Source organism: Mesorhizobium sp. M0923 (genome assembly GCF_040319365.1).
Lineage (GTDB): Bacteria > Pseudomonadota > Alphaproteobacteria > Rhizobiales > Rhizobiaceae > Mesorhizobium.
In genome coordinates, this window is sequence record NZ_JAMYNW010000005.1 from 332,495 (window position 1) to 387,413 (window position 54,919).

General features: G+C 63.0%; 59 protein-coding genes and 1 tRNA gene (1 of these 60 only partly in view). 35 read left to right on the top strand and 25 right to left on the bottom strand.

The genetic code is table 11. The features are described from left to right. Nucleotides 1-14, bottom strand: the beginning of a protein-coding gene (cobF, locus tag NKH89_RS11645) for a precorrin-6A synthase (deacetylating) (RefSeq protein ID WP_023720812.1). The gene continues 760 nt to the left of window position 1, outside the view; the window shows 14 of its 774 coding nt (coding positions 1-14); the start codon lies at nucleotides 12-14; its stop codon lies off the left edge, out of view. 141 nt (nucleotides 15-155) lie between these two features. Here cobF and NKH89_RS11650 point away from each other — a divergent pair, with 141 nt between their 5' ends. From NKH89_RS11650 to NKH89_RS11670, 5 genes are all read left to right on the top strand, one after another. Beyond that, entirely contained in the window at nucleotides 156-1,166 is a 1,011-nt protein-coding gene (locus tag NKH89_RS11650; RefSeq protein ID WP_352495175.1) for a DUF4424 domain-containing protein, read from the top strand. Next, complete coding sequence (locus NKH89_RS11655; RefSeq protein WP_023720810.1) at nucleotides 1,166-1,684, top strand: dihydrofolate reductase; 519 nt, start codon at nucleotides 1,166-1,168, stop codon at nucleotides 1,682-1,684. The genes NKH89_RS11650 and NKH89_RS11655 overlap by 1 nt, the downstream gene beginning before the upstream one ends. 160 nt (nucleotides 1,685-1,844) lie before the next feature. Next, entirely contained in the window at nucleotides 1,845-2,936 is a 1,092-nt protein-coding gene (gene hflK, locus NKH89_RS11660) for an FtsH protease activity modulator HflK (RefSeq protein WP_352495176.1), read from the top strand. After that, entirely contained in the window at nucleotides 2,936-3,898 is a 963-nt protein-coding gene (hflC, locus tag NKH89_RS11665) for a protease modulator HflC (protein WP_023720808.1), read from the top strand. The genes hflK and hflC overlap by 1 nt, the downstream gene beginning before the upstream one ends. A 143-nt stretch (nucleotides 3,899-4,041) precedes the next feature. Next, complete coding sequence (locus tag NKH89_RS11670) at nucleotides 4,042-5,559, top strand: DegQ family serine endoprotease (protein WP_023720807.1); 1,518 nt, start codon at nucleotides 4,042-4,044, stop codon at nucleotides 5,557-5,559. Between the two features lie 47 nt (nucleotides 5,560-5,606). On the opposite strand, the gene NKH89_RS11675 is transcribed toward NKH89_RS11670, so the two are convergent. Next, on the bottom strand, nucleotides 5,607-6,179 hold the full coding sequence (locus tag NKH89_RS11675; RefSeq protein WP_023720806.1) for a GNAT family N-acetyltransferase: 573 nt from the start codon (nucleotides 6,177-6,179) through the stop codon (nucleotides 5,607-5,609). Beyond that, the gene (serB, locus tag NKH89_RS11680) at nucleotides 6,176-7,063 is read right to left on the bottom strand and encodes a phosphoserine phosphatase SerB (RefSeq protein ID WP_023720883.1); all 888 of its coding nucleotides are present in this window, start codon (nucleotides 7,061-7,063) and stop codon (nucleotides 6,176-6,178) included. Before serB ends, NKH89_RS11675 begins: the two co-directional genes overlap by 4 nt. On the opposite strand from serB, the gene miaA reads away from it, so the two are divergent. The 3 genes from miaA to NKH89_RS11695 all read left to right on the top strand — a co-directional run bounded on the left by miaA (nucleotide 7,053) and on the right by NKH89_RS11695 (nucleotide 9,452). Continuing rightward, nucleotides 7,053-8,021: a tRNA (adenosine(37)-N6)-dimethylallyltransferase MiaA gene (miaA, locus tag NKH89_RS11685; protein WP_352590219.1), complete on the top strand. Its 969-nt coding sequence runs from the start codon at nucleotides 7,053-7,055 to the stop codon at nucleotides 8,019-8,021. The two genes, serB and miaA, sit on opposite strands and share 11 nt — an antisense overlap. Before the next feature lie 104 nt (nucleotides 8,022-8,125). After that, complete coding sequence (locus NKH89_RS11690; RefSeq protein ID WP_023720804.1) at nucleotides 8,126-8,920, top strand: GGDEF domain-containing protein; 795 nt, start codon at nucleotides 8,126-8,128, stop codon at nucleotides 8,918-8,920. Between the two features lie 145 nt (nucleotides 8,921-9,065). Then, nucleotides 9,066-9,452: an ester cyclase gene (locus NKH89_RS11695; RefSeq protein WP_352495179.1), complete on the top strand. Its 387-nt coding sequence runs from the start codon at nucleotides 9,066-9,068 to the stop codon at nucleotides 9,450-9,452. Between the two features lie 43 nt (nucleotides 9,453-9,495). Here NKH89_RS11695 and NKH89_RS11700 read toward each other — a convergent pair whose 3' ends face one another. After that, nucleotides 9,496-11,325, bottom strand: a complete 1,830-nt coding sequence (locus NKH89_RS11700; protein ID WP_352515709.1) for an ATP-binding protein — start codon at nucleotides 11,323-11,325, stop codon at nucleotides 9,496-9,498. Between the two features lie 148 nt (nucleotides 11,326-11,473). Between NKH89_RS11700 and NKH89_RS11705 the strand changes: the two genes are divergently transcribed. From NKH89_RS11705 to NKH89_RS11760, 12 genes are all read left to right on the top strand, one after another. Beyond that, on the top strand, nucleotides 11,474-12,040 hold the full coding sequence (locus NKH89_RS11705) for a helix-turn-helix domain-containing protein (RefSeq protein ID WP_352482999.1): 567 nt from the start codon (nucleotides 11,474-11,476) through the stop codon (nucleotides 12,038-12,040). Between the two features lie 4 nt (nucleotides 12,041-12,044). Then, entirely contained in the window at nucleotides 12,045-12,353 is a 309-nt protein-coding gene (locus NKH89_RS11710) for a hypothetical protein (protein ID WP_352483000.1), read from the top strand. A gap of 61 nt (nucleotides 12,354-12,414) precedes the next feature. After that, entirely contained in the window at nucleotides 12,415-12,999 is a 585-nt protein-coding gene (locus tag NKH89_RS11715) for a GNAT family N-acetyltransferase (RefSeq protein ID WP_352908901.1), read from the top strand. Between the two features lie 167 nt (nucleotides 13,000-13,166). Further along, nucleotides 13,167-14,963 (top strand): acetolactate synthase 3 large subunit, encoded by a 1,797-nt coding sequence (locus NKH89_RS11720; protein ID WP_352495182.1) that lies wholly within the window; start codon nucleotides 13,167-13,169, stop codon nucleotides 14,961-14,963. 66 nt (nucleotides 14,964-15,029) lie between these two features. Beyond that, the gene (gene ilvN, locus NKH89_RS11725) at nucleotides 15,030-15,602 is read left to right on the top strand and encodes an acetolactate synthase small subunit (protein ID WP_023720797.1); all 573 of its coding nucleotides are present in this window, start codon (nucleotides 15,030-15,032) and stop codon (nucleotides 15,600-15,602) included. Between the two features lie 31 nt (nucleotides 15,603-15,633). Beyond that, nucleotides 15,634-16,230 (top strand): LysE family translocator, encoded by a 597-nt coding sequence (locus tag NKH89_RS11730; RefSeq protein WP_352908903.1) that lies wholly within the window; start codon nucleotides 15,634-15,636, stop codon nucleotides 16,228-16,230. 168 nt (nucleotides 16,231-16,398) lie between these two features. After that, on the top strand, nucleotides 16,399-17,652 hold the full coding sequence (locus tag NKH89_RS11735) for an efflux RND transporter periplasmic adaptor subunit (RefSeq protein ID WP_352483005.1): 1,254 nt from the start codon (nucleotides 16,399-16,401) through the stop codon (nucleotides 17,650-17,652). Further along, nucleotides 17,649-20,807, top strand: coding sequence for an efflux RND transporter permease subunit (locus tag NKH89_RS11740; RefSeq protein WP_352483007.1), 3,159 nt, complete (start codon nucleotides 17,649-17,651; stop codon nucleotides 20,805-20,807). Before NKH89_RS11735 ends, NKH89_RS11740 begins: the two co-directional genes overlap by 4 nt. 56 nt (nucleotides 20,808-20,863) lie before the next feature. Next, nucleotides 20,864-21,469 carry a nitrile hydratase subunit alpha gene (gene nthA / locus NKH89_RS11745; RefSeq protein WP_023720794.1) on the top strand — a complete coding sequence of 202 codons (606 nt, stop codon included), beginning with the start codon at nucleotides 20,864-20,866 and terminating at the stop codon, nucleotides 21,467-21,469. Next, nucleotides 21,466-22,125: a nitrile hydratase subunit beta gene (gene nthB, locus NKH89_RS11750; RefSeq protein WP_352483009.1), complete on the top strand. Its 660-nt coding sequence runs from the start codon at nucleotides 21,466-21,468 to the stop codon at nucleotides 22,123-22,125. The genes nthA and nthB overlap by 4 nt, the downstream gene beginning before the upstream one ends. Next, nucleotides 22,112-22,477: a nitrile hydratase accessory protein gene (locus tag NKH89_RS11755; RefSeq protein WP_352483010.1), complete on the top strand. Its 366-nt coding sequence runs from the start codon at nucleotides 22,112-22,114 to the stop codon at nucleotides 22,475-22,477. Before nthB ends, NKH89_RS11755 begins: the two co-directional genes overlap by 14 nt. Before the next feature lie 146 nt (nucleotides 22,478-22,623). Next, nucleotides 22,624-23,751: an ATP-dependent DNA helicase gene (locus NKH89_RS11760; protein ID WP_023720791.1), complete on the top strand. Its 1,128-nt coding sequence runs from the start codon at nucleotides 22,624-22,626 to the stop codon at nucleotides 23,749-23,751. 10 nt (nucleotides 23,752-23,761) lie between these two features. Here NKH89_RS11760 and NKH89_RS11765 read toward each other — a convergent pair whose 3' ends face one another. Beyond that, entirely contained in the window at nucleotides 23,762-24,166 is a 405-nt protein-coding gene (locus tag NKH89_RS11765) for a SpoIIAA family protein (RefSeq protein WP_023720790.1), read from the bottom strand. Nucleotides 24,167-24,280: 114 nt separating this feature from the next. On the opposite strand from NKH89_RS11765, the gene NKH89_RS11770 reads away from it, so the two are divergent. The 3 genes from NKH89_RS11770 (at nucleotide 24,281) to NKH89_RS11780 (ending at nucleotide 29,109) form a co-directional block, all read left to right on the top strand. Continuing rightward, on the top strand, nucleotides 24,281-25,021 hold the full coding sequence (locus NKH89_RS11770; protein WP_023720789.1) for a pyridoxine 5'-phosphate synthase: 741 nt from the start codon (nucleotides 24,281-24,283) through the stop codon (nucleotides 25,019-25,021). Between the two features lie 96 nt (nucleotides 25,022-25,117). Beyond that, nucleotides 25,118-27,031 (top strand): potassium transporter Kup, encoded by a 1,914-nt coding sequence (locus NKH89_RS11775; RefSeq protein WP_352483011.1) that lies wholly within the window; start codon nucleotides 25,118-25,120, stop codon nucleotides 27,029-27,031. A 158-nt stretch (nucleotides 27,032-27,189) separates the two neighbouring features. Next, nucleotides 27,190-29,109 (top strand): potassium transporter Kup, encoded by a 1,920-nt coding sequence (locus NKH89_RS11780; protein ID WP_352483013.1) that lies wholly within the window; start codon nucleotides 27,190-27,192, stop codon nucleotides 29,107-29,109. 41 nt (nucleotides 29,110-29,150) lie between these two features. Here the strand turns inward: NKH89_RS11780 and NKH89_RS11785 are convergent, their stop codons facing one another. Continuing rightward, on the bottom strand, nucleotides 29,151-30,041 hold the full coding sequence (locus NKH89_RS11785; RefSeq protein WP_352908905.1) for an SDR family oxidoreductase: 891 nt from the start codon (nucleotides 30,039-30,041) through the stop codon (nucleotides 29,151-29,153). 136 nt (nucleotides 30,042-30,177) lie between these two features. On the opposite strand from NKH89_RS11785, the gene NKH89_RS11790 reads away from it, so the two are divergent. Then, nucleotides 30,178-30,588: a winged helix-turn-helix transcriptional regulator gene (locus NKH89_RS11790; protein ID WP_023720786.1), complete on the top strand. Its 411-nt coding sequence runs from the start codon at nucleotides 30,178-30,180 to the stop codon at nucleotides 30,586-30,588. A gap of 255 nt (nucleotides 30,589-30,843) precedes the next feature. On the opposite strand, the gene NKH89_RS11795 is transcribed toward NKH89_RS11790, so the two are convergent. Further along, a complete protein-coding gene (locus NKH89_RS11795; protein ID WP_352814673.1) occupies nucleotides 30,844-31,569 on the bottom strand; it encodes a glutathione S-transferase family protein in 726 nt (241 codons plus the stop codon). A gap of 1 nt (nucleotide 31,570) precedes the next feature. Further along, nucleotides 31,571-31,876 (bottom strand): Rieske (2Fe-2S) protein, encoded by a 306-nt coding sequence (locus tag NKH89_RS11800; protein WP_023720784.1) that lies wholly within the window; start codon nucleotides 31,874-31,876, stop codon nucleotides 31,571-31,573. A 100-nt stretch (nucleotides 31,877-31,976) separates the two neighbouring features. Here NKH89_RS11800 and NKH89_RS11805 point away from each other — a divergent pair, with 100 nt between their 5' ends. Next, nucleotides 31,977-32,429, top strand: a complete 453-nt coding sequence (locus NKH89_RS11805) for a MarR family winged helix-turn-helix transcriptional regulator (protein ID WP_023720783.1) — start codon at nucleotides 31,977-31,979, stop codon at nucleotides 32,427-32,429. Between the two features lie 37 nt (nucleotides 32,430-32,466). Here the strand turns inward: NKH89_RS11805 and NKH89_RS11810 are convergent, their stop codons facing one another. Further along, entirely contained in the window at nucleotides 32,467-32,895 is a 429-nt protein-coding gene (locus tag NKH89_RS11810; RefSeq protein ID WP_023720782.1) for an anthrone oxygenase family protein, read from the bottom strand. Nucleotides 32,896-33,050: 155 nt separating this feature from the next. Here NKH89_RS11810 and NKH89_RS11815 point away from each other — a divergent pair, with 155 nt between their 5' ends. The 5 genes from NKH89_RS11815 (at nucleotide 33,051) to NKH89_RS11835 (ending at nucleotide 37,596) form a co-directional block, all read left to right on the top strand. Continuing rightward, nucleotides 33,051-33,704 (top strand): TetR/AcrR family transcriptional regulator, encoded by a 654-nt coding sequence (locus NKH89_RS11815; protein ID WP_023720781.1) that lies wholly within the window; start codon nucleotides 33,051-33,053, stop codon nucleotides 33,702-33,704. Between the two features lie 23 nt (nucleotides 33,705-33,727). Further along, nucleotides 33,728-34,747, top strand: coding sequence for a ketol-acid reductoisomerase (gene ilvC, locus NKH89_RS11820; protein WP_352483016.1), 1,020 nt, complete (start codon nucleotides 33,728-33,730; stop codon nucleotides 34,745-34,747). A 238-nt stretch (nucleotides 34,748-34,985) separates the two neighbouring features. Further along, on the top strand, nucleotides 34,986-35,963 hold the full coding sequence (locus tag NKH89_RS11825; RefSeq protein WP_352483017.1) for a DUF3592 domain-containing protein: 978 nt from the start codon (nucleotides 34,986-34,988) through the stop codon (nucleotides 35,961-35,963). Between the two features lie 495 nt (nucleotides 35,964-36,458). Then, entirely contained in the window at nucleotides 36,459-36,980 is a 522-nt protein-coding gene (locus NKH89_RS11830) for a hypothetical protein (protein WP_352483018.1), read from the top strand. Continuing rightward, complete coding sequence (locus tag NKH89_RS11835; RefSeq protein WP_352908908.1) at nucleotides 36,973-37,596, top strand: hypothetical protein; 624 nt, start codon at nucleotides 36,973-36,975, stop codon at nucleotides 37,594-37,596. The genes NKH89_RS11830 and NKH89_RS11835 overlap by 8 nt, the downstream gene beginning before the upstream one ends. Nucleotides 37,597-37,607: 11 nt before the next feature. Here NKH89_RS11835 and NKH89_RS11840 read toward each other — a convergent pair whose 3' ends face one another. Next, on the bottom strand, nucleotides 37,608-37,892 hold the full coding sequence (locus NKH89_RS11840; protein WP_352483022.1) for a PilZ domain-containing protein: 285 nt from the start codon (nucleotides 37,890-37,892) through the stop codon (nucleotides 37,608-37,610). A 175-nt stretch (nucleotides 37,893-38,067) separates the two neighbouring features. Then, a complete protein-coding gene (locus NKH89_RS11845) occupies nucleotides 38,068-38,655 on the bottom strand; it encodes a BA14K family protein (RefSeq protein ID WP_352483023.1) in 588 nt (195 codons plus the stop codon). A gap of 187 nt (nucleotides 38,656-38,842) precedes the next feature. Between NKH89_RS11845 and NKH89_RS11850 the strand changes: the two genes are divergently transcribed. Beyond that, nucleotides 38,843-39,955 carry an endonuclease/exonuclease/phosphatase family protein gene (locus NKH89_RS11850; protein WP_023720773.1) on the top strand — a complete coding sequence of 371 codons (1,113 nt, stop codon included), beginning with the start codon at nucleotides 38,843-38,845 and terminating at the stop codon, nucleotides 39,953-39,955. A gap of 7 nt (nucleotides 39,956-39,962) precedes the next feature. Then, nucleotides 39,963-40,691, top strand: a complete 729-nt coding sequence (locus NKH89_RS11855) for a hypothetical protein (RefSeq protein WP_023720772.1) — start codon at nucleotides 39,963-39,965, stop codon at nucleotides 40,689-40,691. Here NKH89_RS11855 and NKH89_RS11860 read toward each other — a convergent pair. The 4 genes from NKH89_RS11860 to NKH89_RS11875 form a co-directional block, all read right to left on the bottom strand. Beyond that, nucleotides 40,688-40,930, bottom strand: a complete 243-nt coding sequence (locus NKH89_RS11860) for a hypothetical protein (RefSeq protein WP_023720771.1) — start codon at nucleotides 40,928-40,930, stop codon at nucleotides 40,688-40,690. The two genes, NKH89_RS11855 and NKH89_RS11860, sit on opposite strands and share 4 nt — an antisense overlap. A gap of 113 nt (nucleotides 40,931-41,043) precedes the next feature. Next, nucleotides 41,044-42,261 carry an ABC transporter permease gene (locus tag NKH89_RS11865; RefSeq protein ID WP_352495191.1) on the bottom strand — a complete coding sequence of 406 codons (1,218 nt, stop codon included), beginning with the start codon at nucleotides 42,259-42,261 and terminating at the stop codon, nucleotides 41,044-41,046. A gap of 2 nt (nucleotides 42,262-42,263) precedes the next feature. Then, complete coding sequence (locus tag NKH89_RS11870; protein ID WP_352495192.1) at nucleotides 42,264-42,971, bottom strand: ABC transporter ATP-binding protein; 708 nt, start codon at nucleotides 42,969-42,971, stop codon at nucleotides 42,264-42,266. A gap of 2 nt (nucleotides 42,972-42,973) precedes the next feature. Continuing rightward, a complete protein-coding gene (locus NKH89_RS11875; RefSeq protein ID WP_352639666.1) occupies nucleotides 42,974-44,266 on the bottom strand; it encodes an efflux RND transporter periplasmic adaptor subunit in 1,293 nt (430 codons plus the stop codon). A gap of 111 nt (nucleotides 44,267-44,377) precedes the next feature. Here NKH89_RS11875 and NKH89_RS11880 point away from each other — a divergent pair, with 111 nt between their 5' ends. Beyond that, nucleotides 44,378-45,283: a PhzF family phenazine biosynthesis protein gene (locus NKH89_RS11880; RefSeq protein ID WP_352908910.1), complete on the top strand. Its 906-nt coding sequence runs from the start codon at nucleotides 44,378-44,380 to the stop codon at nucleotides 45,281-45,283. Nucleotides 45,284-45,627: 344 nt separating this feature from the next. Continuing rightward, a tRNA-Lys gene (locus tag NKH89_RS11885) sits at nucleotides 45,628-45,703 on the top strand. A gap of 78 nt (nucleotides 45,704-45,781) precedes the next feature. Here the strand turns inward: NKH89_RS11885 and NKH89_RS11890 are convergent. Genes NKH89_RS11890 through cbiE form a run of 8 tightly spaced genes read right to left on the bottom strand, consistent with a single transcriptional unit; the run spans nucleotide 45,782 to nucleotide 52,834 of the window. After that, nucleotides 45,782-46,522 carry a hypothetical protein gene (locus NKH89_RS11890; protein WP_023720767.1) on the bottom strand — a complete coding sequence of 247 codons (741 nt, stop codon included), beginning with the start codon at nucleotides 46,520-46,522 and terminating at the stop codon, nucleotides 45,782-45,784. Nucleotides 46,523-46,548: 26 nt separating this feature from the next. Then, a complete protein-coding gene (gene cobT / locus NKH89_RS11895) occupies nucleotides 46,549-47,559 on the bottom strand; it encodes a nicotinate-nucleotide--dimethylbenzimidazole phosphoribosyltransferase (RefSeq protein WP_023720766.1) in 1,011 nt (336 codons plus the stop codon). Between the two features lie 24 nt (nucleotides 47,560-47,583). After that, the gene (gene cobS, locus NKH89_RS11900; RefSeq protein ID WP_352855236.1) at nucleotides 47,584-48,345 is read right to left on the bottom strand and encodes an adenosylcobinamide-GDP ribazoletransferase; all 762 of its coding nucleotides are present in this window, start codon (nucleotides 48,343-48,345) and stop codon (nucleotides 47,584-47,586) included. Next, complete coding sequence (locus NKH89_RS11905) at nucleotides 48,342-49,655, bottom strand: cobyrinic acid a,c-diamide synthase CobB (RefSeq protein ID WP_352908912.1); 1,314 nt, start codon at nucleotides 49,653-49,655, stop codon at nucleotides 48,342-48,344. The genes cobS and NKH89_RS11905 overlap by 4 nt, the downstream gene beginning before the upstream one ends. Further along, a complete protein-coding gene (gene cobA / locus NKH89_RS11910; RefSeq protein ID WP_352496380.1) occupies nucleotides 49,652-50,458 on the bottom strand; it encodes a uroporphyrinogen-III C-methyltransferase in 807 nt (268 codons plus the stop codon). Before cobA ends, NKH89_RS11905 begins: the two co-directional genes overlap by 4 nt. After that, on the bottom strand, nucleotides 50,455-51,219 hold the full coding sequence (gene cobM / locus NKH89_RS11915) for a precorrin-4 C(11)-methyltransferase (protein WP_352496381.1): 765 nt from the start codon (nucleotides 51,217-51,219) through the stop codon (nucleotides 50,455-50,457). Before cobM ends, cobA begins: the two co-directional genes overlap by 4 nt. Then, nucleotides 51,216-51,596 (bottom strand): cobalamin biosynthesis protein, encoded by a 381-nt coding sequence (locus NKH89_RS11920; protein WP_023720761.1) that lies wholly within the window; start codon nucleotides 51,594-51,596, stop codon nucleotides 51,216-51,218. The genes cobM and NKH89_RS11920 overlap by 4 nt, the downstream gene beginning before the upstream one ends. Further along, nucleotides 51,593-52,834, bottom strand: a complete 1,242-nt coding sequence (gene cbiE / locus NKH89_RS11925) for a precorrin-6y C5,15-methyltransferase (decarboxylating) subunit CbiE (RefSeq protein WP_352496382.1) — start codon at nucleotides 52,832-52,834, stop codon at nucleotides 51,593-51,595. The genes NKH89_RS11920 and cbiE overlap by 4 nt, the downstream gene beginning before the upstream one ends. Before the next feature lies 1 nt (nucleotide 52,835). On the opposite strand from cbiE, the gene NKH89_RS11930 reads away from it, so the two are divergent. Then, nucleotides 52,836-53,618 carry a cobalt-precorrin-6A reductase gene (locus tag NKH89_RS11930; protein WP_023720759.1) on the top strand — a complete coding sequence of 261 codons (783 nt, stop codon included), beginning with the start codon at nucleotides 52,836-52,838 and terminating at the stop codon, nucleotides 53,616-53,618. Here NKH89_RS11930 and NKH89_RS11935 read toward each other — a convergent pair. Continuing rightward, nucleotides 53,582-54,346, bottom strand: a complete 765-nt coding sequence (locus tag NKH89_RS11935) for a precorrin-3B C(17)-methyltransferase (RefSeq protein ID WP_023720758.1) — start codon at nucleotides 54,344-54,346, stop codon at nucleotides 53,582-53,584. The two genes, NKH89_RS11930 and NKH89_RS11935, sit on opposite strands and share 37 nt — an antisense overlap. Further along, nucleotides 54,343-54,919: precorrin-2 C(20)-methyltransferase (locus tag NKH89_RS11940; RefSeq protein ID WP_352908915.1), on the bottom strand; the 577-nt coding region annotated here is incomplete at its 5' end. The genes NKH89_RS11940 and NKH89_RS11935, both read right to left, overlap by 4 nt.

Sequence of the window (54,919 nt, forward strand, 5' to 3'; positions counted from 1 at the left end):
AGAAGCTTGCGCATGAGCGAACTCCTGCCCGATCGAGACCGGCGTGTCTAGACCGACACGACAAGCCGGCACGCGCCGGCGCGTTTGCCGAAAGGCTTTGAAACGCCACATTGAACGGCTAGAGTCATGTTGGCATTTTCGCCGGGGGAGTTTCCATGTTCCGTTACGTCCTGACCGCAGCCTTGGCGCTCTCGGCTACGCCCGCACTCGCCAATGATTCGGTCGCCGAACTCGGCACCGGTGGGCTGATCCTGTCGCGCAGCGATGCGGTGGCGATGGAAAGCGAGGATCTCTACATCTCGCCGGAAAAGGTGACGGTCGATTACGTCTTCCGCAACAACACCGACAAGGATGTCGATGCGATCGTCGCCTTTCCGATGCCCGACATCGAAGGCGACCCCGAAGAAATACCGGCGATTCCCGAGGCGCAGAGCGACAATTTCCTCGGCTTCGAAGTGACGATCGACGGGGTGCCGGCAAAGCCGCAGCTCGAGCAGAAGGTGTTCGCGCTCGCCATCGACATCGGCGCCGACCTGGAGGCGCAGGGCGTGCCTTTCTATCCATTCGGCGATGCGGCCAAGGCAGCGCTGGCAAAGCTGCCGCAAGCGGTCACCGACGACTGGGTCAACCGCGGCATCATCATCGAAGACACTGCCGATGACGGTTCGGGCATGAAGACCGTCTATACGCCGTTCTGGCAATTGCGCTCGACCTATTGGTGGCGCTCGACCTTTCCGGCCAACAAGGCGGTGCATGTCTCGCATCGCTACAAGCCGAGCGTCGGCGGCACCTCCTCGGTCAGTTTCTTCTATGACGGCCAGTTCCAGGGCCAGTATGCCCCCTACAAGACCCGCTACTGCATGGATGACACGTTCGAGAACGCCGTGCGCAAGGCAGCCAAGGACGATCCCGACGGCTACCCCAAATATTTCGAGAACCGCATCGCCTATATCCTGACCACGGGCGGCAACTGGGCGTCGGGAAACATCGGCACGTTCAAGCTGACCGTCGACAAGGGCGATCCGAAGAACCTGGTCTCGTTTTGCGGCGAAAACGTCAGGAAGATCGGACCGACGACGTTCGAGATGAAGGCGCAGAACTTCTACCCCGAGCGCGACGTTGACATATTGCTGCTGGAGCCATCCGATGGCGGGAACGGCGGCTGATGGACCTCGCGATCTACGTCGCCATCGCCGAGAACGGCGTGATCGGGCGCGAGGGTGGGTTGCCGTGGCGGCTTTCCACCGATCTCAAGCGGTTCAAGGCCGATACGATGGGCAAGCCTATCATCATGGGCCGCAAGACCTATGAAGGCATCGGCCGGCCGTTGCCGGGCAGGCTCAACATCGTGGTGACGCGGGACAGGGCATGGCGCGCCGAGGGCGTAGAAGTCGCGCACTCGATCGAGGACGCAATCGCGCTGGCGACGGTGCGCGGGCGCTGCATGGCAGGCGCCGACGAGATCTGCGTCATCGGCGGCGGCGAGATCTATGCTCAGGCGCTGCCGCTGGCCGATCGGCTGCACGTCACCCATGTGCTGGCCGCGGTCGACGGCGACGCTCATTTCCCGCCGATCGACCCGGCACTGTGGCGGATAGTCTACTCACAGGAGGTTGAGGCCGGTGAGAAGGACAGCCATGCGACACGCTATTCGGTTTACGAGCGGCGCCGCGATGTGAATTGAAGACGACAAAGCGTCGCGACAGGTCTAAATGGACCCAAAGGCGGACTGTGACGGCAGCCGATCGCGTTGAAAGCGTGCCGTTGCATCCCTATAGAAGAATAATATTGGATTTTGCGCCGGTGAGCCGGCGCTTGAGGGAATTCCAAGCGAAAGGACATTCATGCCCTGGAACGACAAGAGCGGCGGCGGCCCGTGGGGCGGCGGCAACAATCAGGGACCTTGGGGACAGGGACCCAAGGGACCCAGCGGCCCGCAGGGCTCGCCTCCTGATCTCGAGGATATCATCCGGCGTGGGCAGGATAGGTTGCGGCGCGCACTGCCGGGCGGCGGTGGCGCGAGCCCGGCGGTGTTCGGGCTGATTGCTGCGGCGCTGGTGGTGCTGTGGGCGTTCAAGGCGGTCTACACCGTGCAGCCCGACGAAGTTGCGGTGGAGCTCAGGTTCGGCAAGCCGAAGGCGGAACTCTCGCAGCCTGGCCTGCATTTCCATTGGTGGCCCATTGAAACGGTCGAGACCGCCAACATCGCCGAGCAGCTTGTCAGCATCGGTGGCGGCAGCACCAGCGGCAATGGTCTGATGCTTTCCGGCGATCAGAACATCGTCAACGTGCAATTCTCTGTGGCCTATCAGGTTTCCGACCCGAAGGCCTATCTGTTCGACGTGTCCGACCCCGGCGGCATGCTGCAGCAGGTCGCCGAAAGCGCGATGCGTGAAGCGGTCGGCCGGCGCCCGGCGCAGGACATTTTCCGCGACGACCGGCAAGGAATTGCGGCGTCGGTGCGTGAGATCATCCAGACGACGCTGGACGGCTACAAGGCCGGCCTCAACGTCAACGCCATTTCGATCGAGGATGCCGCGCCGCCGCGCGAGGTGGCGGACGCGTTCGACGAGGTGCAGCGGGCCGAACAGGACGAGGACAAGTTCGTCGAGCAGGCCAATCAGTATTCCAACCAGAAGCTCGGCCAGGCGCGCGGCGCTGCCGCGCAGATCCGCGAAGACGCGGCCGCCTACAAGAACCGGGTCGTGCAGGAGGCCGAAGGCGAGGCGCAGCGCTTCATCTCGGTCTATGACGAATATGCAAAGGCGCCGGAGGTGACGCGCAAGCGGCTTTACCTGGAAACAATGGAGAGGGTGCTGAAGGATTCGAGCAAGGTCATCGTCGAGCAAGGCAATGGGCAAGGGGTCGTTCCCTACCTGCCGCTGCCCGCATTGCAGCAGAAGGCGCCGGCACCGGCCGCCGGAGGAAACCAGTGATGGCCAACCGTCTTCCCGTCATTGCGGTCATCGCCGCGGTCATCCTGTTCCTGCTCTATTCGTCTGTCTTCGTCGTCAATGCGCGCCAGCAGGCGCTGGTGCTCAGGTTCGGCGAAATCGTCGACGTCAAGAACCAGCCAGGCATCTATTTCAAGGCGCCGTTCTCCTTCTTCGATGCCGACACCGTGCAGCTGATCGAAAACAGGGTCCTGCGCTTCGACCTCGACAACATCCGCGTCCAGGTTTCGGGCGGCAAGTTCTATGAGGTCGATGCCTTTATCGCCTATCGTATCTCGGATCCGCGCGTGTTTCGCGCCGCGGTCTCCGGCCAGATCGAACTGGCCGAGGCCCGGCTGAGGACGCGTCTCGACGCCGCCTTGCGCCGCGTCTACGGCCTGCGCGACTTCGAGGCGGCACTCTCGGAAGAGCGCGCCGTGATGATGCGCGAGGTACGCGATCAACTGAGGCCCGACGCCACCTCGCTTGGCCTGCAGATCGAGGATGTCCGCATCCGCCGCACCGATCTCACGGCTGAGGTCTCGCAGCAGACCTTCGACCGCATGAAGGCCGAACGTCTCGCCGAAGCCGAGCGGCTGAGGGCGCGAGGCAATGAGGCAGCGCAGCGGATCAGGGCCCGCGCCGACCGCGAAGTGGTGGAAATCGTCGCCGAAGCGCAAAAAGAGTCTGAAATCCTGCGTGGTGAAGGTGAAGCCCAGCGCAGCGCGACGTTTGCCGGGGCCTATCAGCGCGATCCGGCCTTCTTCGATTTCTATCGATCGATGAATGCCTATGGCACGGCGCTGAACAGCACCGGAACGACGATGGTGCTGTCGCCGAATTCCGAGTTCTTCCGCTTTTTCCGCGACCCGAACAGCAAGGAAACGCTCGCGGCACCGGCGGCACCACCGCCAGCGCCGCCCGCTCCCGCCGCGCCAGCGGCACAGCCAGGCACCGGCCAGTAGGGCCGGTGCAGGGGAAGCCGGCGTAACGGAGGATTTATCCTCTGGCGGTAGCCGTAGCCGCAAACGTGCCTTATTTCTTGCCAACATGACGCGACGCGGCGTTTTTGCCGAAGCGCTTTTTTAGAACACCCGGAGGCCTTTCGATGACATCCACCACCCTTCTGCGTGCAGCGAGGCGGACGTTCATCGCCGGGGCCGCTGCGCTTCTGGTCGGCGCAGTTGCCGTTCCGTCGTTCGTGACGCCGACAGTGGCAGCCGACGGGCCACCCTCGGTTGCCGATCTCGCCGCCGGCCTGCTCGGCGCCGTGGTCAACATCTCGACTTCGCAGACGGTGAAGGGCACGGAGGGTCCGGGCGCCGTGCCGATGCCGCAGCTCCCGGAAGGCTCACCCTTCCAGGACTTCTTCGACGATTTCTTCAAGAACCGTGGCGGCGACAAGGGCGGCGGCGGGCAAAAGGTGCAGTCGCTGGGCTCCGGCTTTGTGGTCGACGCCGAGCAGGGCATCGTGGTGACCAACAACCACGTCATTGCCGATGCCGACGACATCGAGGTGAATTTCTCCGACGGGGTGACGCTCAAGGCGACGCTGGTCGGCACCGACACCAAGACCGACGTCGCGGTGCTGAAGGTCGATCCGAAAGGGCACAAGTTGACAGCGGTGAAGTTCGGCGATTCCAACACGATGCGTGTCGGCGACTGGGTGATGGCGATCGGCAATCCGTTCGGTCTCGGCGGCACGGTGACGGTCGGCATCGTCTCGGCGCGCAATCGCGACATCAATTCCGGCCCGTATGACGACTTCATCCAGACCGATGCCGCGATCAACCGCGGCAATTCCGGTGGACCGCTGTTCAACAGCAGCGGCGAGGTTATCGGCATCAACACGGCAATCATCTCGCCGTCGGGAGGCTCGATCGGCATCGGCTTCTCCATTCCGTCGCAGCTCGCCTCGGGCGTAGTCGACCAGCTTCGCCAGTTCGGCGAGACGCGGCGCGGCTGGCTCGGTGTGCGCATCCAGCCGGTGACCGACGACATTGCCGAAAGCCTGGGCATGGCGACCGCCAAGGGCGCGCTGGTTGCCGGCGTCATCAAGGGCGGACCGGTCGACAACGGCACCATCCAGGCCGGCGACGTCATCATCAAGTTCGACGGCAAGGACATCCATGAAATGCGCGACCTGCCGCGCGTCGTGGCGGAAAGCCCGGTCGGCAAGGCGGTCGACGTGATCATCGTGCGCAAGGGGGTCGAGCAGACCGTGAAGGTGACGCTCGGCCGACTCGAGGACGGCGAAAAGCTTGCCAGCGGCGGTGAAAACGGCAACACCGACCAGGACGATGCCGACAAGGCGCCTGCCGTTTCGACGGCTGCCGTGCTTGGCATGACGATCGGCGAGCTCAACGACGAGACGCGCACGAAATTCGGCATCGCCGCCGACGTCTCCGGCGTCGTCGTGACCGACGTCACCAAGGATTCAGCCGCTGCCGAACGCGGCATCCAGCCGGGCGAGGTGATCACCGAGATCGCGCAGGAATCGGTCGCCACGCCCAAGGACGTCATGGACCGGATCGGCGCGCTGAAGGAGCAAGGGCGCAAGAACGCGCTTTTGATGCTGGCGTCGAAGACCGGCGAGCTGAGGTTTGTGACAATCCGGATGGATTGAGTCCGGAAGAGCCTGTAACACTCTGATCTTGAAAAGAAAAAGGGCGGCTAGCGGGCCGCCCTTTTTCTTGCTTGCCAGTCTGTGCGTGACAGCCTGTAGAAGACATGTCGCCTGAGTGCGGTGTGGCTGTCCGGAACACCGGGATGGTCGAAGTCGGAGGCCGGGTCGGCGATCATGTTCAGGCGCTCCATGACGGCAGTGGACCGGCTGTTATCCTTGACGGCGAAGGACACGATTTCGTGGAGGCCAAGTCTTTCAAAGCCATAGGTGAGCCAGGCTTCGGCTGCTTCGGTGACATAGCCGCGGCCCCAGAATTCGGGTGCCAGCCGCCAGCCGATCTCGATCGTGCCGGGCGGCAGGAAGGGCAAATGATCGGTTCGGGTTATGCCGACGAAGCCGATGCATTCACCTGTGGCTGTGATCTCAGCGGCCGCGAAGCCGAAGCCGTTGCGATCGATAGCGGCGCGCAACTCCTCCATCTTGGCGTCAGCCTGGGCGCGGTCGCGGCGAAACGGAAAGAATTCCATGACGCGCTCGTCGGAATTGATGCGATGGAAGAGCTCGCGGTCACGATCTTCCCAGTTGCGCAGGATCAGGCGCTCGGTGCGGATCGGCGTCATTCGATAAATTCTTTCCGGCGATAACCCTGCAGATAAAGCAAGGCGGTGAGGTCGCCGTGGTCGATGCGGATCTTTGCCTCGGCTGCCACGGCCGGCTTGGCGTGCAAGGCGACGCCGATGCCGGCAAGACGGATCATGTCGAGATCGTTGGCGCCATCACCCACGGCAATGGCATCGGCAGGCGTCAGGCCGAGGCGGGCGGAAATCTCGATAAGGGCTTCGGCCTTGGCGGCGCGGCCGAGGATCGGCTCGGCGACCAAGCCGGTGAAGCGGCGATCCTGCTCGATCAGCCGGTTGGCGCGATTTTCGTGAAAACCGAGCAATGCTGCGATGCGGGTGGTGAAGATGTCGAAACCACCGGAGATCAGCGCCGTCCAGGCGCCGTTGGCCGCCATTGTCTGGACGAGCGTGCGACCGCCGGAGGCAAGCGTCAGGCGATTGTCGATGATGCGGTCGATGATTGCGGCATCGAGACCCTTAAGCAGCGCCACGCGCTCGCGCAAGGCCGGCTCGAATGCGATCTCACCGTTCATCGATCGCGCCGTGATGGCGGCGACGCGATCCTTGACGCCGATCTCGTCGGCAAGCTCGTCGATGCATTCCTGCTCGATCATCGTCGAATCCATGTCGGCGATCAGGACCTTCTTGCGCCTGTTCTCAGCCGGCTGGACGGCCACGTCGATGGGTTCGGAAGCAAGCGCGGCATGCAGGCGGGCCGTTATTTCGGAAGCTTCGGCGGTCTCCGGCAAATCGAGCTCGCAGGCGATGCCTTCGGCCAGCCAGCGAACAGCGCTTGCGCCGACCAACCGCGAGGCCATATTCGCTAGCGTCGGCGTCAATGCGCGGCCGGCGGGATGGGATAGAAGCGTGGCGATCAGCGGCATCGAAAATTCCAGCAGACAGGCGGGCGAAGGTCGCGTGAAGAACGCGATCCTGATAGCCGGGCCGACCGCCAGCGGCAAGTCGGCACTCGCACTCGACCTCGCCGAGCGCAATGGCGGTGTCATCGTCAACACCGATTCCATGCAAGGCTATTCGGTGCTCGACGTGCTGACGGCGCGGCCTGGTCCTGCCGAACTCGCCCGCGTCCCCCACTTTCTTTATGGACACGTCGATCCGTCCACCGCCTATTCCACCGGCGCCTGGTTGCGTGATGTCATGAAGCTGATCGACGACGGCACGCTTTCGGCGCGGCAAGTGATTTTCGTCGGCGGCACCGGGCTTTATTTCCGGGCACTCACGGAAGGTATTTCGGAGATGCCCGACATTCCGCAGTCGATCCGCGAGCGCTGGCGCTACGAGCTCCAGGAACAGGGCGCGGTGAGATTGCACCGCATCCTGTTGCGCGAGGATTCTGCGGCCGGCATGGTGCTGAAGCCGACGGATGGCCAGCGCATCGTGCGGGCGCTGGAGGTGCTCGACGCGTCGGGCCGTTCCATCCTGGACTGGCAGGCCGCGCGTGGCCAGCCGTTGATCGACAGAAGCAGCGCGCGCTTTTTCGTCATCGAGCCGGAGCGGGCGGCGCTGGTGGAGCGGATCGATGGCCGCTTCGACCGCATGCTGGACAAGGGGGCATTGGACGAGGTGAAGCAGCTTTCAGTGCTCGGCCTCGATCCCGACCTGCCGGCGATGAAGGCAATCGGTGTTCGCGAGCTTCAGGCCGCGCTGGCCGGCGCCATCAGTTTTCCCGAGGCTATCGAGCGTGCGAAGATCGCGACGCGGCAATATGCAAAGCGGCAGGCGACCTGGTTCAGGCACCAATTGGGTCCGGAATGGCACAGGTTGCGTCCCGGTGAGGGGATCAACTGGGTGATCTCACCCCCTCCTTCGAGCGCAACCTGAAAAGTCGACATCGAGGGGACATTTCGCGTTGAAGTTGTCCAGGTTAACTGTCCGTAAGCTCCCGCATGCCATAAGATCGATAGGAACTTTTCAACGGGGAGCAGATGCATTTCCACAAGGCGGAATCAGCGTTTTTCGTCTTTATTTTTGTGATCCTGGCCGCCGGCCTGGTGACGCTTTACGCCTATGGACTCCTGCAAACCCTGGCGGCCGACATTAGCAATACGCCTTCGGAACTCGATGAAATCGTCTATCTCAACAAGCTGCTGTTTGCGATCGGCGTGCTGCTGGCGACTGCGCTGTTCTTCGGCATTTTCTTCATCTATCCGCTGATCCGAAAGCAGGCGACGGAAGAAGGCAAGCTGCGCGCGATGACAGTTTCACTCAGTGCGCGCTCGGAGACGCTGGAGCATGCGGCGCTGACCGACAGCCTCACCGGCATGCAGAATCGGCGCTATTTCGACGATGCGCTGAAAGAATATCTCGAGGAGTTTCGCCGCATCGAAAAACCAGTCGGGCTGATGATCCTCGATCTCGACCACTTCAAGCAGGTCAACGACAGCCACGGCCACGATGTCGGCGACGAGGTGTTGCGGGCCGTCGCCAACTGTCTCAAGGACATGACACGCTATCACGACGTGGTGGCGCGCCTGGGCGGCGAGGAGTTCGCGGTGGTCACGCCCAATATGGACGCCGAGCTGCTATCCAAATTCGCCGAGCGCATCCGCAAGGCGATCGCCAGCATGTCGGTGCTGACAGGCAATGTCCGACTGAAAATCACCACCAGCGTCGGGCTTGCCGTCTGGGACCGCAAGGAAACCGCCGAGGAGTTCTATCGCCGCGCCGACCGCCAGCTCTATGAGGCAAAGAGGCAAGGCCGCAACCGCGTCTGCGCCTGAATCCCGTCATTAAATTCGTGATGCTGGAAATTCGGGATGCTGGCCGTCTGGTGCCGTTTTCTGCGCTTCCGGCGCTCGCAGACCGACGTCGCCAAGTAGGCTGAGACGGCGCCTTGCAAGGCTTGTGGGAGATAGAGGTGTTGCCGTGATCAAATCCGACCTCTCCGATCTTTACCGAGGCTATATTGCATGTCTGAACAAGCAGGATTGGCCAATTCTGGGGCAGTTTGTTCATGATGAAGTGATCCACAACGGTCGGCCGCTCGGATTATCCGGGTACCTCGAAATGTTGGAGAGAGACTTCGATGAAATTCCGGACCTTTATTTCGACATTCGGCTATTGGTTGCCGATCCGCCTTATATAGCGAGCCGGCTAAGCTTCGACTGCGCGCCAAGGGGAACGTTCCTTGGGCTTGATGTAAGCGGGAAGAGAATTTCGTTTGCCGAGAACGTATTCTATGAGTTTCAGAGAGGGAAAATTCGCCAGGTGTGGTCAGTTATAGACAGGGCAGCCATCGAAGCTCAGCTTTGATACCTGCGGCCGCACCGATGAGGTCTGCCTAAAAGTCGCCGACTCATTCGTTTTGCGGGCGTAGCCCGAAGGTCGCCGGCTTGAGGCCGTAGCGCAAGTCGAAATCGTCGCTCCGCTGGGTGCGTGCGGCCGGCGGTTTTCGATAGTCCGAGTCGCCGGCCTGCCGGCCCGGATCGACGACTTCCGCGAAAGGCATTGCCTGTTGTGATTTCGGCACGTTGCGCAGCCGTTCGACGATCGCCACGAGGTCGACCTCGTCGCCGGTTTCGGAGGGCAAGGCGTCCTCGCGCTTAGCCGTGCCGGGGATCAAATCCTCGGAGAGTTTTTCGAATTTCATCCGCATCGTCGTCGCCACGCCTTCTCCGAAGGCAATGGCCTCGCGCTGCCCCATGGAAGACAGGAACGCCAGCGTCGAAGCCGAGGAATCGGCGATCGCCGAGCGGATGATCGCCTGGTCCTGCTCATTGGCGAGCCGCATGGCGAAGAACGTCGAGCACTGCGACAGGATGGTCGGATCAAGCTCGCCCGGGCGCTGGGTGACGACGCCGAGATAACAGCCATATTTGCGGCCTTCCTTGGCGATGCGCGACAGCGCGTGCCGGGTCGGCGCGAAACCGAGGCGCGGATCGGCCGGCATATAGCGATGCGCTTCCTCGCACAGGAAGAGCAGCCGCAAGCGGCCTTCGCTCCACAACGCCAGGTCGAACGCCAGCCGCGCCAGCACCGAGCATACGGAATTGACCACCTCGGACGGCATACCGGCCATTTCGAAGCAGGTCACCGGGCGGCCGTGATGCGGCACGCGGAAAATGTTGCCGATCGTCTCGTGAATGGTGTCCTCGATCAGGCGCGAGTTGAACATGAAACGGTAGCGCGGATCGGATGCCGCCGATTCGATACGTGTCTTCAGTGACCTGAGGGTTGGACGATCGTTCTTGCTTTCCAGCAATCCCATGCGTTCGTCGACCAGCTTGATGAGGTCGGCAATGCGATAGGGTACCGGCGCGTCGGCGGTCAGCGCGTCGGTGCTGCGCCGCAGGTAGTTGCCGGTGTTCGGATTGCGATAGAGGTTCTTGGCCGCGGGAATGAGATCGCGCAAGGCGTCGACCTCTTCCGGCACCGTCTCGCGGCCGCGAAACAGCACCTCGGCGAATTCCTCGAGTTTGAACATCCAGAAAGGCAGGTCGAGCGTCGTCGAATCGACCCTAAAGCAATATTCGGGCAAGGACGCGGCGAACTCGTTGTGTGGATCCAGGATGAGCACGCGCAGGTCGGGCCGGGCGGCGATCGACTTGCGCAAGAGCAGCGAGACGGCGGTCGATTTGCCGACCCCGGTCGTGCCGACAATGGCGAAATGGCGCGCCAGCGTATCGTCGATGGCAATATTGGCGTCGATGGCCTCGTCCTGCGACAGCGTGCCGATGGTAATCGAATGACGCCCGGCGAGATCGTAGACGGCCTGTAGGTCGCGGCTGCGGATACGATGGGCAATGGCGCCGATATGCGGATAGGTCGTGATGCCGCGGTCGAATACCGGCTTGGCGCCGGGTTCGGCGCCGTCGCGCACCTCGCCAATCAATTCGATGCTGACCTCGATCGGATTCTGGCCCTCGCTGCTCCAGGCACGATCCGACTTGCCGATTTCGTAGACCAGTCCGACGGTTCGTGATGTACCGAGATTGATCGAGATCATCTTGCCGACGCTCCATAGGCCGGTGACCGTGCCTTCGATATCGTCGGCATAGGCGCTGATGGTGGCGCGCGCGCCATCGCATTGCACGACATTGCCCAGAATCCGCTTGTCGTTCTGCTCCGCCCTGCGGCGCTCCAGCAAAGTCGGTTCTCCAATGGAGGTTTCGCGTTCGACGAGCATGGACAGGCCGATCCCCTTTTCCCAAACAATGAGCCTAGGCGGACGGGGTTAAGGTGGGGTGAGGCCGGATGGTTTAGCGGACGTTAAGGGGTTTGCGAAAACTGGATGAAACGGCCGTTGCCCGCGCGGATTTCGCTATAGTGGATGAATGGATAATATAGCGAACGATATCTCATCGACTATCGGCAGAAGGATACACGCCGAAAGGGTGGCTCGCAGCTGGTCCCTGGCGGATTTGGCGGAGCAGTCCGATGTCTCGAAAGCCATGCTGAGCACGATCGAGCGCGGCATGACGAGCCCGACGGCGGCACTCCTCGTGCGCATTGCGGCCGCGTTCGGCATGACGCTTTCCACTTTGATCGCAAGGGCGGAGTTGCAAGGCGGTGGCCTGCTTCGCGAACGTGACCAGCCGGTCTGGCGCGATCCGGCTACGGGTTATGTGCGGCGGCACCTTTCGCCGGTTTCGGACATGCCGCTCGAACTGATCCGGGTCCAACTGCCGGCGGGCGCCAAGGTGAGCTTCCCGGCGGCCTCCTATGCCTTCATCAGACAACAGATCTGGCTGATCTCCGGGCAGCTGGAATTCGTCGAGGGCGACGTCATTCACAGGCTCGAGCCCGGCGACTGCCTGGCGCTCGGCGCGCCATCCGATTGCGTCTTCCACGCTCCGGGGCCGGACGCCGCCGACTATCTGGTTGCATTGGCCAGGAGCTGAGACGATGGCGCGCCGTCCGAAACGTTCCGACAATGGCGGTCCGCCGCTCGACGACCACGACCGTCCGCCTTGGGGCAAGGGAGACCCCTATATCTTTCTTGCCTGGCGGACCGACCATGCCCAGGCATGGAAAGTGCCGAGCCGCGAGATCATGCTGATGCGGCTGGACAAGGCCGAGCGGCTGGGCCTGACTTATGAGGAGTACACGCTCGAACTGCTGGAACGCGGGCGGCATCTGCAAGAGGAAGACGCCGAGCGCATCGGGGAAATCCGCCGAGCCGGGAAGCGGAAGCGGACCAGTCATTTCGGCTGACGGTGCAGGCCAAGCTGCCGCTCGATGCACTGCCGTTCCCGTTGCACACAGAGGAGACCACATGGATTCAATAGAAATCAACCTGCTCAGCAATACTGCCGGAACGAAAAAAATGCTGGTCGATTTGCTGATCGGAACGGTTGCCGCGGGCGGCTCGGTCAGCTTCATGCATCCCTTGGCGCCGGAGATGGCTGCAGCCTTCTGGAACAAGTCGCTTCAGGCGGTCGCCAGAGGCGAAAGGGCGGTGCTCGGGGCCTGGAACGGCGAGGCTCTGATCGGCACCGTCACCGTGCTGCTCGACTGCCCTCCCAACCAGCCGCACCGGGCCGAGATCGCCAAGCTGATGACCCGCCTCAATTCTCGCGGCAAGGGCGTCGCAACCCGCCTGATGGAGGCGGCGGAAGCCGTTGCCATGGAGAAAGGCCGCACGCTGTTGGTGCTGGACACGGCAAAAGAGGAGGGGGCTTCCGGCCTCTATGAAAAGCTCGGCTTCACGCTGGGCGGCGAAATACCGGATTATGCGCTGAAGCCGCATGGCGGGCTGACAGGCACCCTCATCTACTGGAAGCGCATTGGTACAGTCCCGGCCCGCGCACATTCGCCGTTGACAGCACCATCAAACCAATTCTATTGTCCGCGACCATGAAAACGGCACTCATTCTCGTAGGAAAGCGCGTGGGCAAGGCGGTGTAACCGCCAGGCGGTGACCTCCCATGCGCAAGACACAGGCTCCCTCGGGGGCCTTTTTTATTGCCCGAAACACGACTAAACGACCAGCAATCGCCCGATGGCGAACAGTACGGGACCAGACCGATGAGCAGTGGACAGAATGAGCGGCGCGAAACGCCAAGAACCGAGATGACTGGCGCCGAAATGGTGGTGCAGGCGCTGAAGGACAATGGCGTCAAGCATGTTTTCGGCTATCCGGGCGGCGCGGTTCTGCCAATCTACGATGAAATCTTCCAGCAGGACGAGGTCGAGCACATCCTCGTTCGCCACGAGCAGGGCGCTGGCCACGCGGCGGAAGGCTATGCGCGCTCGACCGGCAAGGCCGGCGTCATGCTGGTGACCTCCGGGCCGGGCGCCACCAATGCGGTGACGCCATTGCAGGATGCGCTGATGGATTCGATCCCGCTGGTCTGCCTGACCGGCCAGGTGCCGACCTCTCTGATCGGCTCGGATGCGTTCCAGGAGTGCGACACGGTCGGCATCACGCGGCCCTGCACCAAGCACAACTGGCTGGTGAAGGACGTCAACCAGCTCGCGGCAACGATCCACGAGGCCTTCCATGTGGCAACGACAGGGCGCCCCGGTCCGGTCGTCGTCGACATCCCTAAGGACGTTCAGTTCGCCAAGGGCATCTATGTCCCGCCGCAGACGGCGCCGCGCACCAGCTACCAGCCGAAGGTCCAGGGCGACCTGGAGAAGATCAAGGCGGCGGTCGAGCTGATGGCCGGCGCCAGGAGGCCGATCATCTATTCGGGCGGCGGCGTCATCAATTCCGGCCCGGAGGCGAGCCATCTGCTGCGCGAGCTGGTCGACCTGACCGGCTTCCCGATCACCTCGACGCTGATGGGCCTTGGCGCCTATCCGGCGTCGGGCAAGAACTGGATGGGCATGCTCGGCATGCACGGCACCTATGAAGCGAACATGGCGATGCACGATTGCGACGTCATGCTCTGCATCGGCGCGCGCTTCGACGACCGCATCACCGGGCGGCTGACAGCGTTTTCGCCGAATTCGAAGAAGATCCACATCGACATCGACCCGTCTTCGATCAACAAGAACGTCCATACCGACGTGCCGATCATCGGCGATGTCGGCCGTGTGCTGGAGGATCTTGTGCGACTGTGGCGGGCAACCGCCAAGGCCGACAAGAAGGCGCTTCACCCGTGGTGGGAGCAGATCGCCAAATGGCGCGCGCGCGATTCACTCGCCTACAAGATGAACCATGAGGTGATCATGCCGCAATATGCCGTCCAGCGGCTTTATGCGCTGACCAAAGACCTCGACACCTACATCACCACCGAGGTCGGCCAGCACCAGATGTGGGCGGCGCAGCACTATCATTTCGAGAAGCCGAACCGCTGGATGACCTCCGGCGGGCTGGGCACGATGGGCTACGGCCTGCCGGCCGCGCTCGGCGTGCAGATCGCGCACCCGGATGCGCTGGTCATCGATATCGCCGGCGACGCTTCGGTGCAGATGACGATGCAGGAGATGAGCGCGGCGGTACAGCACGAGGCGCCGATCAAGATCTTCATCCTCAACAACCAGTACATGGGCATGGTGCGGCAATGGCAGCAGCTGCTGCACGGCAACCGGCTGTCGCATTCCTATACCGAGGCGATGCCGGATTTCGTCAAGCTCGCCGAAGCCTATGGCGGCCACGGTATTCGCTGCGACAAGCCGGACGAGCTCGATGACGCCATCAAGGAGATGATCGCGGTCAAGAAGCCCGTCCTGTTCGATTGCCGCGTGGCGACGCTCGCCAACTGCTTCCCGATGATCCCGTCCGGCAAGGCGCATAACGAGATGCTGTTGCCTGATGAGGCGACCGACGAAGCTGTCGCCAACGCGATCGACGCCAAGGGCAGGGAACTGGTGTAGCCTGGTTCAAGGAAGCTGTGCGGAAACAGCAGATTAGCACAAAAGTTTGAAATCGAGATTCATGTCATGAACGCACAGTTGCAACCGACCGGCTCCGCCTATTTCATCGCCAAGGAGACGGAAAAACCAGAGAACCACACGCTTTCGGTCCTCGTCGACAACGAGCCGGGCGTGCTTGCCCGGGTCATCGGCCTGTTCTCCGGACGTGGCTACAACATCGAGAGCCTGACGGTCTCGGAAACCGAGCACGAAAAGCACCTGTCGCGCATCACCATCGTGACGCGCGGCACGCCGCACGTGCTGGAGCAGATCAAGCACCAGCTCGAGCGCATCGTGCCGGTGCATCGTGTCGTCGATCTCACTGTGCGATCGCAGGAATTCGGACAGGAGCGGCCACTGGAGCGGGAGCTCGCGCTGGTCAAGGTCGCCGGCACCGGCGAATCCCGCGTCGAGGCGCTCAGGCTCGCCGATGCATTCCGCGCCAGCGTCATCGACGCCAACACCGAGCATTTCATCTTCGAGATCACCGGTAAGGGTTCGAAGCTCGATCAGTTTATCGCCATCATGAAGCCGCTCGGGTTGGTCGAAATCTGCCGTACCGGAGTGGCGGCGATGAACCGCGGCCCGCAGGGGATGTAATCGTCCTGCTCGCATTGATTAGGGGAACGGCATGACCTTCGACGCATTCTTCGCCCTGCTGGTTTATGCCTTCGTGACCTCGATCACGCCGGGTCCGAACAATTTCATGCTTTTGGCCTCGGGTGTGAACTTCGGCTTGGTCAAGACCGTGCCACACATGCTCGGCATCGGCTTCGGCTTCCTCGTGCTGTTGCTTGCCGTAGGCTTCGGGCTTGGGGCCGTGTTGACGGCCTTTCCGGTGCTGCATACCGGGTTGAAGATCGCCGGCGGCCTCTACCTGCTTTATCTGGCCTGGAAGATCGCCATGTCGCGCTCGCTCGGCGTCGAAGGCGAGGCGAAGGGCCAGCCGATGCGCTTCATCGAGGCTGCGGCTTTCCAGTGGGTCAATCCTAAGGCCTGGGTGATGGCGATTACGGCCATGGCCGTCTATACCAATCCGGAACGCCCGTTTGTGTCCGTGGTGCTGATCGCGGCCGCTTTCGCCGTCGTCATGCTGCCGAGCATTTCGACTTGGGCCGGTTTCGGCATGGCGCTGCGCGGTTTTCTGGCTGATGCGGTGCGGCTCAAATGGTTCAACATCGCCATGGGCGTGATGCTTGCGGCGACGCTGTGGCCGATGCTGCGTTAGCTGCCGTTTTATTGTGCACTGCACATTAAATCTTCGTAATGACGGCTTTTGGCCCTTTTTCGCCTTCGGCATTCTCTATTATCTGGCAAAAGCGCGGCAAGAGGCTGCGAGTTGAGCTAGACTGCGGCCACCGGATAGCGGCGTGTCGGATCGAGAGGCCTTTTGTCGATGCGCGGAAAGATCGTATTTGCGGTGATTGCTGCAGCCTGCGTTGCCGCGGCGGCGTGGCTTTATCATTCGCCCACCGCAATGAGCGGTCTTCAGCAGATGCTGTCGGCGAAGCAGACGACGGCGGCGGCGGACAAGCCCGCTGCAGCGGCAAATGCCGCGCGTTCGACTTCGGTGGTTGCCGCCACCGCCTCGACGGCCGATTTCCCGGTCCGGCGCTATGCCATCGGCTTTGTGTCCTCTCCCGCCGTGGTCAGCATCAACGCACGGGTCTCAAGCCAGATCGTCGCAATCGCGGTCAAGGACGGACAGATGGTGAAGGCCGGCGACCTTCTGTTCTCGCTGGACGATCGCTCATTGAAGGCCCAATTGGCACGCGATCAGGCGACGCTCGCAAAAGACCAGGCGCTGCTTGCCAGCGCCACGGCCGATCTTCAGCGCGCCAAAAATCTCGTCGCCAGGCAGGCCGGAACACAGCAGACCTATGATCAGGCCGTCGCGGCGCAGAAATCCGCCGCGGCCACTGTCGACGCCGATAAGGCGACGATCGATGCGGACGAGGTCCAGCTTGGCTTTGCCACGATCAAAGCGCCGATTTCCGGCAGGCTTGGCGCGGTCAGCGTCGCGGTCGGCGACCTCGTCACCACCAGCAACGGCAGCAGCACGTCGACGCCGCTGGTGACGATCACGCAGGTCGACCCGCTGCAGGTGAACTTCAATCTTCCGGAAAGCGATCTTGCCTTACTGCACAAGGCGCTGGCGGCGCCGCAGCAAGGCGCGGTGACGCTGACCAAGGACGGCGACCCGAAGCCGATCGGCAAGGGAACGCTGGATTTCGTCGATTCCAGCGTGGACACGGCATCCGGCACCATCGCAACGCGGGCCAGCGTGCCCAACGCCGATCTTTCGCTGTGGCCGGGCCAATATGTAAATGTTGTGCTCGATGCCGGCATCATGCCGCAAATGACGTCCGTTCCGACGGTCGCCGTCCAGCCCAGCCAGAAGGGGCCGTTCGTCTATGTGATCAAGCCGGACAACACCGTTGAAATGCGGCCCGTGCAGGTCGCGCTGACAGAAGGCGCCAACACCGCGATCAGCCAAGGATTGGAAAGCGGCGAGCGTGTCGTCGTCGAAGGCCAGACCAAGCTGAAAAACGGCGCGGCTGTCCGCGAAGGCAAGGCCTCGACCGGTACCGACGACCAGGCGACTCCGAAGGTCGCGGAGGCCGACAGGACGGGCGGAACACAGCCATGATTTCCGAATTCTGCATCCGCAGGCCCGTCGCCACGCTGCTCATGTCGTTCGCCTTGGTTCTGGGCGGGCTATTTGCTTACAAATTCCTGCCGGTCGCGGCGCTGCCAAGCGCGGAATTTCCGGTTGTCAACGTCTCGGCCTCGCTGCCTGGGGCCTCGCCGGAAACCATGGCGACCTCGGTGGCAACGCCGCTGATCAAGCAGTTTGCCACTATCGCCGGCATCGATTCGATCTCGACGACCAATTCGCTCGGCACGACCTCGATCGCCATTCAGTTCGTGCTCAACCGCGACATCGATGCAGCCGCCGCCGATGTGCAGGCGGCGATCGCACGCACGCAACGACAATTGCCGCCGGAGATGACCAGCCCGCCGAGCTATCGCAAGGTCAATCCAGCCGACGCGCCGATCCTGCTGATGTCGCTGGTCAGCGACACCATTCCGCTGACCGATCTCGATGCCTTTGCCGAGAATGTGATTTCGCCGTCGCTGTCGACGATCGACGGCGTTGCGCAGGTTTCGATCTACGGCCAACAGAAATATGCCGTCCGCGTCCAGATCGATCCGACGGCGCTCGCCGCACGCGGCATCTCGATCGACCAGCTGCAGACGGCCATTGCCTCGGCCAACAGCAACACGCCGCTCGGTGTGCTCAAGAACAACAAACAGCAGCTGACCATCACGGCGAACACGCAGCTGACCAACGCGGCGGGATTCTCCAACATCATCATCGCCACCAAGAACGGCCATCCGGTGCGGCTCGGCGAGGTGACCCGCGTCATCGATTCGGTCGAGACCACGACGACGGCAAGCTGGTATGACGGCACCCGCGCCATCATCATGGCGGTGCAGCGTCAGCCGGATGCCAATACCGTCGATGTCGTCGACCGCGTCAAGGCGATGCTGCCTTCCTTCGAGGGTCAGATGCCGGCAGCTGCGAGCATCCAGTTGCTCAACGATCGCTCGACATCGATCCGCGAGGCGGTCGACGACGTGCAGTTCACGCTCCTGCTCACTATCGCGCTGGTGGTGATGGTGATCTTCCTGTTCCTGCGCCGGGTGACGGCGACGGTGATCCCGGCCGTGGCGGTGCCGATTTCGCTCATCGCCACTCTGGGCGTGATGTACCTGTTCGGCTTTTCCATCGACAACATCTCGCTGATGGGACTGACGCTGGCGGTCGGCCTCGTCGTCGACGACGCCATTGTCATGCTGGAAAATATCTTCCGGCATATGGAGGAGGATGGGCTCTCGGCAATGGAGGCGTCGCTCAAGGGCGCCCGCGAAATCGGCTTCACCATCATCTCGATCTCGATCTCGCTGGTCGCCGTGTTCATTCCCGTGCTTTTGATGGGCGGCGTGATCGGGCGCATCTTCAACGAGTTCGCGGTGGTGGTGACGGTCGCCATCCTGGCATCGATGTTCGTCTCGCTGACGCTGACGCCGATGCTGTGCTCGCGGCTATTGTCGTTATCGAAAGCCGAGCAGAAAGCAGCGCACGGTGAAGGCCATAGACAAAACGTCTTCATGCGGGGCTATGACCGGCTGCTGACATTCTGCCTGCGCCACAATTTCCTGGTTTTCCTTGTCTTCCTGGTAACCGCCGGGCTGTCGGTGTGGCTGATCCAGATATCGCCGAAGGGCTTCTTCCCGCAGGAGGATATCGGCCAGGTCTCGGTGACGACCATCGCGCGCCAGGACATTTCGTTCGACGCCATGGTGAAGCTGCAGGGGCAAGTGGCTGATGTCTTCACCCATTCGCCCTATGTCGCGCATGTCGGCTGGTCGGCGGGCAGCGGAAACAATGCGCTCAACCAGGGCCAGCTCTTTGTGCAGCTGAAGGACAAGGACCAGCGCCCCAACATCGACAAGGTGCTTTCGGATCTGCGGCGCCAGCTTGCCAATGTGCCCGGCATCGAAACCTACATGCAGCCGGTGCAGAACCTGCGGCTCGGCGCGCGTTCTTCGGCGAGTGCCTACCAGCTTGCCGTGCAGGGCCTCGATACCGGCCTGACGAACGTCTGGGCGCAAAGGCTGACGGACGCAATGGCCGCCGATCATGCCGCCTTCACCGACGTGACCAATGACCTGCAGAACAACGCGCTACAGGCGACGCTGGTGATCGACCGCGACAAGGCGGCGAACCTCGGCGTCGATACCGACACGCTGCGCTCCAGTCTCTATGGCGGTTTCGGCACCCAGCAGGTGTCGACCATCTTCGGCTCGGCCGACAGCTACGACGTGATCATGGAGCTCGACCCGAAGATCGAGTGGTCGCCCGAGCGGATGCTGGCCATCAAGGTGAGAACGGCGAGCGGCAGCCTGGTGCCGCTCGGTGCGTTCGCTCGCGTCGATCGGACCGCCGGTGCTTTGACCGTCAACCAGCTCGGCCAGCTTCCGGCTGTGACCATCTCCTACAATCTGCCGCAGGGCGTGGCCCTCGGCGACAGCGTGAGCCACATCAACGCGCTGAAGGACAAGATCGGCATGCCGCCGACGATCTCGACCGCCTTCTCGGGCACGGCGAAGACGTTCCAGGATTCGCTTTCCAACCAGGGGCTGCTGATCGGCGGCGCGATCCTGACCATCTATATCGTGCTCGGCATGCTCTATGAGAGCTTCATCCATCCGCTCACCATCCTGACCGGGCTTCCATCGGCGGTGCTCGGCGCGCTGGTGGCGTTGCGGCTGGCGGGGATGGATCTGTCGGTGATCGCGGTGATCGGCATCCTGATGCTGATCGGCATCGTCAAGAAGAACGGCATCATGATGATCGACGTGGCGCTGGAACTCAGGCGCGAGGGGATGTCGCCTGTCGAATCCATCCACAAGGCCTGCCTGATGCGCTTCCGGCCGATCATGATGACTACGCTTGCCGCGCTGATGGGTACCATCCCGATCGCGCTCGGCACCGGCGCCAGCGCGGAATTGCGCCAGCCTCTCGGCGTGGCGGTGGTCGGCGGCCTTGTCGCCTCGCAGGCACTGACGCTGTTCGTCACGCCCGTCATCTACGTCTACATGGAGCATTTTTCCGGCTGGCTCGTCAGCGTATGGGCGGGGCACCGGGGCGAGCCGAGCCCGGTCGAGGCGGTCGACCAGCCGTCACTGTTCGACGACGAGGAAGAACCGGTGCCGCAGAAGGCGGCAGCCGAATAGCACTGGCCCAAGCCGTGGTGCTTGCGGCCGGAGGTCCGCGATCGTAATTTGATGCCATGCTGCACAATCACGACCACGACAACGAGCTTGATGCTTTTGCGGCGCGTGTGCGCGCACTGGAGACGATTCTCACCCGCAAGGGGCTGATCGATCCAGCGGCGATCGACGTCATCGTCGATACCTACGAAACCAAGGTCGGGCCGCGCAACGGCGCAAAGGTGGTGGCGAAGGCCTGGGTTGATCCCGGGTTTGCCGCATGGCTGAAGCGTGATGCGACGGCGGCCATCGAATCGCTCGGCCACACCGGCCGGCAAGGCGAACACATGCAGGCGGTGTTCAACACGGCCGACACGCACAACCTCGTCGTCTGCACGCTATGCTCCTGCTATCCATGGTCGGTGCTCGGCCTGCCGCCGGTCTGGTACAAGGCGCCGCCCTACCGTTCGCGCGCGGTGATCGATCCGCGCGGCGTGCTCGACGAATTCGGGCTGACCTTGCCGGCGACGACGGCAATCCGGGTGTGGGATTCGACCGCCGAGCTGCGCTATCTGGTGGTGCCGATGCGGCCCAGGGACACAGAGGGCTGGGATGAGGCGCGGCTCGCCGATCTGGTGACGCGCGATGCCATGATCGGCACGGCGCTGGCGCGGGAACCGGCATGAACGGGCCGCAGGATCTCGGCGGCCAGATGGGTTTCGGGCCGGTCGCGCCTGAACAGGACGAACCCTATTTCCATGCCGATTGGGAAAGGCGGGCGCTGGGCGTGACGTTGTGCGCCGGCGCCATGGGCGCCTGGAACATCGACGAGAGCCGGCACGCGCGGGAATCGCTGCACCCGGCCGACTACTATGCGTCGAGTTATTACGAAATCTGGATCAAGGCGCTGGAGGTGTTACTCAAACGCCATGGTTTCGTCAGCGACCGCGATCTGGCCAGGGGCGATGCGGTCGACCCGGTAGCGACACCCAAGCGGGTCCTGAAGGCGCAAGACGTTTCGGCGGTGCTGGCCAAGGGCGGGCCTTGCGACCGGCCGGTCGCCGTCCCGCCGCGATTCAAGGCAGGCGACCTCGTGCGAACCAAGAACTTTCATCCGACCGGCCACACCAGGCTGCCGCGTTACGCGCGTGGCAAGCGAGGCGTCATCGAGGCCATGCGTGACGGCTTCGTTTTTCCCGACACCAATGCGCACGGCCAGGGCGAAAACCCGCAATGGGTCTATACGGTGGCCTTCACCGGCAGCGAAATCTGGGGCGAGGGCGCCGACCCGACACTTGTCGTGTCGATCGATGCCTGGGAGAGCTATCTTGAAGCGGCGTGAGACGGGCTCAGTCGCCATCGCGCTGCCCGCCGGTGTCGAGGCGCCAGTCTTCGCCCAGCCGTGGCAAGCAGAGGCCTTCGCCATGACGGTGGCGCTACACGACAACGGGCTGTTTTCGTGGAGCGAATGGGCGGACGCCTTGTCGGCCGAGGTGAAGCGGCCGGGCGCCGCGCGCGACGGTCATGACTATTACAAGCACTGGCTGGCCGCGCTAGAAAAGCTGCTTTCGGCCAAAGGCGTTGCCGGTAGGAGCGACGTCGACAGCCTTGCTGCTGCCTGGGAACGGGCCGCGCATGCTACGCCGCATGGCAAGCCGATCCTGCTGGAGAACGATCCACAGCGGGCTGGGTAAGCTGTCGTCGCCCGGCGTTGTTCTCTTTACGTTCCTCTTCGTCGCTGATAGCCTGGCCCTGTCGCAGCAGCGTAATTGCAGGCGATGAAGTTGATGGTGACGGCAGTCACCTTGTCTTTCCCTCGCGAATCCGGTCTGTCGCGCTGATGGAATTCTCCCCTCAACAAGACGAGGCGCTGAAGGCGGTGGCCGGCTGGTTGAAAGCCGGCAAGCCGCAGCTGTTCCGGCTGTTCGGCTATGCCGGCACCGGCAAGACGACGCTGGCGCGCTATTTCGCCGAGCATGTCGACGGCCAGGTGCAGTTCGCCGCCTTTACCGGCAAGGCGGCGCAGGTGCTGCGTTCCAAGGGCGCGGTCAATGCCCGCACAATCCATTCGCTGATCTACCGGCCGAAAGGCGAGGAATCGGTAGCGGACGAGGTGACCGGCAAAACCTCGATGTCGCCGACCTTTTCGCTCAACCGGCAGAGCCCGATCTCGCGGGCCAAGCTCGTCGTCATCGACGAATGCTCGATGGTCGACGAGCAGCTTGGCCGTGACCTGATGAGCTTCGGCACGCCGATCCTGGTGCTTGGCGATCCCGGCCAGTTGCCGCCGATCTCCGGCGGCGGCTTCTTCACCGACCATGAGCCGGACATTCTGCTCACCGAAATCCATCGCCAGGCGCGCGACAACCCGATCATCCGGCTTGCGCTCGATGTGCGCGAGGGCCGCGAGTTCATGCGCGGCGACTATGGCGCGGCGCAAGTGATCGGCAAGGAAGACGTCACCCAGGAATTGGTGCTGAAGGCGGACCAGGTGCTGGTCGGCACCAACCGCACGCGCCGTCGCTATAATCAGCGGCTGCGCGAGCTGAAGGGGTTCAACGCCGATTATCCGCAAGCCGGCGACAAGCTGGTCTGCCTGCGCAACGATCCAGCCAAGGGGTTGCTCAACGGCTCGCTGTGGAAGGTGATGACCTCGTCGCGCGAGACGGTCAAGCCCGGCATCAATCTGCTGGTCTCGCCGGAGGAAGACGATCCGGATCGCGGCGTCGCCAAGATCAAACTGCTCAAGGCGGCGTTCGAAGATCCGGACGCCGACATTCCCTGGCAGCAGAAGAAGCGCTTCGACGATTTCGATTATGGCTACGCGCTGACCGTGCACAAGGCGCAGGGGTCGCAGTGGAACGAGATCGTGCTTTTCGACGAAAGCTGGGCATTCAAGGAAACCCGGCAGCGTTGGCTCTACACCGCCATCACGCGCGCGGCCGAACGGCTGACGATCGTCCGATAGGGCGGCCGTATCAGCGCTGGGCGATCGGTCTGGCGCCAAGCCATTCCCAGGCGGCGGTTTCGTCCTTAGCCTCGAAATGCCGGAGTTCGATAGGCAAAGAGGCTGGCAAGAAGGCTCTTGCCTCCGCTATCCAGTTCGGCTCACCGACCGCCGCGCAGCGGCCGATATGCTCCACCGCGTGAGCTATGCCCTGTTCGATCGTCTCGTCCGATACGTCGGTCCAGTCGACACCCTCATGATCGATCAGGCGCACCAGCACGTCGATTTTCGTGTGCAGCGCGTAGGCTGCCTCCAGCAATCCGAACAGGTTTTCGGCATCAGCCGCTGCGACATGGCCGACGACATCGATGGCGAAGAGGTCTTCGCGATCGGTATCGATGCGGCGGATCGCCGGCACGGCATCGAGAAAATTCAACAGGAAACTCCTTGCGCTCGATTTTCTTCGTTCCCCTGGAACACCTGAAACCCTCTGTCTGTTCCCCTTAAAGGCGCTATAGATGCGCGCCGAGATCAGCCTGGAACCGTGCAAATGCCTGCAAAGCTTTCCGTCAACCTCAATGCCATCGCCATGCTGCGCAACCGGCGCGACCTGCCGTGGCCAAGCGTGACGGGGCTCGGACGCATCGCCCTTGCCGCCGGTGCGCATGGGCTGACGGTGCACCCGCGACCCGACGAGCGGCACACCAGGCATTCCGATCTGCCTGAGATCAGGGCGCTGATCGACGACGAGTTCCCGAGTGCGGAATTCAACATCGAGGGCTATCCGACCGAGGAGTTCCTGGCGCTTGTGGAAAAGCATCAGCCGGAACAGGTGACGCTGGTGCCCGACGACCCGGTGCAGGCGACTTCCGACCATGGCTGGAACTTCGCCGCCGGGGCTGCGTTCCTGACACCGGTCGTCAAGCGCCTGAAGAAGGGAGGCTTTCGCGTATCGCTCTTTTCCGATCCGGATCCCGATGGCGTGAAAGCCGCTCGCGACACCGGCGCCGACCGGATCGAACTCTACACGGGTCCATATGGCAGCTATCATTCCGATTCGGCAAAAGCGGCGAAGGAATTGGAGAAATTGGGAAAGACGGCGGATGCCGCACTTGCTGCAGGGCTCCAGGTCAATGCCGGGCACGACCTTGTGGTGAGCAATTTGCCGGCACTGGCCAGGCGCATCCCGGCATTGGCCGAAGTGTCGATCGGACATGGGTTGACAGCCGATGCGTTGGAGTATGGCATGGCCGCAACGGTCAGGCGGTTTCTGAAGGCTTGTGGCTGGTAGAGAGAGGCGAGCCGATAGGCCGTGCGTTCCCGGCATGGCAGCGCGTCCTTTCCACCCCGCAGCATAGAGCACCGCACGTCTATGGGAGTGTCGTCCATGGCCCTTGCTCACGCCGGTAGCGAGGCAGAACCCATCGAGCAATCCAGCCACTCCACCGTCGAGCAGCACAGCACCAAGGTGCTGATGCTGGGCGCGCTGGGCGTGGTTTACGGCGATATCGGCACCAGCCCAATCTATGCATTTCGGGAAGCGCTGCACGCATCGTCGGGACCGGTAGCCCGCAACGACGTCCTTGGCGTGCTGTCGCTTATCGTCTGGGCGCTGACGATCATCGTCACGATAAAGTACGTCGCTTTCGTTCTCAGAGCCGACAACAAGGGCGAGGGCGGCACGCTGTCGCTGATGTCGCTTGCGCGCAGCGCTTATCCCAATGGAGCCAAGCTCATCCTGGGGATCGGGCTGTGCGGCGCGGCGCTGTTTTTCGGCGACGCCATTATAACGCCGGCCATCTCCGTGCTTTCGGCGGTCGAAGGCCTGGAAGTGGTGACCCCGACGCTGGAAACCTATGTGGTTCCGATCACGCTGGTCATCCTGGCAATGCTTTTTGCCGTGCAACGCTTTGGCACCGGCAGGGTGGCGGCCGTGTTCGGACCGGTGACGGCAGTGTGGTTCCTGGCGATCGGCGCCGCCGGGGTGTACCATCTGCTGGACGACCCGTCGGTCCTGCTGGCGATCAATCCCTATTACGCGGTCGCTTATCTGGCCAATACGCCCACCGGTGCCTTCGTCACGGTCGGGGCGGTGTTCCTGGCGGTCACCGGGGCCGAAGCCCTCTATGTCGACCTCGGTCATTTCGGGCGCAGGCCGATCGTGCTGGCATGGTTTTCCGTGGTGTTCCCTTGTCTGCTCCTCAACTATTTCGGACAAGGCGCGTTCGTTCTGGCCAACGGCGGCAAACCCACCAATCCATTCTTCCAGATGCTGCCTGATTGGGCGCTGATGCCCATGGTTGGGCTGGCCACGGCAGCGACCGTGATCGCCAGTCAGGCGGTGATCTCCGGCGCTTTCTCGCTGACCCGCCAGGCGGTGCAGCTCAATCTGCTTCCGCGCATCGAGGTGCAGCATACGTCCGAAATGCAATCCGGCCAGATCTACATGCCGCGCGTCAATCTGGTGGTTGCGCTGGGCGTGATGTTGCTGGTGGTCGGCTTTGGCGGTTCGAGTTCGCTGGCTTCCGCCTATGGCATTTCGGTGACTGGCGAAATGCTGATGACAACCATCCTGCTGTTTGTCGTGATGCGGTTCCGGTGGAAATGGCAGCTTGCACTGGCGGCGGCGCTCACACTGCTGTTTGGCACGATCGATACCGGATTTTTCCTCGCAAACATCGTCAAGATCCTCGAAGGCGGGTGGGTCTCGATAACAGTCGCTTGCGCCATGGGGCTGATCATGTCCACGTGGATCCGCGGCACCCGCTATTTGTTCGAAAAGACCCGCCGGAACGAGATTCCGCTCGATTTCCTTGCCGGCAATCTGCTGAAGAAGAAGCCGCATCTGGTGTCGGGCACCGCAGTGTTCCTGACCAGCGATCCGCTGAGCGCGCCGACCGCGCTGATGCACAGCCTCAAGCACTACAAGGTGCTGCACGAGCAGAATGTCATCCTTTCGGTGGTGACGGCACCGCAGCCGGTTGTGCCCGACAGCGAGCGCGTCAAGATGGAGACGGTCAACGAACTGTTCATGCGGGTGACGCTGACCTTCGGCTATATGGAGCAGCCCAACATCCCGCGTGCGCTGGCGATCTGCCGCAAGCAGGGCTGGAAGTTCGACATCATGACGACATCCTTCTTCCTGTCGCGGCGCTCGCTCAAGGCCTCGCCCAATTCCGGCATGCCGGTCTGGCAGGACAAGCTGTTCATCGGGCTGGCGCGCACGGCGGCCGATGCGACGGAATATTTCCAGATCCCGACCGGACGCGTGGTCGAGATCGGGACGCAGGTGGCTATTTAAAAACGTGTCCGTTGCGACATTCCAGGTAGTCTGCCGATGGGACTGAGTCTGCCAAGTCGTGGACGACTCGCAATATCGGGACGGAGCCATTACGTGACGGCACTTGATATTGCAGCGCAGCAAGCGTAGAGCACCGCCCGCTTATCGGAGTGTCGTCCATGGCCCTTGCCAATGCTGGTAACGAGGCAGAACCTGTCGAACAATCAAGCCATTCTGAGGTCGAGCAGCACAGCACCAAGGTGCTGATGCTGGGCGCACTCGGTGTGGTTTACGGCGATATAGGCACCAGCCCGATCTATGCATTCCGAGAGGCGTTGCATGCATCAGCCGGCGGCAACGTCGCCAACCGTGGCGACATCCTGGGCGTACTCTCGCTGATCATCTGGTCGCTGACGATCACCGTCACCATCAAATACATCATGTTCGTGCTTCGTGCCGACAATCGCGGCGAGGGCGGGGTGCTGTCGCTGATGGCGCTGGCGCGCAACAGTTTCCCGACGCGCTCGGCGGTGATCCTCGGCATCGGCATTGTCGGCGCGGCGCTTTTTTTCGGCGACGCAGTCATTACGCCGGCGATCTCGGTACTATCGGCGGTCGAAGGCATGAATGTCGTCACGCCGACATTCCAGCCCTATGTGGTGCCGCTGACGCTGGCCATCCTGGCGATCGTGTTTGCGGTACAGCGGTTCGGCACCGGCGGCGTAGGATTGGTGTTCGGGCCAGTCACGGCGCTGTGGTTCCTGGCCATCGGCCTTTCCGGCATTAACCACATCATCGCCGATCCGGAAATCCTGCTGGCGATCAGCCCGCATTACATCGTGTCGTTCCTGGTCAACTCGCCCGACGTCGCCTTCGTCACTGTTGGTGCGGTCTTCCTCGCCGTCACCGGCGCTGAGGCGCTCTATGCCGATCTCGGCCATTTCGGCCGCAAGCCGATCGTGCTCGCCTGGCTGGCAATTGTGTTCCCTTGTCTGTTGCTCAACTATGTCGGGCAAGGTGCCTTCGTGCTCGCAAATGGCGGTGTTGTCGGCCATCCCTTCTTTGAGATGAACCAGGGCTGGACGCTTATTCCGATGGTCGTGCTGGCGACGGCGGCGACCGTCATCGCCAGCCAGGCGGTGATCTCCGGCGCTTTCTCGCTGACCAGGCAGGCGGTGCAGCTCAACATGCTGCCGCGTTTCGTCATCCAGCACACGTCGGAAAAACAGTCGGGCCAGATCTATCTGCCGCGCATCAACCTGATGCTGGCGCTGGTGGTGATGTTGCTGGTGGTCGGCTTCGGCGAATCCAGCCGCCTGGCCTCGGCCTACGGTATTTCGGTGACCGGCAACATGCTGGTGACGAACATACTGCTTTTTGTTGTAATGACGCGCATCTGGAAATGGCCGCTCGGCGTCGCGGTCGCCTTGATGGCGGTGTTCGCCTTCGTCGATACCGGCTTCTTTGCAGCCAACATAGTCAAGGTGTTTGAAGGGGGCTGGTCCTCGCTTGCCATTGCCGCAGTTATTGTGCTGACCATGTGGACCTGGATCCGCGGCACCCGCTATTTGTTCGAAAAGACCCGCCGGAACGAGATCCCGCTGGATTTCCTCGCCGGCAATCTGCTGAAGAAGAAGCCGCATCTGGTGTCGGGCACCGCAGTGTTCCTGACCAGCGATCCGCTGAGTGCGCCGACGGCGCTGATGCACAGCCTCAAGCACTACAAGGTGCTGCACGAACAGAACGTCATCCTTTCGGTGGTGACGGCGCCGCAGCCTGTCGTGCCCGACAGCGAGCGCGTCAAGATGGAGACGGTCAACGAGCTGTTCATGCGGGTGACGCTGACCTTCGGCTACATGGAGCAGCCCAATATCCCGCGCGCGCTGGCGATCTGCCGCAAGCAGGGCTGGAAGTTCGACATCATGACGACATCCTTCTTCCTGTCGCGGCGCTCGCTCAAGGCATCGCCCAATTCCGGCATGCCGGTCTGGCAGGACAAGCTGTTCATCGGGCTGGCGCGCTCGGCGGCCGATGCGACGGAATATTTCCAGATCCCGACCGGACGCGTCGTCGAGATCGGGACGCAGGTGGCTATCTAAACAAACGGCCGTGCCCCTTGAGGGCACGGCCATTGTGAGGCTCAGCTCACCAGAGCCGCCTTGTTTGCTTCAAGAAATTGCTTCAGCGGCTGCGGCTTCCTGCCGGACAGCGTCTCGACCGCGTCGGTCACCATGCTGATGCGACCGGAGCGGGTGTTGGTATCGAAGGAAACGATAACGGGGGCGAAAGCCTCGGGAACGCCGGCTGCCTTCAATCCCTCGGTCAGCGCTTCATCCGAAAGCTGGACAACTTCGATCGGCTTGCCGGTGATCTCGGTGACGAGGGCTGCAATTTCGGCCATCGTGTGGGCCTTGGGGCCGGTCAGCGTGTATGTCGTGCTTTCGGTTGCGCTCGAAGCGAGGCCGGCGGCAATCGCGGCAGCCATATCGTCGCGCGCGCCGTGGGCAATGCGGCCGTCTCCAGCGGACGTGTACCACTGCCCAGAGGCGATGGCGTGCGGCAGCGCCAGGAACAGGTTCTCCTGATACCAGCCGTTGCGGAAGATGGTGGAGGGGATACCGCTCGCCTTGATCGCCTGCTCGGTGCCGTGGTGATCGGGCGCAAACAGCACCGGCGATCCTGGCTCCGGATTGGGCATCGATGTGTAGAGCAGATGCGAAACACCCGCGCTTTTTGCGGCGGCGACCGCGGTCTCATGTTGCTTCAGGCGCTTGCCCGGAATGGCGAGCTCGTTTGTCGAAATGATCAGAACCCTGTCGGCGCCGGTAAATGCATTGGCCAACGATGCGGTGTCGTCGAAGTCGACCGTCCTGATGGTGACGCCTCGGGCTGCCAGATCGGCCAGATTTTCCGGATTGCGGGTAGCGGCGATGATGCGCTGAGGGGAGACCTTGAGCGTGTCAAGCAGATGATTGATGACGCCGCGGCCAAGCTGGCCGGAGGCGCCGGTGACGAGAAGGGTGTCGGTCATGAAAGGTCCTGACGTTGCGCCGGAGCGGCGGGTGCATATGTTAGTCTCAAAAAGAGACCAGCACTAAAATAGGAATTGACCCATCCTCGTAAAGAAGGCAGTTTTGCGGGAGGTAGGCACAGCCAGGGAACCAGCCATGGACGGCAAGATCGTCAATCTGAGATCGAAGCTCGAGATCTACAAAGCAGGCAGCGGTGGCGGAAACCTTGCGGATTGCCCGGTTCGCGACGTGATCCAGGGCATAAGCAACAAATGGAGTTCGCTGCTGATGGAGGCCTTGGCCGAGAAGCCGTACCGCTTTGGCGAGTTGCGGCGCCTCGTGCCCGATATTTCACAGCGCATGCTCACCCAGACGCTGCACGATCTGCAGCGCGACGGCTATGTGCATCGCGAGGTTTTTCCGACCAAACCGCCGAGCGTTGAATACAGCCTCACCGATCTCGGGCGCTCGATGTTTGGACCCTTGCACCAGCTGATCCAATGGGCCGAGCTCAATCACGGCGCTGTACGCGAGGCGCGGAAGGTTTTCGATGCTGCCGAAGGCTGAGTCTCAAGGCCGAGACAGCGGCTTGATTTAGCGACAACGCTGAAGGATTGTCCGGCCTGGGTCGGGTCGGGCAAATGGGCAATTCTCTGGACATCGCGATTGCCGGCGCGGCGATCAGTTACGCGCTCATCGGAACGGACGTATCGATACTGCGCTGGAGGCTTGCGTCCGCGACAGGCTGGTGGCCAGTGGCAAGCATTCCGCCGGAAACGAATATCCTTGCCTCGATGATTACCGGCACTGTGATCAATCCATTCAAGCCGATCGGGCTTGCGGAAGCCCGGTGGCCGGATCGTTTCGGCGGATGATTTCCGAAAGGTGCGAGCCCTTCGCCTGTAGGAATGTATGGAGGCGTTGCGGATAATCGGGAGCGACCGCGTCCTTCACGGATGGGCGTTTGCGCAACGCCTCGCGCCACACCTGGACATGCGGCTTTCCGTCCAGGATGCCGAAATCGCCGATCCGGTCGAAGACGTCGAAATAGCGGAAAATCGGCCCGTAGACCGCGTCGACCAGTGAAAAGCGCTCACCGGCGAACCACGGCCCAACCGCGCCATTCGCCAGTTCCACTTCCAGGCGATCGAACACCGCCGATAGCGCCTCGCTTTCGGCGAGCAACGCGGCTTCCGTAGGCGCTGAATAGAAGCGACCGATGGCGCTGAGGATTGCCGAGCCAAACTCGATCCAGGCGCGATGTCGGGCACGGGCATAGGGATCGGTGGGATGCAGCGGATTGGGCTGGGTTTCCTCGAGGAATTCGAGGATGACGAGCGATTCGAAGATCACCGTTTCCTGGCCGTCATGCTCAACGCGAAGCAGCGGCACCTTGCCGAGCGGCGATATCGCCTTGAACCAGGCAGGCTTGTTGGCGAGATCGACGGCGATGCGCTCGAACGGCACGCCCTTTTCGCGAAGCGAAATCGCCGCGCGCTGCACATAGGGACAAACATGGTGGCTGACGAGGATGAGCTTGTCGGTCATCTCACTCTCCCCAGACATAGTTCAAGGCGCCGTTCTCGACGCGGGTGGAGAGGAACATCAGGCGGGAGCCCTTCGGCGCTGGGCCTTCGAGGCGATCACCGTTCGCCATGTCGAACGAGGCGCCGTGCCATTGGCAGACGAGCTTGCCGTCCTTGCAGTCGAGCGGGCCACCGAAGTGCAGGCAGACGTTGGCGGCGGCGCGGATACGCTCGCCGCTGCCGTAGACATGGACCTCGCGGCCGAAAAACGGAGCGATCAGGCTGCCTGTTTCCGGAATGTCGGCGATCCTGCAGATTTCATGCTTCATCGGAATTGCCTCTCATGATTGATGCGATTGCATCTATATAGATGCATTTGCATCGATCGTCAAGCTTGATGCAGTTGCATCTATCGCCTACGATGTAATCATGACCGGGATTCCTTCACCTCCAGCAATCAAAGCCTGGGCCCGCCTGATGCGGGTTTCGCGCCAGTTGTTGGAACGAGCCGAGGACGCGCTGAAGGACAGTGGCCTGCCGCCGCTTGCCTGGTACGACGTGCTGCATGAGCTTGCCGAGGCGGGCGAGGGCGGATTGCGGCCGTTCCAACTCACCGAGCGCACCCTGTTTGCGCAATACAACATCTCGCGGCTGCTGGCGCGGCTCGAAGCCGACGGGCAGGTCGAGAAGCTTCCAGTTGCCGATGACGGCCGCGGGCAAACCATCCGCATCACCGGCAAGGGGCGCGAGACGCGCCGCCGCATGTGGGTCGTCTACGGCCGCTCGATATCGGAGTTGGTCGGCTCCCAGCTTTCCAACGATGATCTGGACACGCTGTCGGCTCTGCTTGGGCGCCTGCGAGATCCGCCCGCCCTGGCGTGACACGCCTTCGTGCCGAAGATGGCGCGGATCTGCGAGGTCAGGCACTGCCCCAAAGGAATGCCAATGTCGCCAGAACCCCAAGCCCGACGCGGACCAGATGCAGATTGCCCCATTTGACGATCATTGTCCGAGCCTCAGGATTGACGGTGTTAGCGTCCATCACCTCCAGCAGCCGATTTGCCGGCATCATCACCAGCAGCGTCCATGGCCAAGGCAGGATGATCAGCACGGCGCCGGCCAGATAAGCGAGATTGCCGGTCTGCCACCACGCGACGAGGCCCAGAATACAGGCGATGACGGCGATCGAGGCCTGCATGGCGGCGCCGCGCTTGTAGGAAGGCTGCCATTCCTGCAGCAATGCTTTGTCATCGAGGCGAAGCCGCGCCGGCTGTTCGGCGACGCTGACGTAGATAGCCGCGCCTGCAAACACAGCGGCAACGGTCAAGGCAAGCAATCCGGCGAGCATGATCCGTGTCTCCCGTAATGCCCCGCATGGAGCAAGCTACAGAAATAAGGCTTGCGCCGGGTCGGGCAATACGCCATAAAGCCGAACCGTAACGTACGGTACGCGGTCGAGTTCGTATCTGAACTGCGGGTGAGTTCGCCTCCTGAGGAAAGACTGTGTTGCACGCTGTGACCGACATCGACACCAGCGAGACGCTGACGGAGCGGCAGAAGGCCGTGCTCGACGCCGCCCTTCGCCTGCTGGTCGAAGAGGGCGATCAGTTGACCATGACCGCCGTGGCGCGGCGGGCGAGCTGCTCGAAGGAGACGCTCTACAAATGGTTCGGCGATCGCGACGGGCTGTTGACGGCAACGGTGCAATGGCAGGCGTCCAAGGTGCGGGTAGTGCCGGTCGACCGCAAGGGACTCGATCTTGCCTCGCTGACGGCGAGCCTCGAACGCTTCGCTTCGGACTGGCTCAGGGTAATTTCGAGCGACACCTCGATCGCGCTGAACCGGGTGGCGGTCGGCCATGCTAGTTCGGGGAAGGACGATCTCGGCGCCATCGTGCTGGAGAACGGCCGCTTCGCGCTGGCCAGGCGGCTGAAGCCGGTGCTGGAGGCAGGCAAGGAAGCTGGTTTCCTCGAGTTTTCCGACGCTGAGATGGCTTTCCGCACCTTTTTCGGGCTGGTCGCCCGCGACGTGCAGATCCGCCTGCTGCTCGGCGACCGGCTGGAATTGACTGATGCGGCGATCGGCGGCGATGCCGTCCGGGCGACGCAGCAGTTTCTCGCTCTTTACGGGGCAAAAACCGGGCCGCAGGGCCTCTGAATTCAAAACGGGAAGGAAGAAAAATGCGTGTCTATTACGATCGCGACGCCGATCTCAACCTGATCAAAGGCAAGAAGGTTGCCATCATCGGCTATGGCAGCCAGGGCAGGGCGCATGCGCTCAACCTCAAGGATTCCGGCGTCAAGGATATCGCCATTGGCCTCAAGGCCGGCTCGGCGACCGCGAAGAAGGTCGAGGCCGACGGGCTCAAGGTGATGAGTGTGGCCGATGCCGCCAAATGGGCCGACCTGATGATGATGGCGACGCCCGACGAGCTGCAGGCCGACATCTACAGATCAGAGATCGCGCCGAACATCCGGGACGGCGCGGCGATCGCCTTCGCCCACGGCCTCAACGTGCATTTTGGCCTGATCGAGCCAAAAGCCTCGGTCGACGTCGTCATGATCGCGCCAAAGGGCCCGGGCCACACGGTGCGCGGCGAATACCAGAAGGGCGGCGGCGTGCCGTGCCTGGTCGCGGTCAACCAGGACGCTTCGGGCAATGCGCTCGATTTGGCGCTCTCCTACGCCTGCGGCGTCGGCGGTGGCCGTTCGGGCATCATCGAGACCAATTTCCGCGAGGAGTGCGAGACCGACCTGTTCGGCGAGCAGGTGGTGTTGTGCGGCGGTCTGGTCGAGTTGATCCGCGCCGGTTTCGAGACACTGGTGGAAGCGGGCTATGCGCCGGAAATGGCCTATTTCGAGTGCCTGCACGAGGTCAAGCTAATCGTCGACCTGATCTATGAAGGCGGCATCGCCAACATGAACTATTCGATCTCGAACACCGCCGAATGGGGCGAATACGTCTCGGGTCCGCGCATCATCACCGCCGAGACCAAGGCCGAGATGAAGCGCGTGCTCAAGGACATCCAGACTGGCAAGTTCACCTCGGAATGGATGCAGGAATACCGCGCCGGCATGTCGCGCTTCAAGGGCATCCGCCGCAACAACGACAGCCACCAGATCGAGGAAGTCGGCGCCAAGCTGCGCGCGATGATGCCGTGGATTTCCAAGAACAAGCTGGTCGACAAGGCCAAGAACTGAAGGAAATCCACGTTCGTTTCGTTACGCGTCCTCGGGCTTCGCCCTGCGGGCGCGTGGGAATTTCCAAGAACAAGCTGGTCGACAAGGCCAAGAACTGATCGCAATTTCATTGTCGATCAAGAAAGCCGGCGGAGCGATCCGCCGGCCTTTTTGCGTTGATTTCTCAGCAGGCGCGCTATTCCCGCTGTCGTGGTATGCGTGTGCAGGGCATGGCACAAAATGGCCAAGGGGGTGAGCGTTGGAACTCAAATTTCTGTTGGTCGGGTTTGCCGGCGCGGTTGCCGGCATGCTGTCCCTCGTCACCTTGCTGAAGTGGTGGGAGGTGAGGGCGGTCAGCCGCTGGTCTCCGACGCAGGGAAAGATCATCTCGTCGCGGGTCGAGGCTCGCGAGGTGACCAGTTCGGGATCCGGTTCGGACAGCAGAGGGTCGACCGAGATGCGCAACTTCCCGGCGATCACCTTCGAATACAAGGTGAACGGCAAGAAGTTTCGCAGTTCGCACTACAGCGTGCAGGAGAACCTTGGAAACTTTGCGGTGGCGGAAACCCTTGCGAAATTTCCAAACGGGGCCGGCGTAACCGTCTTCTACAATCCGGCCGATCCAGCCAAGGCCGTGATCGAACGCACCATGCCCGACGGTTCCTTCAAATTCATGGTCCAGCTTTCGGCCGGGTTGGTGGTCGGCGCGCTGGTATTGGTCTTCTCCGTTGGCGGCGTCCTGGAAGCGATCCGGCCGTTTTTGCCCAAGCCGCAGAACCTCGGCGCCGCGGCCCTGCTGCTTTTCATGGGATTGTTTGTCCTGCGCATGGGCTTTGCCCAGAAGTCACTTGCGGAACAGGCGGCCAAGTGGCCCATCACGGCAGGACGCATCGACGCCTCGGGCCTGCAGAAAGTCGAGACCCGCGACAGGTCCGGAGGCGGCTATCGGCCTTGGCACACAGTTTTCAAATCCCGCATCGTCTACAGCTATAGCGTTGCCGGCCAGCGCTACGCCGCCGATCGCATCGCTTTCGGCGCAAACGTGACGGCGTCGCTGCCGAGCCTCGTCAGCGGTCAATCGCAGCGCTACCTCGAGGGCGACAAGGTCGAGGTCTACTACGATCCCGCCAATCCGGCTGCAGCCGTTCTCGAATGCAGGGTGCGTGGGCTTTGGCTACTGTGGATCTGCGCCGCTGGCTTCCTTGGTGGAGCCGCGCTTCTGGTAGGCGTAATCTGAAGCTGCTGTTCTAGATGCTGCATATCCAGCGGAAGAAGGCACCTGTCGTCAGCATCTGACAAGAACTCCGCTGTCGAAGCCAGGCCAGGTCAATCTCACCGTCGTGCCATTGCCAACGATATGGACGAGACGCGAGAACGGCTCTTCGATCGTGGGATCAGAACCGTAGCATTGGCTGGCCCGCGCCACCCAGCCCGTGGATATCTTGCGAAACGTTGCGTGTTCGCAGCCGAAAGCAGGAACCGACAGTGCCTCAGGGTACAATGTGTAAACAGTCTGGCGTTGAACATCCGCGACGGCGGTACAGTTCGATCTGTCCCGGGACCATGTGCCCACATAGGGTTCCGTGGCAAAGGCGCTGCCGCACGAAAATGTTAAGATCGAAATGAGCATCAAGAGATTTCGCATCATCGATTTCTTTCTTTCGACCGGGCCTCGGGCCATGCTAAAGCATCGATGCTTAAACTTCACAATGCTGCTGCTCCAGGGACTCAAATGATCATCCGCAAAGCAGCAGCTATTTTTCTGAGCATGCTGAGCCTGTTGCAAGCAGCGAACGCGACAGAATGTTCGCTCAGCCACGCGACCTATCGCGAGCCGCGTTCGGGAGCGACGATACAGTTCCGGCCCATCGACCGCGAACCGGCCGCGCTGACGACAGAGGTCTTTTCGCTGATCGTGCCCAATACCCCCATTCGCCTGCCATCGGACATCACCTGGACCAATGGCAAGTACTCGTTTCCTGTGGGGACGATTCGGCACACCTGCAACGACGACGATCGTGAGGCGGGTCTCGAGGACGGCACCGGGCTGTGCAGAGTGTGGGATGGGCAGGTCTATGCGTTCAACGCAGGCGGTGCCGAGCAGTTGAGCTCCCTCGAAGCCTCGCCGGCACCAACAGGGTTGCTGCCGCCTGACTTTGGCGCGATTTTTACCGAATGGCCCGATTTCGCCAAAGCCAACCCCGATGGTTCAGCCTGGGATGCCTTTACCTTGCCGGGTTGCAGCGATGAATAGCAAGAGACTGCCGGCCTGCATCTGCGCCGTGCCGGTCCTTCTGGCCATGGCCATCGGGGCGCGTGCCGACCAAAGCAAGCCGTCGCGTCCGCCTGTCGACAAATGCACCTGGGAACGGCTGGCGGACAGAGATGTCGGGCTGGCTGCCTGGGTACAGCGCTGCGATTTCGGATTCCGCCAGATCCATTTCGAGCTTGGCGGCAATGCTCTTGCCATCAAATACAGCGATGGCGGGCCGGCCGATCCCGTCGTCGAAGTCTTCGATATGCTGCCGGGCGAGGCCGCTGGCGCCGCGTTGCAGCGAATATACTCGCAGAAGACCGAGAAGGCTGTCAGCACACGTTGCGTGCTCATGCCTTACACCGAAGGGGTCACGCCCACGGGCACCCTGCGGTATGTCTTCAGTCCCGATGCCGTTTATCTCAGTGAATTGAAAGCCGTTGCAGACCCTGACGAGGTCGGCGAACCGCCATGCGGCGAATGGGGCGAAGCCCCGGACGGCATTCAGTATTTCGAGGTACAATCACCCGAGCTGCGAAAGCTTCTGTTCATTCGCGTTGGCCAGGAGGAGCCGCTGTTTGACGAGCAGACACTGCAAGTCCTGCCACCCGGATAGGGCCGGGAACCTCAACCGTAGTGCCAGCTGGGCTTTGGTTCGGTGCCGGTGAACATCACCCCAATTCGGTCCTCGCGGCGCCAGCGGACCTCCGCCTTGTAGGCAATGCCGTCGGTTGGAACGTAGAGCAGGAACTCATCGGGCACGCGCGCGTCGATCGAGACCTTCAATTCGGCACCGCCGGCATGCATGTTGCGCAGCGTGCATGTGACCTCGGAGTTGGTCATGCCGGTCAGGATCGCCGCGCCCTTCAAGACGCGCTGCCGGCGTTTGTCCCTCTGTTCGTCCTCGGCCATCGTACGCAATCCAGCGATCTTTCGCGTCTCGGGCGTTCTGATCGGGAGGATTATTAGACCTGGCTGATAAAAATAGCGTTATCGCTGGTGGAGGCTGGACGATTTTCGCGATTCCTGGCTGAAAGAAAAAGGCGCCGCGAAGCACGGCGCCGAATGATGCTTGTTGTCGGCCTGCTCAGCTATAGGGCGAATAGCATTGCTGGCGCGGGCCGTTGTAGGGCTGGAACGTGTTGTCCCAGGCGCGGTACGACCGGTAGCGATTGTAACACCATTGGACATGCGCGCTGGACAGCCGCTGTGTCCGGTAATAGCGCCGCGGTGGCGGCGCGTCGTAGTAGTTGTAGTTGTTGTACAGGCTGCCAAGGCCGAGCCCCAGGCCCAAGCCAAGAATCGCGGCGCCCGCACCACCATCATCATAGTAGCCGCCACGGTAATGGCGGCGATGATGGCGCCTACGCCAGCTGTCGTCCCAGCCGCCATTGTCCCAGTGTCTCGAAAAATGACGGCCGCGGAAATTGTTGGACCGCCATCTCCAATCATTGTCGCCGTGCCATTGCCGAAAGCCGCGATGGCGCCAACGCCAGATCTGCCTGTCGTTGCCGCCTGCCCAATCTTCACGAATTTGCACGATGTCGGCGGCATTGCCCGCCACCGGCAGCAGGGGTTTGGGCATCGGCCCGGCAAGCGAGGGGGCCGAGAGGCCGGCTATCAGACCGAGGGCCATCAGCCCGGATCTGACGGAAGATAAAAAGAGCGGTTTCATCGCACTCTCCTAAGATTCAGGCCCCACGCCCAGAATACCCAGGGAAGAGCCCATTCATGGAACTTTCCATCTGAACGGAGGATGAACAAAAAAGGTTCCATCAACCATGACGAGCGCGCGGTCAATCGGGGCCGCCTGGGTTCTACGCCCTTGTTTTCGAGCGCGCTTGCGGGCAAAGGTCAAAGCCATGTCGCTGCGCCTTGCCACATTCAACGTCGAAAACCTGATGAACAGGTTTGATTATTCCGGATACCGCAATCAGCTCAACGAAGATCGCACGCTGGCGCTTTTCGACATCCAGAGCGAGGCCGAATACAAGATGCTCGAGCAGGCGCGGGCGATCGCGCAGTCTGACGACACGCGGCAGTTGACGGCACTGGCGATCGCGGCCACCCGCGCCGACATCATCTGCATGCAGGAGGTCGACAATATCGAGGCGCTGAGGGCCTTCGAATATGGCTATCTGTTCAAGATGGTGGGGCAAGGCTACCGGCAGAAATACACCACCGCCGGCAATGATTCGCGCGGCATTGACGTCGCCGTGATGATGCGCAACGAGACCGCGCAGGGCCAGCCGATCGAATTCGTGCGTATGACCAGCTACGCCTATGTCACGTTCGAGCAATTCGGGCTGCACACGGCGGAATTGGCAGCGCTTGGACATCAGGCCAATGAACGCATCTTCCGGCGCGACTGCCTGGAAATCGATCTGACGGTGGCTGGCGCGCCGTTGACACTCTATCTCGTGCATTTCAAGTCGATGGGCTCTCCCCGCAACGGCCTCGACGGCCGTGAAGCAACAATGCCGCTGCGCATCGCCGAGGCGCAAGCGGTGCGGCGGATCATTGAGGAGCGCTTCGGCAAGGACCATGCCGCCGACAAACGCTGGGCAATCTGCGGCGACATGAACGACTACCGGCAGCGCGTGAAGATTACCGGCGATGCCGTCGACGGCTATCGCTTCGAGGTCATCGACGAGACCCGGTCCTGCATCGACGTGCTCACTGCCGGCGGTTTTTGCGAAAACGCGGTCGAGCGGCGGCCGGAAATGGATCGCTGGACTTTCTATCACACGCGCGGACCGGAAGAGCGGCATCTCTGCCAGCTCGACTACATCCTTTTGTCGAGGGCGCTAGCCAGGCAGAACGCCACCGCCGTTCCCGATATCATCCGCAACGGCCAGCCCTGGCGGACCATATTTCCGGCGGGCCAGGAGGTCGAGCGCTTTCCACGCGCCGGGTGGGACCGGCCTAAGGCATCCGACCATTGCCCGGTAGCAATTGCCCTCGACATGGCGTGAGACACGCGTGAGTTTCGACCTGCCGCGCAACGTCATCCTGCCGGTCGATGCCATCGACGTCAGGCTCGATCCCGGCCCACATCCGTTCGAGCGCGATAATGCCGAGGCGATCGCCGCAAACTGGCGGCGTGAGACCGCAGCCAAGCCGGCGCTTTTTGACGGCACCGTGGTGCTGCTTTCCGCTCTCAGCTATCGCGACAATCGCCTCGTCGGCCGCTGCCATGCGGTGCGTTATTCGACCTTCATGCTTTGGCGCAGCAATAGGCAGGTGCCTGGCGCCGAACATGCCTACGCGCACGCCATGCTGGTCGCCGGCGACAACGCGTTGGTGGCGATCCGCATGGCGCCGCATACGGTCAATGCCGGGCGCGTCTACTTCGCCGCCGGTTCGTTCGAGCCAACCGATTTCCACGACGGCCTTGTCGACGTCGACTTCAACATGATCCGCGAGGTGCGGGAAGAGACCGGCCTCGACCTATCAGGCGCGGCACGCGGCAGGCACCATTACGCCCTGTCGACGGCAAGCGGCACGGTGATCTTTCGCCGCTACCGCGAGACGGCCTCCGCCGACGACCTGGCACAGCGGATCAGCGCTTTCGTCGCCGCCGAGTCAGAGCCTGAAATCGAAGGCCCCGTCATCATCCGCAATGCCGCCGATCTGCCGGACGGGCTGATGCCGCATATGAGACCGCTGATCGAATGGCACTTTGCGAGCGAGCAAGGCTTCCGACTCTAACGTCGTAGCCTGCCTTCAATAGCCTTGCGGTCGTTGCGGGCGGCGACAAAATACAACAGCACGCCGAGACCCAGGAGCGCCCCCATCGCCGTTCCCATCGTCTGCCCAATTACCTGCTGGAAGTCAGCGGTGACGCGATCGGGATTCTCCATCCCATAAAGGATCAAATTCCACCAAAGCCCTGCCAAGGCGGCTTCGACGATCACAATCGCCAGAGCCAGTCGCGCTTTCTTGCTCATCCATTGTTCCCCCTTAGTCCCCAACAGCATTGTTATCATTGCAGAATGTGCTGCGACAAGGGCAGGTTGCATAAAAAATCGGCAGCGTCTGGAGGCGACACTTGCTGCAACGCCTACTCATGTCTCAGCGCGTCGATCGGGTTAAGCCGCGCGCCGCGCAGCGCCGGGAAGAAGCCGAACACCATTCCGATCAGCGCGGAGAAGCCGACCGCAAGCAGGATGACCGCCGGGCTTGGCGCAAACGGGATCGTCAGCGTCAGCGAGGCAAGGCCGGCAAGCGCCAGGCCGATCAGGATGCCGATGATGCCGCCAAGCAGCGACAGCACGGTTGCCTCGACCAGGAACTGGATGAGGATATGCTTTTCGTGGGCGCCGATGGCGAGCCTGATGCCGATCTCGCGCGTGCGCTCGGTTACCGACACCAGCATGATGTTCATGATGCCGATGCCGCCGACGAGCAGGCTGACGCCGGCGACGGCGCCGAGCATGCCAGTCATGGTGGTGGTCGCGCTGGCCATGGCATCGGCGATCTGGGTCATGTCGCGGATCGAGAAATCATCGTCACGGTCGGGCGTGATGCGGCGTGTGTCGCGCAAGATGTCCTCGACGCGCTGCTGCAGCACCGTGGTCAGCGTACGGTCGTCGGCGGCGACATAGATCGAGTCGATGTCGCGATTACCGGCAATGCGACGCTGATAGGCGGCAAGCGGCATCAGCACGACATTGTCCTGGTCCTGGCCGAAGCCGGTATAGCCCTTCGGTTCGAGCAGGCCGATGATCTTGCAGGAGGTGCGGTTGACGCGGATGATCTCGCCTTCGGGATCGCCGGCGCCGAAGAACTGCTGGCGCACCGTCTCGCCGACGAGGCAGACGCCGGTGCCGGAGCGGGTTTCCGAATCGCTGAAGGGGCGGCCCGAGACCAGCTTCCAGTCGCGGGCATCGAGATAGGCGCTGTCGGTGCCGGTGACGCCCGAGGTCAGGCTTTCGGTGCCGAAAATGACGCGCACCTGCTTTTGCGACGCCGGCGAGATGGCGCGCGCGCCGTCCAGGTGCGCGACAAGCGCGGCGAAGTCCTTGTCGGCAAGAGGCCGGACCACCTGGTCGAGCCCTCCCGGGCCGCCGGGTCCGGCCGGCCGGCCGGAACGAATGACGAGCAGGTTGCTGCCGAGCTTGGAAATGTCGGACTTGACCTTCTCGGTGGTGCCCGAGCCGATGGTCAGCATGGCGATAACGGCGGCGACGCCGATGACGATGCCGAGCAGTGTCAGGAACGAGCGCAGCACGTTGCGGCGGATGGAGCGGAGCGAGAGGCGAACGGTTTCCCAGATCATGGCTAGGCCATCTCGAGATTGGCTGTGTCCGAGGCGACATGGCCATCGAGGAAACGGATCGTGCGCTGCGCACAGCCGGCAACATCGGCTTCGTGCGTGACCATCGCGATGGTCAGACCGAGCTCGGTATTCAACTGCGTCAGGAGCTCCATGATCTCGTGCGTGCGGGCGGTGTCGAGATTGCCGGTCGGTTCGTCGGCGACGAGCAGCGTCGGCCTGGTGACGATGGCGCGCGCGATCGCCACGCGCTGCTGCTGGCCGCCGGACAGCTCGGCCGGCGTATGATGCTCGCGGCCGATAAGGCCGACCTCGGCAAGTGCCTGCATGGCCAGGCCGCGGCGCTCGCGGGCACCGACGCCGCGATAGATCAGCGGCAGTTCGACATTCTCGGCCGCCGTGGTGCGCGGCAACAGATTATAGCCCTGGAAAACGAAGCCGACATAAAGATTGCGCAGCTGAGCACGGCGGTTGCGGTCGAGACGGCCGGCGTCGATGCCTTCGAAGCTGTAGGTCCCGGCCGTCGGCGTGTCGAGGCAGCCAATGATGTTCATGGCCGTCGATTTGCCCGAGCCGGACGGGCCCATGATGGCGACGAATTCGCCGCGCCTGATGGCGAGGTCGACGCCGGCCAGCGCATGCACCCGGGCTTCGCCCTGGCCATAGCTTTTGCAGACCTTGTCGAAGCCGATGAGGGTCGCGCCGGATGCCACGATCAGCTCCTCTGCTGCGAGGCGGTAATGACTTGCGCGCCTTCCTCGAGGCCGGAAACGATCTCGGTCAGTTCGCCATCTGTCGAGCCGACCTTGACGTTGACCGGATGCGGCCGCCCATTCTCCAGCACGTAGAGCGTGCGCGAGCCGTCGGTGGGCTTCGTCGCCGCCTGGCGCTGGCGGTTGCCTCCGGGGCGTCCCATGCGGCCAGTGAACAGGTCGGTGAGGCTCCAACCGCGCTCCGCCGTCTGCGCCGGCCGGTAGCGGAAGGCGATGGACGGCACGGTTAGCACGTTTTTGGCCTGCTTGGTGACGACCGAGACGGTGGCGGTCATGCCGGGCCGCAACAGAAGCTCGCTGTTGTCGACATCCAGCCTTGCATCGTAAGTGACGACGCCGTCGGTAGTGACCGAGGCATAGGAAATGTCGCGGATTTCGGCGTCGAATGGCCGTTCAGGGAACGCATCGACGGTGAAGCGCGCATGCTGGCCGGGTTTGACGGCGCCGATGTCGGCCTCGTCGACCGCAGCCTTCAGCTCCATGTTCTTCAGATCCGCTGCGATGACGAACAGCACCGGCGCCTGCAGCGACGAGGCGACCGTCTGGCCGGGGTCGACCGAGCGCGTCAATATGATGCCGTCGATGGGAGCGTAGATGGTGCTCTTGGCAAGATCCGTCTGCTGCGCCTTGAGATCGGCATTGGCCATGGCGAGGTTGGCTCTGGCGATATCGAGCGCCGCCTTCGAGCGGTCGCGCGTGGCGGTTGCCGCTTCAAGCGACTGGTCCGTCGCCATGCCGCGCTTGGTCAATTGCGCCGCGCGCACCAGGCCCTTTTCGTTTTCGGCCAGGGTCACGGTGGCGTCCTCGACGCTCGCCGCCGCCGCCTTGGCGGAGGCCTGGGCGCGCTCGATCTGGACCTCCAGCTTGGCAGTGTCGAGCGCGGCCAGCACATCGCCCTTCTTCACCAGCTGGTTCTCGTTGACCGAGACCGAGCGGACGACGCCGGAGAGTTCGCTGGAAATATCGACCTGGGTGAGGGGCTGCAGCGTGCCAGTAGCCGAAACCGCGACGGTAAGATCGGCCATGGCAGCCAGTGTCGTGGTATACTCGATCTTGGCGGGCGAGCCCGCGTACCACTCATAGCCGGCAAAAGCCGCGGCGACGGCAAGCAGTGCGAACACTGCGTAAAGCCAACCGCGACGGCGTTTTGTCTTCAGGCCCTGGTGGTCAAGCCCGAGCGCCGTCTCGATGGCGGAAGTGGAATCCGTCTTTGGCAGATTGACAATCTGGTCCACGCCGGACCCCTATGTTCAGTGATGTCCCATCAGTGCACAAATCAGGCCTAATGGTTCAAAATTCAAATTAAATTTCGCTCATGTTGGGAATGAGGCAGAGGACTTACTGAAATGCAGAAGCGGAATTACTTGCTTTACGACGTATTCACCACCACCCGGCTGGCCGGCAATCCGCTGGCCGTGGTACTCGACTGCGACGGGCTGGACGTTGCGGCGATGCAGGCGGTGGCGCGCGAGTTCAACCTGTCCGAAACCGTCTTCGTGCTGCCGCCCGACAACCCGAAGCACCGGGCCCGCATCCGAATCTTCACGCCTCACTATGAAATGCCGTTCGCCGGCCACCCAACTGTCGGCTCGGCGATAGCGCTCGCCGAAATGGCGGGAGAGGCCGCCGGCATCTTCGTGCTCGAGGAGAATATCGGCCCGGTGCGCTGCGCTGTCAGCAAGCACGATGGTTCGACCTTCGCCGAGTTCGACCTGGCAAAACTGCCGGCGCAGCTGGAATTGTCGGCCGATCCCGAGGCGATCGGTGCGGCCCTTGGCCTTGGGCCGCACGAGATCGGCTTCGAGAACCACCGCGTTTCATTTTGGTCGGCTGGAGTGCCTTACGTGACCATCCCCGTCGCCAATCTAGAGGCGGCTGCCCGGATCAGGCTGGACAACCAGGCGTGGACGGAACTGGCGCCGCGCAAGAGCGAATGGGCCTTCGCCAGCCCCTATGTGTATTGCCGCGAGACGGTGCACCACGACAGCGCCTTCCATGTCCGCATGGTCGTACCCGGCAACCCTTCCTACGAAGACCCGGCGACCGGCTCGGCGGCCGCCGCCTTCGCCGGCGCGATCATGCATTTCGACCGGCCGACGGATGGTGCGTCGCAGCTGTGGATCGAGCAAGGGCTGGAGATGGGCCGGCCGTCGCGCATTCGCCTCGAACTGAATGTCGAAGGCGGCAAACTGGCAGCCGCCCGCATCGGCGGCCATGCGGTCAAGGTGGCGGAAGGCAAGCTGTTTGTCTGATCCTACCTTACGCTTCGTCTTCCTAGGGCGGAGCAGGAGCGAAGCGACTCGCGAAGACTCTGGGATCCATGCCGTGACCGGACGGCAACGCGCCGACGGTGCAAGCTGGACTTCAACTAGCCGCCGTCTTTCTGCTCATTTGCGGACGGATGCTAATCCGCGTCGCTGCGTTCTTCGACGACTGTCACGGCACGGGTCCCAGGGTCTGCGCTCCGCTTCGCGTTCGCTCCGCCCAGGGATGACGAGACCCCCGGTGCGATTTGTCGGGAAATGAATCCGGCAGGGCTGGACATGGCGGATGTCGGCGGCTATATGCCGGCCAACGCCGGTTTTGCCGGCCGAGTGGGTGCGTAGCTCAGTTGGTAGAGCAGCTGACTCTTAATCAGCGGGTCCACAGTTCAATCCTGTGCGCACCCACCAAATTTTTCAGAAAATTGGTGGAAAGACCTAGAAAGCGGGATGTTTCGCCGCTGTCGGGTGGCCGCATTTATGCAACCGCTATTGGATAGTTGGCCGCAGACAGCTGAGGATCGCCCGCACTATGGCCAAGACGCCGTCGACGGCATCGAAGTTTGTCCTGCTTTTACCGACGGTCCATTTAAGGTCGGGTGCTTCGGGCAAACGGAGGTCCTGACAGACAAACCAGCCTGAAAGCATAAAGAGGTCTAGATGTCTCGGATCGCCTTCCGAATAGTAAGGAAATTGGAAGAACAATCTTACGGGGCCACCGTATGCTAGCTTGAAAGTCATCGAGAATCTAATATCATGACCAAATTTGTCTTCGAAGATTCCGCTAAAACTAAGGTCTCGGGCATCGTATTGATGCCATTGCGTCGATAGCCCCAAAGAACTCCAAGCCTTAAGGGTATGGGCTTTCAGCTCCTTGCGATTAGGGAATTTTGCCTCTTCAGGGTTATAGGGAGTAGGCGGATCGACATAGTCCGTCTCGGTTCTCCACTCCTCCGCAGCGCTGCGAAGATCTTCGAAAATCTGAACGATTTTCGGATTTGTCTGCTCGCCGGAAAAAATTGAAATTCGCCATTGAGAAATCATCTCGCACAGTTCTTCGACCGTATGGCCGGATCGCTCTGCCCAATCCGCCGTGGCCAGTATCCACGGCGAATTGTATTTCAACCCAGCAAAAGCTCCGCTCTTGCTGTCGAAATCTTCGATAATCCGAGCAAGAATATCGCGAAGCCCCTGTTTGGGGTTTCCGAAATGTTGCGAGGGTTCGTTCATCGACGCAGCCCAAACTTTGCGAGCGTTTACGTCTCCGAAACACCAGCCTCAGCAAAGCTTGCCATGCGGGCGTGGCATTCGAGCGCTGAACGAACAATGTTGACGGCGAGGCAGGCGCCGGAGCCTTCGCCGAGCCGCATGCCGAGATCAAGCAGCGGCGGCAGGCCGAGCGCTTCGAGCAGGCGGCGATGGCCGGATTCGGCGGAGACGTGGGCAGCGAGTGTGTGGGCGAGGCCTGCCGGGTGCAGTTTCGCCAGGGGTGCGGCGGCGGCGGTGCAGACGAAGCCGTCGAGCAGCACCGGCACACCAAGACGGCGAGCGGCGAGCGTTGCGCCGAAGATGGCGGCGAGTTCGCGCCCGCCAAGCGTGGCTGCGATCTGCAGGGGATCAGTGAGAGCCTCGGCGTGGCGCTTGAGGCCGGCCTCGATGGCGACGATCTTGCGCACAAGGCCGGCATCATCGACGCCGGTGCCGCGCCCGGTCCATCTTTCCGCGCCGCCGCCGAACAGCGCGGTTGAGATGGCCGCCGCCGGGGTGGTGTTGCCGATGCCCATTTCACCGAAGCAGACGAGGTCGAGATCCTTGCTGACCGCGTCGTAGCCCGCGGAGACAGCGGCGAGGAAGGCCTCGTCATTCATTGCGGGTCCTTGGGTGAAATCGCCGGTCGGACGGTCGAGGTCGAGCGGGATGACGTCGAGTTCGGCACCGGCAATGCGGGCAAGCTGGTTGATGGCGGCGCCGCCGCCGGCGAAATTCGCCACCATCTGCACGGTGACTTCCGAGGGGAAGGCCGACACGCCCTGTGCGGTGACGCCGTGATTGCCGGCGAAGACGAAGACCTTGACGCGGTCGAGTTTTGGCATGTCGCGGCCCTGCCAGCGCGCCAGCCAGGCGGCTATCGCCTCCAGCCGGCCGAGGCTGCCTTGCGGCTTGGTCAGGGTGTCCTGGCGGTGGGCGACGGCATTGGCCGCGGCGTCGCTGCCATTGGGCAGGTCGAGGCAGGCGGCGCGCAGTTCATCGAGCGATTTGAAAGGCATGGGGGCAAAATCTCCGAAACAGAGTCAGGATAGGGAAACGGAAGCGACGAGCAGGATTGCGATCTCGCCGAGCTGCTGAAGGGCGCCGACGGTGTCGCCGGTCTGGCCGCCGATCTGATTGAGGCAAAGCGCGCGGAAGGCGGCGAATAACAGACCGAGCAGGATGATCGCGAAAACGGCAGCGCCGAACCCAAGCGCCAGCAGTGGGATGGCGCCGAGCACGGCCCCGATACCAGCGGTCTCGGCCGAGACCGTCCCCGCATTGGCCGAGAGGCCGTCTGCGCGCGCTGGCGGCAACAGGTGCATGAACGCGCCGAGCAGGCCGCGCGAAGCGGCATGCGCGGCTATGAGGGCCCAGAACACGTAGACCGGGCCGGCGAGTTCGGCGAGCACGGTCCAGCGGATCAGCAGCGAGACAGCAAGTGCACAAGCGCCGTAGGCACCGATGCGGCTGTCGCGCATGATCTCCAGCTTTCTGTCGCGTGTCTTGCCGCCGCCAAAACCGTCGGCGACATCCGAAAGCCCGTCCTCATGCAGACAGCCGGTGGCGAGCAAGATCGCGGCAAGGGTCAATGCGGCGGCAGACCCTCCGGCCAGGCCGAGCCTTGTCCCGATGGCGTAGACCAGCGCACCGGCCAGAGCGACGGCGAGGCCGGCCACGGGCGCCGCCCAGATCGCGGCAGCAAGGCTACGGACGCGGAAGTCGGTTCTCGGCAGCGGCAGCCGGGTGAAGAAGACGAGGCAAAGCGCGATGTCCTCGAAAATCTGCCGTTGCGAGGCCTTCATCCACCCCTCGCAATGGCATGGAAGAAGGTGCCGCTGACATGGCCGCGCCGGTAGCCGGAGGCGCCGAGCGGATTGCCTTGCCCATCGGCGAGGTCGGCCAGCGGCTCGTCATTGCCGGTCGCGATCATCTGCGCATAATGGAATTCGTGGCCGCGGATCAGCGTGCCGTGGCTGCCGAGCGGGCACCCGGAACGCAGCCGCGCCTCGCGGTAGCCGAGATTCATCTTGCGCTTGGCGAAGCTGGTCGAATGACCGAGCAGGCCAAGCATTCGATGCGTCTCGCCCGACGCGTCCTCGAGCGCCTCGCCGAGCACCATGAAGCCGCCGCACTCACCATGCACCGGCCGCGTAGCGGCGAACCGCGCCATGCCGGCTCTGAAATTCGCCGCGGCGGCGAGGCGACCGGCGTGAAGCTCGGGATAGCCGCCGGGCAGCCAACAGACATCGCAATTGTCGCCTGGTGCTTCGTCGGCGAGTGGCGAGAAGGGAATAATCTCGGCGCCGGCCTTGCGCCAATGCATGGCGACATGCGGATAGAGGAAGCTGAAGGCGGCGTCCTCGGCAAGTGCAATGCGCTGGCCGGGGGGCGGCAGCGCGTCGCCGAAATTGCCCGGCGCGGGCGTGAATGGCGCCGCCAGCGCCATGATGGCGTCGAGGTCGAGCGAGCGCTCGACCATGTCGGCCAGCCGGTCGAGGTGCGCCATCAGATTCTCATATTCGCCGGCCTGGACGAGGCCGAGATGGCGCTCGGGCAGGTTGAGCGAGGGATCGCGCAAGATAGCGCCGACGACAGGCAGCCCGAGTGCCTCGATGGCATCGCCGCATAGCCGGCGGTGGCGCTCGCTGCCGAGCCGGTTGAGCACGACCCCCGCCATGCGCACATCCGGATCGTAGGTGGCAAAACCCTTGGCGACGGCCGCTGCCGTGGTCGACTGGCCGGAAACGTCGAGCACCAGCAGCACCGGCAGGCCGTAGAGCCGGGCAAGGTCGGCAGCCGAGCCGGACCGTCCTGGAGCAGCCGGAATCCCGTCGAACAGGCCCATGGCGCTTTCGAGAAAGATAAATTCGGCATCCTCGTTCGCTTCACCAGCCAGCGCGTTGAGCAGGGCAGGCGGCATTGCCCAACTGTCGAGATTGACGCCGGACAGGCCGGTGGCTGCGGCGTGGAAGCCGGGATCGATATAGTCCGGGCCGGATTTGGCGCCGCGCACCTTCAGGCCGCGCCGGGCGAGCGCGCGCAGAATGCCGATGGTGACGCTGGTCTTGCCCGAGCCCGAGCGCGGCGCGCCGATGATGATGGCGCGGGTCATGACTCACCCGCCAATGCCGCGCGCATCGCGACGATGCCGCCAACGACGATCAGCGCCGGCGAGGTCAGACCGGCGGCCGCTGCCTCTTCCGCAATGGTGGCGAGCGTGGCGACGACGATCCGTTCCTGCGGTGTCGTCGCAGCGACAATTACCGCGGCGGGCGTCGAAGGCGCCAGCCCGCCCTCAAGCAGCGAGGCGGCGATCAGCGGGAGATTGGCCATGCCCATATAGATGACCACCGGCTGGCCGGTACGGGCGATGGCCGCCCAGTCGAGATCGTCATCGGTGCCGGCGGCGTGACCGGTCGCCAGGATCAGCGCCTTGTTGATGCCGCGCATGGTGCCGGGAATGCCGGTGGCGGCCAGCGCGCTGAGGCCGGACGTCAGGCCAGGCAGGATGTGGAACGGGATGGTTTCCCCGGCCAGCGCCAGCGCCTCTTCGCCGCCACGCCCGAAAATATAGGGGTCGCCGCCCTTCAGCCTGACGACGCGCCGGCCCTCGCGCGCCAGCCGGACCAGCAGAGCGGTGATGTCGTCCTGCTTCATCGATGGTTTGCCACCGCGCTTGCCGGCATAGAACAGTTCCGCGCCCTCGGCGACGGCGACGACTTCGGGCGAGACCAGCGCGTCATAAACCAGCGCGTCGCACTGTCCGAGGGCGGCCAGCACTTCCAGCGTCAGGCAGCCGGGATCGCCAGGGCCGGCGCCGGCCAGCCAGACATGTCCGGGCTCCAGCTGGCGCGGCTTGAAGTTCAGCCGGGTGAGCGCCTGCTCGACAGTAGTGTTTCTATTGCTGCCGCTCACGATCCGTCTCGTCCGCGAAAACGCCGCTGGTAGTGGGCGTCGTAAAGTGAACTTTCACTAAAATCTTCCGCCGCCAGCGAGCGGCCGACGAAGATGATCGCCGTGCGTTCCATCGGATCCGCGCCTAGCTGCGCCTCAATGGTCGCCAGCGTGCCGGTCAACACCCGCTCGTCCGGCCAGGAGGCGCGGAAGACGACCGCGACTGGGCAGTCGGCGCCGTAGTAGGGCGTCAGCTCGGCGACGACGCGGTCGACAGCGTGGATGGCGAGGTGGATGGCGAGCGTGGCGCCGGTGCGGCCGAAGCCGGCCAGTGTTTCTCCGGGCGGCATTTTCGAGGCGCGGCCGGAGATGCGGGTCAGCACCAGGCTTTGCGCGACTTCCGGAATGGTCAGCTCGCGGCGCAGCGCGGCGGCCGCGGCGGCAAAAGACGGCACGCCCGGCGTCAGCGTGTAAGGGATGCCGTGCTTTTCCAGCCGGCGGATCTGCTCGGCAACGGCGCTCCACACGGAAAGGTCGCCAGAATGGAGGCGGGTGACATCATGGCCGGCCGCGTGGGCTGCCAGATATTCGGCCTCGATCTCGTCGAGTGACATCGGCGCGGTGTCGATCAACATCGTTCCGGGCGCGCAGTGCTGCAACAGCTCCGGCGCGACGATCGATCCGGCATAGAGGCAGACGGGACAACTGCCGAGCAGACGGCTCCCGCGCAAGGTGATCAGATCGGCGGCACCCGGGCCGGCGCCGATGAAATGGACGGTCATACCGCATCTCCGCTGATGGCGATGGCGCAGGTGACAGCACCGAGCACGGTGCGTGGTCCGAGCAGTTTTGCGCCTTTGCCGGCGGCGGCAAGCGCGGAGGCTTCGGAAACCGACGGCGTGCCGGCGTGCTCCTGTGATAGGTTGGAGTGGCTGGTTGTAGATGCAGCTTTGAGTTCGTCCTGCTCGACAACGATCACCGGAAGGCGGAGTTCGCGTCCGGCGGCGAAGATTGCCGCTTCATCCTGCTTGAGAGACGCGGTCGCGAGCGCCGAAAGCGCGGGCAGGGCAAGCCCGTGCGCCTCCAGCGCGGTTTCTACCGCAGCAAGCACGTCGCGTGCGCTGACGCCTTTGCGGCTGCCGATGCCCGCGACCATCATGGCTTCACCCAGCTCCATTGGGTGACCGGCATAGCCGGCCGCCAAGCCTGCATCGAACCGACCGGCGAAGCACGGGATATGGCGATGCGGGTGAGCTCGCCGCCGAGCGCAGCGTGACGGGAAAGCAGCAGTGCCTCCATCTCCAGCGTCACCGCGTTGGCGACGAGGCGGCCGCCGGCGGGTAAGGCATCGATGGCTCTTTCCAGCACGCCGGCATCGCTGCCGCCGCCGCCGATGAAGATCGCCGCCGGCGTTTCCAGTCCGGCAAGAGCTTGCGGTGCCGAACCTTCAACGACGGCGAGACCGGGAACGCCGCAGGCCGCGGCGTTGTGTCGGATGCGCGCGGCGCGGGCCGGATCGCCTTCGACGGCGATGGCGCGCATGGAGGGATGCGCGAGCATCCATTCGACGCCGATGGAGCCGGAGCCGGCGCCAATGTCCCACAGCAGTTCGCCGCGCCTTGGCGCGAGAGCGGACAGGGTGACGGCGCGCACTTCGCGCTTGGTGATCTGGCCGTCGTGCTCGAACAAATGATCGGCAAGGCCCGATGTCAGCGGCAGGACGCGTGATTGCGGGGTCGAATCAACTTCGATTGCGAGCACGTTGAGTGGGTTGATCTTTTCGAGGTCGAAAGCGCCGGCGTTCGCCGAGCGCAGCCTTTCGTTCTGCCCACCCAGCGCCTCCAGAACCGTCAACCGCGAGGCGCCGAAGCCGAGTTCGGTCATGAGACGGGCAATCGCTTCCGGTGCATCGCTATCCGAGGTCAGCGCCAGAATGCGGGTGCAAGGATGCAGCAACGGCCGGATCAGGTCGAGCGGGCGGCCATGCAGCGAAATGGTCTCGACGTCCTGTAGCGCCCAGCCCAAGCGTGAGGCGGCCAGCGAGAAGGCCGAGGGCGCGGGGATCACCCGCATATCCTCCGCCGCGACCTTGCGGGCGAGGGTGACGCCGACACCGTGGTAGAAGGGATCGCCGGAGGCCAGCACGCAGACGCGTCTGCCGGAGAGCGCCAGCACGTCGCGCATTTCGGCATCGAAAGGCGTCGGCCAGGCGCGCGCTTCACCTTTGGCGAGCGATGCGACGAGGGCCAGGTGGCGCTTGCCGCCGAAAACGAATTCGGCACCCGCGATCAACTGCTTGGCCTCGTCGCCGAGACCCGCTACACCGTCCTCGCCGATGCCGATGATCGTGAGCCATTTTGGAGTGAGCACGGCGGCGCGCGGACCTTCAGCAGGCATGATGACCCACCGCATTCTGATCCTCGGCGGAACCACCGAAGCCCGGCAGGTGGCCGGAATACTCTCGGTGCGCTCCGATCTCGCGATTACGCTGTCGCTGGCCGGCCGCACTGAAAACCCGGCCGCGCAAGGCGTGCCGGTGCGGGTTGGCGGCTTTGGTGGCGTCGACGGGCTGGCGTTGTATCTCCACGAGACGGACGTCGACCTGCTGATCGACGCCACGCATCCCTATGCGGCGCAGATCTCCGCCAATGCGGCGGAAGCAGCGCGCCGATCCGGCGTGCCGATCGTTGCGCTCAAGCGCCCAGGCTGGGAGCCTGCCGAAGGTGACCAGTGGACGCTGGTCGACGGTGTTACCAGCTCGGTGACGGCGCTGGGATCGGCGCAGCGCCGCGTGTTCCTGGCGCTCGGACGGCAGGAGATCACTGCCTTCGAGGCTGCACCCCAGCACCACTATCTCATCCGTAGCGTCGATCCGGTCGAACCAAGACTTACTGTGCCCGACGCGACCTATCTCTTGGCGCGCGGGCCGTTCCAGGAGCCGGACGAACACTCGCTGCTTCAAGAGCACCGCATCGATGTCGTCGTTTCCAAAAACAGCGGCGGCGAAGCGACCTACGGCAAGATCGCCGCAGCGCGGGCGCTCGGCATCGAGGTGGTCATGATCCGCAGGCCGGCGTTGCCGGACGTCACGTCGGCTGAGACGGTCGAATCTCTTGCCGCGATGGTCGATCATTTTCTGGTCGGTCATGTTCTTGGGCCCGCTGCCGACCGCGGCGTGTAGACCAGCGCTGGTTTTTCACCGCGCTTGATGATCCGGGTTTCCGGTGAACCGATGATGATGCAGGTGGCCATGTCGGCATTTTGCGCATCGGCTTCCGCCAGCAAGAAAACTTCGATGCGCTCGTCGGGACGGCCGGCGGCGCGACCGAAGATCACCGGCGTGGTGCCCGGCAGGATCGCGGCAAGGCATTCGAAGGCGCGGCCGAGTTGCCAGGGGCGCGCCTTGCTGATCGGATTGTAGAGCGCGATGACGAAGCCGGCGCCGGCCGCGGCCAGCAGGCGCAGCTCGATCAAATCCCACGGCTTCAGATTGTCTGACAGCGAGATGGCGCAGAAATCATGGCCGAGCGGCGCGCCGATGCGGGCGGCGACGGCGAGCATGGCGGTGATGCCAGGCACGATGGCGATGTCGACCGCGCGCCACTCGACCGGCCCCGCCTCGATCGCCTCGCAGACGGCCGCCGCCATGGCGAAGACGCCGGGATCGCCGCCCGATACGACCGCGACATTGTGGCCTTCCGCAGCCTTCAGCAGCGCGTCCCTGGAGCGCGCTAGCTCCTCGCGATTGTCGGAAGCGACGCGAATCTGGTCGGGACGCAGATCAAGCCGGTCAAGATAAGGCTTGTAGCCGTAGAAGAATTTCGCCTCGGCGACGGCCCGGTTCGCTTCCGGCGTCACCTGGTCGGCGTTGCCAGGCCCCAGGCCGATGACGGTCAGGCGGCCGCTCATGCTTCGGCTCCCAATGCGCTTGGCCGCCCCGACCAGCCGGCGACCAGCACGATGGCGAAATAAGGCGCCTGGTCGTCCTTTTTGTCGGCAAGCCGCATCGAGACGCCGCCCGGCATGGTGCCGCGCTCGACATAGATGGCCCGCGGCAGCTTGTCGGTCGCCTCCAGCGCACGCCTGATCTTGGGCAAGTTGCGGCCGACCTTCATGATTACGGCGGCATCGGTGTCGGCGAGGCGGCGCGTCAGCTCGAATTCGCTCATGGTGCCCGGCAGCACCGTCAGCACGTCGTCGCCCTGGACGATCGGTAGGCCGGTCGCCGACCAGCAGCCGGACATGGCGGTGACGCCGGGAATGACTTCGGTCGGAAAGCGATGCGCCAGCCTGACATGCAGATGCATGTAGGAGCCGTAGAAAAGCGGGTCGCCTTCCGAGAGCACCACAACCATCCTGCCGGCGCTGAGATGCTCGGCAACCTTTTCGGCCGACTGCTCGTAGAAATCCGTGATCTGCGAGCGATAGTCGCCATGATCCTTGTCGATCTCGGTCGTCACCGTATAAATAAAAAAAAACAAT

Coding starts and splice junctions, on each gene's coding strand:
- cobT (WP_023720766.1), bottom strand. CDS start 47,559: ATGCCTTTCAAATCGCTCGATGAACTGCGCGCCGCCTGCCTCGACCTG.
- NKH89_RS11730 (WP_352908903.1), top strand. CDS start 15,634: ATGACCTTCGACGCATTCTTCGCCCTGCTGGTTTATGCCTTCGTGACC.
- NKH89_RS11850 (WP_023720773.1), top strand. CDS start 38,843: ATGTCGCTGCGCCTTGCCACATTCAACGTCGAAAACCTGATGAACAGG.
- ilvN (WP_023720797.1), top strand. CDS start 15,030: ATGAACGCACAGTTGCAACCGACCGGCTCCGCCTATTTCATCGCCAAG.
- NKH89_RS11775 (WP_352483011.1), top strand. CDS start 25,118: ATGGCCCTTGCTCACGCCGGTAGCGAGGCAGAACCCATCGAGCAATCC.
- NKH89_RS11795 (WP_352814673.1), bottom strand. CDS start 31,569: ATGACCGACAAGCTCATCCTCGTCAGCCACCATGTTTGTCCCTATGTG.
- NKH89_RS11835 (WP_352908908.1), top strand. CDS start 36,973: ATGAATAGCAAGAGACTGCCGGCCTGCATCTGCGCCGTGCCGGTCCTT.
- cbiE (WP_352496382.1), bottom strand. CDS start 52,834: ATGCCTGCTGAAGGTCCGCGCGCCGCCGTGCTCACTCCAAAATGGCTC.
- NKH89_RS11785 (WP_352908905.1), bottom strand. CDS start 30,041: ATGACCGACACCCTTCTCGTCACCGGCGCCTCCGGCCAGCTTGGCCGC.
- NKH89_RS11670 (WP_023720807.1), top strand. CDS start 4,042: ATGACATCCACCACCCTTCTGCGTGCAGCGAGGCGGACGTTCATCGCC.
- NKH89_RS11840 (WP_352483022.1), bottom strand. CDS start 37,892: ATGGCCGAGGACGAACAGAGGGACAAACGCCGGCAGCGCGTCTTGAAG.
- NKH89_RS11735 (WP_352483005.1), top strand. CDS start 16,399: ATGCGCGGAAAGATCGTATTTGCGGTGATTGCTGCAGCCTGCGTTGCC.
- NKH89_RS11705 (WP_352482999.1), top strand. CDS start 11,474: ATGGATAATATAGCGAACGATATCTCATCGACTATCGGCAGAAGGATA.
- nthA (WP_023720794.1), top strand. CDS start 20,864: ATGCTGCACAATCACGACCACGACAACGAGCTTGATGCTTTTGCGGCG.
- NKH89_RS11935 (WP_023720758.1), bottom strand. CDS start 54,346: ATGAGCGGCCGCCTGACCGTCATCGGCCTGGGGCCTGGCAACGCCGAC.
- NKH89_RS11805 (WP_023720783.1), top strand. CDS start 31,977: ATGACCGGGATTCCTTCACCTCCAGCAATCAAAGCCTGGGCCCGCCTG.
- NKH89_RS11675 (WP_023720806.1), bottom strand. CDS start 6,179: ATGACGCCGATCCGCACCGAGCGCCTGATCCTGCGCAACTGGGAAGAT.
- NKH89_RS11800 (WP_023720784.1), bottom strand. CDS start 31,876: ATGAAGCATGAAATCTGCAGGATCGCCGACATTCCGGAAACAGGCAGC.
- NKH89_RS11770 (WP_023720789.1), top strand. CDS start 24,281: ATGCCTGCAAAGCTTTCCGTCAACCTCAATGCCATCGCCATGCTGCGC.
- cobS (WP_352855236.1), bottom strand. CDS start 48,345: ATGAAGGCCTCGCAACGGCAGATTTTCGAGGACATCGCGCTTTGCCTC.
- NKH89_RS11790 (WP_023720786.1), top strand. CDS start 30,178: ATGGACGGCAAGATCGTCAATCTGAGATCGAAGCTCGAGATCTACAAA.
- NKH89_RS11715 (WP_352908901.1), top strand. CDS start 12,415: ATGGATTCAATAGAAATCAACCTGCTCAGCAATACTGCCGGAACGAAA.
- nthB (WP_352483009.1), top strand. CDS start 21,466: ATGAACGGGCCGCAGGATCTCGGCGGCCAGATGGGTTTCGGGCCGGTC.
- NKH89_RS11830 (WP_352483018.1), top strand. CDS start 36,459: ATGATCATCCGCAAAGCAGCAGCTATTTTTCTGAGCATGCTGAGCCTG.
- cobM (WP_352496381.1), bottom strand. CDS start 51,219: ATGACCGTCCATTTCATCGGCGCCGGCCCGGGTGCCGCCGATCTGATC.
- hflK (WP_352495176.1), top strand. CDS start 1,845: ATGCCCTGGAACGACAAGAGCGGCGGCGGCCCGTGGGGCGGCGGCAAC.
- hflC (WP_023720808.1), top strand. CDS start 2,936: ATGGCCAACCGTCTTCCCGTCATTGCGGTCATCGCCGCGGTCATCCTG.
- NKH89_RS11930 (WP_023720759.1), top strand. CDS start 52,836: ATGACCCACCGCATTCTGATCCTCGGCGGAACCACCGAAGCCCGGCAG.
- NKH89_RS11760 (WP_023720791.1), top strand. CDS start 22,624: ATGGAATTCTCCCCTCAACAAGACGAGGCGCTGAAGGCGGTGGCCGGC.
- NKH89_RS11655 (WP_023720810.1), top strand. CDS start 1,166: ATGGACCTCGCGATCTACGTCGCCATCGCCGAGAACGGCGTGATCGGG.
- NKH89_RS11860 (WP_023720771.1), bottom strand. CDS start 40,930: ATGAGCAAGAAAGCGCGACTGGCTCTGGCGATTGTGATCGTCGAAGCC.
- NKH89_RS11720 (WP_352495182.1), top strand. CDS start 13,167: ATGAGCAGTGGACAGAATGAGCGGCGCGAAACGCCAAGAACCGAGATG.
- NKH89_RS11845 (WP_352483023.1), bottom strand. CDS start 38,655: ATGAAACCGCTCTTTTTATCTTCCGTCAGATCCGGGCTGATGGCCCTC.
- NKH89_RS11780 (WP_352483013.1), top strand. CDS start 27,190: ATGGCCCTTGCCAATGCTGGTAACGAGGCAGAACCTGTCGAACAATCA.
- NKH89_RS11690 (WP_023720804.1), top strand. CDS start 8,126: ATGCATTTCCACAAGGCGGAATCAGCGTTTTTCGTCTTTATTTTTGTG.
- NKH89_RS11865 (WP_352495191.1), bottom strand. CDS start 42,261: ATGATCTGGGAAACCGTTCGCCTCTCGCTCCGCTCCATCCGCCGCAAC.
- NKH89_RS11650 (WP_352495175.1), top strand. CDS start 156: ATGTTCCGTTACGTCCTGACCGCAGCCTTGGCGCTCTCGGCTACGCCC.
- NKH89_RS11810 (WP_023720782.1), bottom strand. CDS start 32,895: ATGCTCGCCGGATTGCTTGCCTTGACCGTTGCCGCTGTGTTTGCAGGC.
- NKH89_RS11890 (WP_023720767.1), bottom strand. CDS start 46,522: ATGAACGAACCCTCGCAACATTTCGGAAACCCCAAACAGGGGCTTCGC.
- NKH89_RS11880 (WP_352908910.1), top strand. CDS start 44,378: ATGCAGAAGCGGAATTACTTGCTTTACGACGTATTCACCACCACCCGG.
- ilvC (WP_352483016.1), top strand. CDS start 33,728: ATGCGTGTCTATTACGATCGCGACGCCGATCTCAACCTGATCAAAGGC.
- NKH89_RS11700 (WP_352515709.1), bottom strand. CDS start 11,325: ATGCTCGTCGAACGCGAAACCTCCATTGGAGAACCGACTTTGCTGGAG.
- NKH89_RS11740 (WP_352483007.1), top strand. CDS start 17,649: ATGATTTCCGAATTCTGCATCCGCAGGCCCGTCGCCACGCTGCTCATG.
- NKH89_RS11905 (WP_352908912.1), bottom strand. CDS start 49,655: ATGACCCGCGCCATCATCATCGGCGCGCCGCGCTCGGGCTCGGGCAAG.
- NKH89_RS11710 (WP_352483000.1), top strand. CDS start 12,045: ATGGCGCGCCGTCCGAAACGTTCCGACAATGGCGGTCCGCCGCTCGAC.
- serB (WP_023720883.1), bottom strand. CDS start 7,063: ATGCCGCTGATCGCCACGCTTCTATCCCATCCCGCCGGCCGCGCATTG.
- NKH89_RS11920 (WP_023720761.1), bottom strand. CDS start 51,596: ATGATGGTCGCGGGCATCGGCAGCCGCAAAGGCGTCAGCGCACGCGAC.